General features: G+C 65.2%; 47 protein-coding genes and 1 tRNA gene (1 of these 48 running past the window's edge). 34 read left to right on the plus strand and 14 right to left on the minus strand.

Annotated elements, in window-relative coordinates; translation table 11 throughout:
- The 7 genes from E6C48_RS16095 to E6C48_RS16130 form a co-directional block, all read left to right on the plus strand.
- Window positions 1-869 carry the 3' portion of a hypothetical protein gene (locus E6C48_RS16095; RefSeq protein WP_136359021.1) on the plus strand. It extends 277 nt beyond the left edge of the window, so the window shows 869 of its 1,146 coding nt (coding positions 278-1,146); its start codon lies beyond the left edge, outside the window; it ends in the stop codon at window positions 867-869.
- 19 nt (window positions 870-888) lie between these two features.
- The gene (locus E6C48_RS16100) at window positions 889-2,802 is read left to right on the plus strand and encodes an AAA family ATPase (RefSeq protein ID WP_136359023.1); all 1,914 of its coding nucleotides are present in this window, start codon (window positions 889-891) and stop codon (window positions 2,800-2,802) included.
- 71 nt (window positions 2,803-2,873) lie between these two features.
- Window positions 2,874-3,287 (plus strand): endonuclease domain-containing protein, encoded by a 414-nt coding sequence (locus E6C48_RS16105; protein ID WP_136359025.1) that lies wholly within the window; start codon window positions 2,874-2,876, stop codon window positions 3,285-3,287.
- 124 nt (window positions 3,288-3,411) lie between these two features.
- Window positions 3,412-4,710 (plus strand): DUF6638 family protein, encoded by a 1,299-nt coding sequence (locus E6C48_RS16115; protein ID WP_168734552.1) that lies wholly within the window; start codon window positions 3,412-3,414, stop codon window positions 4,708-4,710.
- Window positions 4,711-4,728: 18 nt separating this feature from the next.
- Window positions 4,729-5,865 carry a DUF2333 family protein gene (locus E6C48_RS16120; RefSeq protein ID WP_136359029.1) on the plus strand — a complete coding sequence of 379 codons (1,137 nt, stop codon included), beginning with the start codon at window positions 4,729-4,731 and terminating at the stop codon, window positions 5,863-5,865.
- A gap of 135 nt (window positions 5,866-6,000) precedes the next feature.
- Window positions 6,001-7,680: a formate--tetrahydrofolate ligase gene (locus E6C48_RS16125; RefSeq protein ID WP_136359031.1), complete on the plus strand. Its 1,680-nt coding sequence runs from the start codon at window positions 6,001-6,003 to the stop codon at window positions 7,678-7,680.
- A 181-nt stretch (window positions 7,681-7,861) separates the two neighbouring features.
- Entirely contained in the window at window positions 7,862-8,740 is an 879-nt protein-coding gene (locus tag E6C48_RS16130) for a DUF1236 domain-containing protein (RefSeq protein ID WP_136359033.1), read from the plus strand.
- A gap of 63 nt (window positions 8,741-8,803) precedes the next feature.
- Here E6C48_RS16130 and E6C48_RS16135 read toward each other — a convergent pair whose 3' ends face one another.
- Window positions 8,804-9,361 carry a sugar O-acetyltransferase gene (locus tag E6C48_RS16135; protein ID WP_136359035.1) on the minus strand — a complete coding sequence of 186 codons (558 nt, stop codon included), beginning with the start codon at window positions 9,359-9,361 and terminating at the stop codon, window positions 8,804-8,806.
- A gap of 163 nt (window positions 9,362-9,524) precedes the next feature.
- Here E6C48_RS16135 and E6C48_RS16140 point away from each other — a divergent pair, with 163 nt between their 5' ends.
- The 7 genes from E6C48_RS16140 (at window position 9,525) to E6C48_RS16170 (ending at window position 19,707) form a co-directional block, all read left to right on the plus strand.
- On the plus strand, window positions 9,525-11,723 hold the full coding sequence (locus E6C48_RS16140) for an esterase-like activity of phytase family protein (RefSeq protein ID WP_136359036.1): 2,199 nt from the start codon (window positions 9,525-9,527) through the stop codon (window positions 11,721-11,723).
- 134 nt (window positions 11,724-11,857) lie between these two features.
- Window positions 11,858-12,904, plus strand: a complete 1,047-nt coding sequence (locus E6C48_RS16145) for a succinylglutamate desuccinylase/aspartoacylase domain-containing protein (protein WP_136359038.1) — start codon at window positions 11,858-11,860, stop codon at window positions 12,902-12,904.
- A 215-nt stretch (window positions 12,905-13,119) separates the two neighbouring features.
- Window positions 13,120-14,301, plus strand: a complete 1,182-nt coding sequence (locus E6C48_RS16150) for an NEW3 domain-containing protein (RefSeq protein ID WP_230978801.1) — start codon at window positions 13,120-13,122, stop codon at window positions 14,299-14,301.
- Window positions 14,298-15,251 carry an ABC transporter ATP-binding protein gene (locus E6C48_RS16155; protein ID WP_136359042.1) on the plus strand — a complete coding sequence of 318 codons (954 nt, stop codon included), beginning with the start codon at window positions 14,298-14,300 and terminating at the stop codon, window positions 15,249-15,251. Before E6C48_RS16150 ends, E6C48_RS16155 begins: the two co-directional genes overlap by 4 nt.
- On the plus strand, window positions 15,235-16,194 hold the full coding sequence (locus E6C48_RS16160) for an ABC transporter permease (RefSeq protein ID WP_136359044.1): 960 nt from the start codon (window positions 15,235-15,237) through the stop codon (window positions 16,192-16,194). The genes E6C48_RS16155 and E6C48_RS16160 overlap by 17 nt, the downstream gene beginning before the upstream one ends.
- Before the next feature lie 379 nt (window positions 16,195-16,573).
- Complete coding sequence (locus E6C48_RS16165) at window positions 16,574-18,763, plus strand: anthranilate synthase (protein ID WP_136359046.1); 2,190 nt, start codon at window positions 16,574-16,576, stop codon at window positions 18,761-18,763.
- A gap of 8 nt (window positions 18,764-18,771) precedes the next feature.
- Window positions 18,772-19,707 (plus strand): cation diffusion facilitator family transporter, encoded by a 936-nt coding sequence (locus E6C48_RS16170; protein ID WP_136359133.1) that lies wholly within the window; start codon window positions 18,772-18,774, stop codon window positions 19,705-19,707.
- A 12-nt stretch (window positions 19,708-19,719) separates the two neighbouring features.
- Here E6C48_RS16170 and E6C48_RS16175 read toward each other — a convergent pair whose 3' ends face one another.
- Window positions 19,720-20,820, minus strand: coding sequence for a hypothetical protein (locus tag E6C48_RS16175; protein ID WP_136359048.1), 1,101 nt, complete (start codon window positions 20,818-20,820; stop codon window positions 19,720-19,722).
- An 87-nt stretch (window positions 20,821-20,907) separates the two neighbouring features.
- On the opposite strand from E6C48_RS16175, the gene E6C48_RS16180 reads away from it, so the two are divergent.
- The 3 genes from E6C48_RS16180 (at window position 20,908) to E6C48_RS16190 (ending at window position 22,859) form a co-directional block, all read left to right on the plus strand.
- Window positions 20,908-21,348 carry a DsrE family protein gene (locus E6C48_RS16180; protein WP_136359050.1) on the plus strand — a complete coding sequence of 147 codons (441 nt, stop codon included), beginning with the start codon at window positions 20,908-20,910 and terminating at the stop codon, window positions 21,346-21,348.
- Window positions 21,349-21,461: 113 nt separating this feature from the next.
- Window positions 21,462-21,761, plus strand: coding sequence for a putative quinol monooxygenase (locus E6C48_RS16185; protein ID WP_136359052.1), 300 nt, complete (start codon window positions 21,462-21,464; stop codon window positions 21,759-21,761).
- Window positions 21,762-21,770: 9 nt separating this feature from the next.
- Window positions 21,771-22,859, plus strand: coding sequence for an AbrB family transcriptional regulator (locus tag E6C48_RS16190; RefSeq protein WP_136359054.1), 1,089 nt, complete (start codon window positions 21,771-21,773; stop codon window positions 22,857-22,859).
- Here the strand turns inward: E6C48_RS16190 and E6C48_RS16195 are convergent.
- A complete protein-coding gene (locus tag E6C48_RS16195) occupies window positions 22,849-24,327 on the minus strand; it encodes an MATE family efflux transporter (protein WP_136359056.1) in 1,479 nt (492 codons plus the stop codon). The two genes, E6C48_RS16190 and E6C48_RS16195, sit on opposite strands and share 11 nt — an antisense overlap.
- A 214-nt stretch (window positions 24,328-24,541) precedes the next feature.
- Here E6C48_RS16195 and E6C48_RS16200 point away from each other — a divergent pair, with 214 nt between their 5' ends.
- Window positions 24,542-24,949, plus strand: a complete 408-nt coding sequence (locus E6C48_RS16200) for a VOC family protein (RefSeq protein WP_136359058.1) — start codon at window positions 24,542-24,544, stop codon at window positions 24,947-24,949.
- A gap of 34 nt (window positions 24,950-24,983) precedes the next feature.
- Here the strand turns inward: E6C48_RS16200 and E6C48_RS16205 are convergent, their stop codons facing one another.
- A complete protein-coding gene (locus tag E6C48_RS16205) occupies window positions 24,984-25,757 on the minus strand; it encodes an esterase family protein (RefSeq protein WP_136359060.1) in 774 nt (257 codons plus the stop codon).
- Between the two features lie 4 nt (window positions 25,758-25,761).
- A complete protein-coding gene (locus E6C48_RS16210; protein ID WP_136359062.1) occupies window positions 25,762-26,928 on the minus strand; it encodes an ATP-grasp domain-containing protein in 1,167 nt (388 codons plus the stop codon).
- A gap of 381 nt (window positions 26,929-27,309) precedes the next feature.
- Between E6C48_RS16210 and leuA the strand changes: the two genes are divergently transcribed.
- From leuA to E6C48_RS16230, 4 genes are all read left to right on the plus strand, one after another.
- On the plus strand, window positions 27,310-29,049 hold the full coding sequence (gene leuA, locus E6C48_RS16215) for a 2-isopropylmalate synthase (protein ID WP_136359135.1): 1,740 nt from the start codon (window positions 27,310-27,312) through the stop codon (window positions 29,047-29,049).
- A 145-nt stretch (window positions 29,050-29,194) separates the two neighbouring features.
- Window positions 29,195-30,937 (plus strand): tetratricopeptide repeat protein, encoded by a 1,743-nt coding sequence (locus tag E6C48_RS16220; protein ID WP_136359064.1) that lies wholly within the window; start codon window positions 29,195-29,197, stop codon window positions 30,935-30,937.
- 37 nt (window positions 30,938-30,974) lie between these two features.
- A complete protein-coding gene (locus tag E6C48_RS16225; RefSeq protein ID WP_136359066.1) occupies window positions 30,975-31,745 on the plus strand; it encodes an alpha/beta fold hydrolase in 771 nt (256 codons plus the stop codon).
- A gap of 69 nt (window positions 31,746-31,814) precedes the next feature.
- The gene (locus tag E6C48_RS16230) at window positions 31,815-32,435 is read left to right on the plus strand and encodes a hypothetical protein (RefSeq protein ID WP_136359068.1); all 621 of its coding nucleotides are present in this window, start codon (window positions 31,815-31,817) and stop codon (window positions 32,433-32,435) included.
- Here E6C48_RS16230 and E6C48_RS16235 read toward each other — a convergent pair.
- A complete protein-coding gene (locus tag E6C48_RS16235) occupies window positions 32,425-33,348 on the minus strand; it encodes a metallophosphoesterase family protein (protein ID WP_136359070.1) in 924 nt (307 codons plus the stop codon). The two genes, E6C48_RS16230 and E6C48_RS16235, sit on opposite strands and share 11 nt — an antisense overlap.
- A 53-nt stretch (window positions 33,349-33,401) precedes the next feature.
- Here E6C48_RS16235 and E6C48_RS16240 point away from each other — a divergent pair, with 53 nt between their 5' ends.
- Entirely contained in the window at window positions 33,402-33,902 is a 501-nt protein-coding gene (locus tag E6C48_RS16240; RefSeq protein ID WP_136359072.1) for an NUDIX domain-containing protein, read from the plus strand.
- Between the two features lie 12 nt (window positions 33,903-33,914).
- Here the strand turns inward: E6C48_RS16240 and E6C48_RS16245 are convergent, their stop codons facing one another.
- Complete coding sequence (locus tag E6C48_RS16245; RefSeq protein ID WP_136359074.1) at window positions 33,915-34,901, minus strand: glutathione S-transferase family protein; 987 nt, start codon at window positions 34,899-34,901, stop codon at window positions 33,915-33,917.
- Between the two features lie 270 nt (window positions 34,902-35,171).
- Here E6C48_RS16245 and E6C48_RS16250 point away from each other — a divergent pair, with 270 nt between their 5' ends.
- The 6 genes from E6C48_RS16250 (at window position 35,172) to E6C48_RS16275 (ending at window position 39,862) form a co-directional block, all read left to right on the plus strand.
- Window positions 35,172-35,696 carry a GNAT family N-acetyltransferase gene (locus E6C48_RS16250; RefSeq protein ID WP_136359076.1) on the plus strand — a complete coding sequence of 175 codons (525 nt, stop codon included), beginning with the start codon at window positions 35,172-35,174 and terminating at the stop codon, window positions 35,694-35,696.
- A gap of 70 nt (window positions 35,697-35,766) precedes the next feature.
- Window positions 35,767-36,528 carry a 3-hydroxyacyl-CoA dehydrogenase gene (locus tag E6C48_RS16255; RefSeq protein WP_136359078.1) on the plus strand — a complete coding sequence of 254 codons (762 nt, stop codon included), beginning with the start codon at window positions 35,767-35,769 and terminating at the stop codon, window positions 36,526-36,528.
- Between the two features lie 14 nt (window positions 36,529-36,542).
- Window positions 36,543-37,706, plus strand: coding sequence for a CaiB/BaiF CoA transferase family protein (locus tag E6C48_RS16260; RefSeq protein WP_269142565.1), 1,164 nt, complete (start codon window positions 36,543-36,545; stop codon window positions 37,704-37,706).
- Window positions 37,707-37,751: 45 nt separating this feature from the next.
- On the plus strand, window positions 37,752-38,519 hold the full coding sequence (locus tag E6C48_RS16265) for a HugZ family pyridoxamine 5'-phosphate oxidase (RefSeq protein WP_136359080.1): 768 nt from the start codon (window positions 37,752-37,754) through the stop codon (window positions 38,517-38,519).
- 151 nt (window positions 38,520-38,670) lie between these two features.
- Entirely contained in the window at window positions 38,671-39,009 is a 339-nt protein-coding gene (locus E6C48_RS16270) for an ArsR/SmtB family transcription factor (RefSeq protein WP_136359082.1), read from the plus strand.
- A 49-nt stretch (window positions 39,010-39,058) separates the two neighbouring features.
- The gene (locus E6C48_RS16275; RefSeq protein ID WP_136359084.1) at window positions 39,059-39,862 is read left to right on the plus strand and encodes a TrmH family RNA methyltransferase; all 804 of its coding nucleotides are present in this window, start codon (window positions 39,059-39,061) and stop codon (window positions 39,860-39,862) included.
- Between the two features lie 17 nt (window positions 39,863-39,879).
- Here E6C48_RS16275 and E6C48_RS16280 read toward each other — a convergent pair whose 3' ends face one another.
- Entirely contained in the window at window positions 39,880-41,007 is a 1,128-nt protein-coding gene (locus tag E6C48_RS16280; RefSeq protein WP_330998617.1) for a coiled-coil domain-containing protein, read from the minus strand.
- A gap of 101 nt (window positions 41,008-41,108) precedes the next feature.
- Window positions 41,109-41,639: a DUF1134 domain-containing protein gene (locus tag E6C48_RS16285; RefSeq protein ID WP_230978806.1), complete on the minus strand. Its 531-nt coding sequence runs from the start codon at window positions 41,637-41,639 to the stop codon at window positions 41,109-41,111.
- Window positions 41,640-42,006: 367 nt separating this feature from the next.
- Between E6C48_RS16285 and chpT the strand changes: the two genes are divergently transcribed.
- The gene (gene chpT, locus E6C48_RS16290; RefSeq protein WP_136359088.1) at window positions 42,007-42,636 is read left to right on the plus strand and encodes a histidine phosphotransferase ChpT; all 630 of its coding nucleotides are present in this window, start codon (window positions 42,007-42,009) and stop codon (window positions 42,634-42,636) included.
- A 206-nt stretch (window positions 42,637-42,842) separates the two neighbouring features.
- Window positions 42,843-43,211 (plus strand): response regulator, encoded by a 369-nt coding sequence (locus E6C48_RS16295; RefSeq protein WP_136359090.1) that lies wholly within the window; start codon window positions 42,843-42,845, stop codon window positions 43,209-43,211.
- Window positions 43,212-43,310: 99 nt separating this feature from the next.
- Here E6C48_RS16295 and ctrA read toward each other — a convergent pair whose 3' ends face one another.
- The gene (gene ctrA, locus E6C48_RS16300) at window positions 43,311-44,006 is read right to left on the minus strand and encodes a response regulator transcription factor CtrA (RefSeq protein WP_136359092.1); all 696 of its coding nucleotides are present in this window, start codon (window positions 44,004-44,006) and stop codon (window positions 43,311-43,313) included.
- 447 nt (window positions 44,007-44,453) lie between these two features.
- On the opposite strand from ctrA, the gene E6C48_RS16305 reads away from it, so the two are divergent.
- Window positions 44,454-44,831, plus strand: a complete 378-nt coding sequence (locus tag E6C48_RS16305) for a flagellar export protein FliJ (RefSeq protein ID WP_136359141.1) — start codon at window positions 44,454-44,456, stop codon at window positions 44,829-44,831.
- A 272-nt stretch (window positions 44,832-45,103) separates the two neighbouring features.
- On the opposite strand, the gene sciP is transcribed toward E6C48_RS16305, so the two are convergent.
- Window positions 45,104-45,379, minus strand: a complete 276-nt coding sequence (sciP, locus tag E6C48_RS16310) for a CtrA inhibitor SciP (protein WP_013529904.1) — start codon at window positions 45,377-45,379, stop codon at window positions 45,104-45,106.
- A gap of 287 nt (window positions 45,380-45,666) precedes the next feature.
- On the opposite strand from sciP, the gene mnmA reads away from it, so the two are divergent.
- On the plus strand, window positions 45,667-46,863 hold the full coding sequence (gene mnmA, locus E6C48_RS16315) for a tRNA 2-thiouridine(34) synthase MnmA (RefSeq protein WP_206086518.1): 1,197 nt from the start codon (window positions 45,667-45,669) through the stop codon (window positions 46,861-46,863).
- 29 nt (window positions 46,864-46,892) lie between these two features.
- Here mnmA and E6C48_RS16320 read toward each other — a convergent pair whose 3' ends face one another.
- A complete protein-coding gene (locus E6C48_RS16320) occupies window positions 46,893-47,873 on the minus strand; it encodes a Gfo/Idh/MocA family protein (protein ID WP_136359096.1) in 981 nt (326 codons plus the stop codon).
- Window positions 47,874-48,204: 331 nt separating this feature from the next.
- On the opposite strand from E6C48_RS16320, the gene E6C48_RS16325 reads away from it, so the two are divergent.
- Window positions 48,205-48,281 (plus strand) — tRNA-Met (locus E6C48_RS16325).
- A 143-nt stretch (window positions 48,282-48,424) separates the two neighbouring features.
- Here the strand turns inward: E6C48_RS16325 and E6C48_RS16330 are convergent.
- Together E6C48_RS16330 and E6C48_RS16335 are read right to left on the minus strand one after the other, a co-directional pair.
- A complete protein-coding gene (locus tag E6C48_RS16330; RefSeq protein ID WP_136359098.1) occupies window positions 48,425-49,465 on the minus strand; it encodes a PDDEXK family nuclease in 1,041 nt (346 codons plus the stop codon).
- On the minus strand, window positions 49,462-50,196 hold the full coding sequence (locus E6C48_RS16335; RefSeq protein WP_230978807.1) for a hypothetical protein: 735 nt from the start codon (window positions 50,194-50,196) through the stop codon (window positions 49,462-49,464). The genes E6C48_RS16330 and E6C48_RS16335 overlap by 4 nt, the downstream gene beginning before the upstream one ends.
- Window positions 50,197-50,204 lie beyond the last annotated feature (8 nt).

A 50,204-nucleotide genomic window follows, 5' to 3' on the forward strand; every position in this document is an offset into this window, starting at 1 on the left:
ACCAGCGCCTTGCCGGCATTCCCCTGCCCGACGAGTTGCGCGCGGAGATGGCCGACTTCATCCTGCGCCACAAGGAATTCCCGGCCGCCTTGCAGAAGTCGATGGCCGAGAGGCTCTATCTGGAAGACGTCAAAAGCAAGCAGACCTTCGGTCCCTTCACGCTGGCGCAGACCGCCAAGGTCTCGGTCAATCCCAAGACCGGCCGTCCCTACTATCTCGTCCACTGGGCGACGTTCGACGGCAGCGCCAACCTGCCGCTGGTCTACATGGTGACGGTGGAGGACTCCTCCGAGGCGATGGTCGACCAACTGGTCACCAGGGACGGCAAGCTGAACGACAAGGTCGACATTCCGCTTCCCGTCGACGGCCTGCTCAATCCCGATCTCGCCCACCGCTTCGACGACTACACCGAGAAGAACTCGGCCTATTCGCTGTCGCCGCTGACGATCGCCATGAACCTGGACAAGGATTTTCCCGACCTGCACCCCAAGCAGTTGCGCCGCGTCGTGCTAGGGCCGTTCTACTCGGCCGGCATCACCGAGAACAATTCGACGGTGGCCGAGGTTCTGTCCAAGGTGCGCAAGCCTGAAAACGCGTGGCTGCTGACCTGGACCATCCAGGAAGTCTATTCCAAGGGCGAGACGCCCGGCCGCAAGGGCCTGTGGTCGAGCCAGCCGGCGCAGGAGGAATTCTTCATCGACACCGCCGACCTCGAAGCCACCCGCCAGGGCGTCTCCTCCTACGAGAATCACGCACTGGTGCCGCACGAAGCCTATCAGGCGCTCTACGCCGCCGGCGAGGCCGAGAAGACGTTTGCGGGCTACAAGGTGCACATCCTGTCGAACGGGCAGGTGATCAGCGATGTTTAAGCCCGAGCGGAGGGATTGAATGGACACCGGCCTGACCACCATTCCCGAAGCGGCGATCGAGAAGCATCGCGCCACCGCGCAGAGCTTCATCACCCGCGTCGTCGTACTGGAGGACCCGTCACGCGAATCCGGCACGGCGCTTGCCGGCACCAACCGCCGCTTCGTCTCGACGGTCTCGGTCGGCTCGGTGCGCCGCACGCGCGAGGTCGAGCTTTCCAGGACCGTGCAGGCCGTCCACCCCGACGACCAGCTTTTGACCATCCCGCAGCACACCCTGCTCTACCGTGCCCGCCGCGGCATCCAGATCGCCCTTGCGGTCAGCGATACCTTCGCCGAAGGCACCGACCTCGAAAGCCTGCAGGCGAAGAACGCGCGCGCGCCCTTGCAGGGCGATGAGGCGGCCGCCTTCAAGAAACTGCTCACCGCCTCCGGCTACATCGCCGCCTTCGCGCTCGCCGCCTACCTGTTCCAGTTGATCGATGCCGACGGCGAGGCGCCGAACGACGTGGCCGAGCCCGATTTCCTGTTCGACACGCCGCAGGACGCGGTGAAGGCGCTGATCGCGGGACTGGACAGCGCTATTGCCGGCGCCAAGGACGACGCCGACCTTCTCACCCGCGCCCGCGCCTTCGCCCGCACGGCGATCGACGGTCTGCTCCAGCGCAAGGCGCGCTTCGACGGAACGCTCGGCGCCTTCGAGAACACCCATATCCGCATCGACGCCGACGATTTCACCCTCGACGGCTTCGACGTCGCGCCGGGCAAGAAATCCAAGCCCCTGGTGATGACCTTCAAGAAACCGGAAGAGGTCGTCGGCAACCACATCGCCAAGTACCAGTCGGTCAAGCTCGCCAAGATGCTGATGGCCTACGACTTCGACCGGCAGATGAACCCCTTCGTCGAGCTTGGCGGCTTCCTCTTCACCTTCATCGGCGACGGTGCGCCCGGCACCGGCAAGACGACGCTGATCCAGATGATCGCCGGCTTGCTCGACGGCTATTGCAAGGTGGCGGGCTATCCCTTCGTCTACGAGAATTTCGGCGTCGACCAGATCTCGTCCTATCAGGGCAAGTCCGGCCAGAACTGCCGCCAGTTCATCGACGACGTGTTGAACCCGCGCGCCATCGGCTTCGGCACCATCGACGACATCGACCAGGTGGCCGCCAAGCGTTCCGACGACCGCGCCTCCGCCGGCCAGCAGGAGATCACCGGCGTACTCATGGACGCCTTCGCCGGTGCCTCCACCGTGGTGCGCGGCAACTGCTCCTTCGGCATGTTCTCCAATTATCCCGAGAACGTCGACGACGCGCTGCGCCAGCGCGCCGGCGCCCGCTGGCTGGTCGACGGGCCGCAGACGCTCGACGACTACATCGACATTTTCGTGCTTCTTGCTGGAAAGAATCATGAAATCCCGCTGGGCGACCACAAGCTCTACGCCGCGCAGGAAATCCAGCGCGCCGTCGCTGAGGAATACGGCTCCTACGCCAAGCCGCATGAGGACGGCTTGAGGAAAGTCTACGACCGTTTCGTCAAGGAGGTTGGCCAGCCCAAGACCATGGCCGACATCGGCAACTACCTACACCTCATCAAGGAGGCCGAACCGCGCTTCACCGGCCGCGCCATCAAGAACGTCACCGACGCCATCAAGATGCGGGCCATGGACATCGAACTGCCGGACGACTGGTTCGAGAAGCCCGAGACGTTCATGCACAAGAGCTATGACGACAAGAAAGCCATGATCGAGGAGCTGCGCGGGCCGTTCGACATGGCGATGGTCATGCAGGAGATCAACCGCTACGCCGATTCGGAATTCCGCTACTCCGACCGCTCCGACGACGCGGCAGTGGAAAAGATGCTGCGCGACGCAAGGCTGCGCGAACGCGCGGCACGCGAGATGGAGGAATTGAAGAAGAAGGGGCTGTGGAATGCTTAGGGAGATTCGCCCCTCACCCTTACCCTCTCCCCGTGAAGGACGGGGAGAGGGTAAGGGTGAGGGGCAGTTTCATGCGCGGGCCCCAACAAGCTCGAACCGAACGCGCTCGTTCTCTACGCAAGGCTGACAATGACGCAGAGCGCGCCTTATGGTCTGATTTGAAGAACCGGCAGGTCTGTCGTGCAAAATTCACCCGCCAACTTCCGATCGGTCCGTATTTTGTGGATTTTGCCTGCCGCGAAAACCAACTGGTCGTCGAACTCGATGGTAGCCAGCACGCCGAAAGCAAATACGACCGACGCAGGGATGATTTCATGGTTTCGCAAGGATGGTCAATCCTACGGTTCTGGAACGTCGATGCGCTGACAGATCGCGAAGCAGTCATCGATACAATCATCGCCGCACTGGAGCGACGCCTCGATCCCGTTGAAGCGCCAGACCGGCGTTTCGTCACGTCGTCTACCTATTGGGAGACCATGTCTTGATCCGCAGCAATGCCCCTCACCCTTACCCTCTCCCCGTGAAGGGCGGGGAGAGGGGATCGCAGGCGTTGGTGCCTCCCTCTCCCCGCCCTTCACGGGGAGAGGGTAAGGGTGAGGGGCAATCTTGATGCCCGCCTCCAAATTTCCCCTGCTGCGCGACAACGACCTCATCTTCGGTCGCCTGCTCACGGTGGACGAGCCGCATCTGATCGAGCGCTACAACAAGGCGATGACCGCCTTCGGCCTGAAGCCGACGAAGCTGAAATCCTTCCAGATCGACCGCACCGGCTTCTCGCCGGAAATCGCCGAGGAATGCGGCGCCGACTATCTCGACCCCAACGAGGTCAACCGCCGCTTCATCATCCTGACGCCTGCGCAGATCAGCCTGCCGGTGGTGCACACCGCCTTTTCCAACACCTCGCAGCTGATGTTCGAGTTCATGACGAAGAACCAGCGCGCCATCGACGCGCTGACCATCAAGGACGTCATCTACGGCGAGATCGAGGATTCCGTCTCCAAGGTCGAGGACATCGAGGACCTTTTGTCGATCAACCAGGTCGAGTTCAAGGTGCTGTCGGCCGAGGACGTTCTCGGCAAGGCGGCCGAACTCGGCAAGATGGTCGACCGGTTGAAGCAGGAACCCGACGCCTGGCGCGACGACGCCATGTTGAAGCGCATGGTGGAACTGGCCAAGGTCTGCGGCGACATCCGCGAGAACGCGCTGGTGCCGGACCAGGTCATCTTCCGCCACAACGCCTACTGGACGTCCCATTTCGGCGGCCTCTACGTCTTCATCGATCCCGACGTGACGACGGTGATTTCCGATCCCGCAGCACCCGGCTTTCGCCGCTCGCGCCCCTGGCAGGTCAGTTACCTGTCGATCCGCGACGCCGACGCCGTGTTTCAGTTCCTCGCCTCGACCGGCCGCATCGAGCTGCCGCGCGCCTCGTGGATCGAGCAGTCCGGCTATCTCGAACATCGCGCCGAGATGATCGTACGCGGCCTGATCCGTGACGCCGAACCGGACCGCAACCTGTCGGACGTCGACAAGATCTGGCTGCAAACCTGGATCCACGGCCACGCCGACCTGATCGCCAGGGACGGCAATTTCCCGTTCCTCAACGCGGCCAAGCGCGAGATCAACCAGCTCGGCCAGTTGCGGATCGAGGACATCGCCCCGCAGCAGCGCTTCCTGGTGGTGCGCGCCCGGCCCGACCATCCCGACGCCTGGCTGACCAACCGGCTGATCTCCGATTTCGTGCCCGCCGATTTCGTCTCCCGCTACATCTTCAACAAGCAGGGCTTCTACCGCGACTACGAAGGTTTTTCGCAAGCCTGGCGCTCGCATGTTGTGGACGTGCTGAAAACCACATATCTCAAGGACAAGGCTGGCTTCCGCGCCCGCCTCTACGGCCTGACCGACTGACCTGACGAGGGGGATGCCATGCTCGATCCGATCGTGACCTTCTTCACCCGCATCTTCCAGTGGATCGGCCGCGGCATCGGCTTCGTCATCGGCATCATCCTGTGGCCCTTCATGTGGGCGGGCCGCTGGTACACGCAGCGCGGCTGGATTCTCAGGGCCGTCATCGGCCTCGTCATTCTCGTCGTCCTGGGTTTCTACGCCCGCTTCTTCTACATCACCCAATGGTGGAACGGCTTCAATCCGGACTATCCGGCCGCCGAAGTCGCGGCCGCCGGCGCCACCGGCGCGGGCGAACCGGTGCAGCCGGCAAGCAACGTCCAGGGACAGGCGGCCACGTCCCAGCCGACAAGCTGCAAGCCTTCGGCAATCGCCGCCGTCGCCGCCGATCTGGTCGATTTCAACGTCAACCAGAATGCGTGGATATCCTCCACGCTGCTGTCGAAAGCCGGCCTGTTCGGCCTGGACTGGCGCCGCACCCCCTTCTTCGACAACAAGGCCGCCTTCCAGCTTGGCATCAACCAGGTCCTGCGGCGCACGACGACCGAACTCGTCGACACGCTGGGGCGCGTACGCGGCACCTCGCAGATCGACGAGAACCTGCAGAAGGCTCGCACCGCGCTGGCCTGGGACGAGACCGCCTGGTACATCGGCTGGCGCGGCCCGACCCGCCCGACCCCCAGTGTCTACCGCGAGGCCATCGCGGACCTGCGCGCCTTCAACACCAGCCTGGAGCAATGTCGCGCCACATTCGACCCGCGCGCCGACAACCTGTTGCTGTTCCTCGACCGCATCGCCTCCGACATCGGCTCGACCTCCGATATCCTGCGCGCCCGCATCGAGGCCTCCGATGCCGGCTGGTTCGATCCGCGCGCCGACGACCGCTTCTGGTTCGCCTACGGCCAGCTCTACGCCTACTACGGCATCCTGACGGCCACCCAGTCGGATTTCGCCAACGTGATCGCCGAACGCAACCTGAAGACCCTGTGGGACCGGATGGAAAGCCAGTTGCGCGCTTCGCTCGACGTCCAGCCCTGGATCATCTCCAACGGCAATGAGTCGAGCGCGTTCTTCCCCTCTCACCTCGCCACCATGGGCTTCAACCTGCTGCAGGTGCGTTCGAACATCGTCGAGCTGCGGTCGATCCTCGACAGGTAGCGGACGAAGCCTGTCGTTTTTCGCGCATTGCGCGCCTGTTTTGAGATTGCGCGAGCGCGTCCGCTCGCGCTTCTATGCGCGGCCTGAAGGGTGGGTCGCCATCCTCGCCGAACGACGAACAATGGGAGCGCCGTCATGGCCGAAGTGAAATCCGACATCGCAATCGCGCGCGCCGCCAAGAAGAAGCCGATCCTCGAGATCGGCGCCAAGCTCGGCATTCCGGCCGAACAGATGGTTCCCTACGGCCATGACAAGGCGAAGATCTCGGCCGACTTCATCAAGTCGGTGCAGAAGAACAAGGACGGCAAGCTGATCCTCGTCACCGCCATCAACCCGACGCCGGCCGGCGAAGGCAAGACCACCACCACCGTCGGCCTCGGCGACGGCCTGAACCGCATCGGCAAGAAGGCGATCATCTGCATCCGCGAAGCGTCGCTCGGCCCGAACTTCGGCATGAAGGGCGGCGCGGCGGGCGGCGGCTATGCGCAGGTCGTGCCGATGGACGACATGAACCTGCATTTCACCGGCGACTTCCACGCCATCACCACCGCGCACAATCTTCTGTCGGCGCTGATCGACAACCACATCTATTGGGGCAACGAACTCGGCATCGACACCCGCCGCGTCACCTGGCGGCGCGTCATGGACATGAACGATCGGGCGCTGCGCGAGATCGTCTGCTCGCTCGGCGGCGTCGCAAACGGGTATCCGCGCGAAGCCGGCTTCGACATCACCGTCGCCTCCGAGGTGATGGCGATCCTGTGCCTGTCGCGCGACCTGAAGGACCTTGAAAAGCGCCTTGGCGACATCATTATCGCCTATCGCCGTGACAAGACGCCGGTCTACGCCCGCGACGTCAAGGCGCATCGCGCCATGGCCGTGCTTTTGAAGGACGCCATCCAGCCGAACCTCGTGCAAACGCTGGAGAACAACCCGGCCTTCGTCCATGGCGGCCCGTTCGCCAACATCGCCCATGGCTGCAACTCGGTGATGGCCACCACCACCGCTCTCAAGCTCGCCGACTACGTGGTGACGGAAGCCGGCTTTGGTGCCGACCTCGGCGCGGAAAAATTCTTCGACATCAAGTGCCGCAAGGCGGGCCTCAAGCCGGCGGCGGCCGTCATCGTCGCCACCGTGCGTGCCATGAAGATGAACGGCGGCGTCAAGAAGGAGGACCTCGGCGCGGAGAACGTCGAGGCCGTCAAGAAGGGCTGTCCCAACCTCGGCCGCCACATCGAGAACGTGCACCAGTTCGGCGTGCCGGTGGTGGTGGCGATCAACCACTTCTACTCCGACACCGACGCCGAAATCGAGGCGCTAAAGGCCTACGTCAAGGGTCTGGGTGCGGAGGCGATCCTGTGCAAGCACTGGGCGCAGGGTTCCGCCGGCATCGAGGAACTGGCGCACAAGGTGGTGCAGCTTGCCGAATCCGGCGCCTCGCAGTTCGCGCCGCTCTATCCCGACGACATGCCGCTGTTCGAGAAGGTCAACACCATCGTCCAGCGTATCTATCGCGGCTCGGAGGCGATCGCCGACAAGTCGGTGCGCGACCAGCTCCACGGCTGGGAGAAGGCCGGCTACGGCAACCTGCCGGTATGCATGGCCAAGACGCAGTATTCCTTCTCGACCGACCCGAACCTGCGCGGCGCCCCGACCGGCCACACCGTGCCGGTGCGTGAGGTGCGCCTCGCCGCCGGCGCCGGTTTCGTCGTCGTCATCTGCGGCGAGATCATGACGATGCCCGGCCTTCCCTCCAAGCCCTCGTCGGAAAACATCTTCCTCAACGACGACGGCAACATCGAGGGCCTGAGCTGAGGCAAAAGCCGGGGCGAGCCCCGATTTTCCAGGACTTGGAGGTCAGAACCCCGCCCCGCCGGCGGGGTTTGTTTTGGGCGGCGGCTGCAAACATTCGTGATCGGCCATATTGGCGAACCCCGGAACAAAGGCGGAAGAGGAGGATTGGGACGACGAGGGACCACAATCCAAGGAGATTCCGATGAAACAGATTGTCATCAAGAGCATGTTGGTGCTCGGCCTTGGCGTTGCGTCCAGCGTAGCGCTCGCGCAGAGCCAGCCTTCGGGCGAGTCCACCGGCCATTCCGGAATGACCAATTGCACGGTGGGCAGCACCGATTGCTCAGGGTCGCAGTCGGGCGCCGGCAGCAAGACCGAGGGCAGCACGAGCAGCACCACCGAACGCAAAGCCCAGGGCTCGGCCGACGGCGACACCGAGCAGCAGAGCCAGGGCAAGGCGTCGACGACGGAAAAACGATCGGCACAGGGCAAGAGCGGCAGCGCCTGCCCGGCTGGCGCGACCGACTGCAACGACGCGAGCGGAGGAACGACCGCGCAAGGAAAGTCGGAAGAGAAGTCCGGCAAGGCCGCCCAGGGCTCGGACACCGGGCAGAACAACACACAGGCTGAGGGTAAGACCGGGACAGGACAGGCAGGATCCGGCGCCGCCGCCGAAGGGTCTTCCGGCACGACCACCAACAAGGCCGAAGGCTCGACAGGGCAGACAGAGCAGCAGTCCGGGCAGAGCAGCGGCAGCACGACCACGAATGAAGCGCAGGGCCAAAGCTCGACTACAACCGACAAGAACTCGACGGCTTCGATCAGCAATGTGACGGTCGAGCAGAAAACCCAGATTGTCAACGTGATCCATGAGGCAAAGGTGGAGCCCGTCTCCAAGATCGATTTCGAGATAACGGTCGGCACGGCGGTGCCGCGCCACGTGCATCTGCATCGCCTGCCCGCCCGCATCGTCAAGATCGTGCCAGCTTACGAGAGCTACGAGTATTTCGTACTGGCCGACGGCCGGATCGTCATCGTCGATCCCGACAGCCTGGAGATCGTGGCCATCCTGACGGCCTGACGATATCCTCATCCGCAGCACAGGTCGCGGCGGCAATGCCGCGGCCTTTGCCTCGCCCGCGCTCTACCGTCGTTCGATTGGCCGCGCCGGATTGCCGGCCACCGTCGCGCCCGCCGGCACGTCGCGCGTCACCACGGCTCCTGCGCCGACGATGGCGCCGTCGCCGATGGTCACGCCGCCGAGAATGATCGCACCGCCGCCGATCCAGACGTCGTTACCCACCGTGACCGGTCGCGCGATCTCAAGCCCGGCGCGACGGCCTTCGACGGTCCGGTGATGATCCGCGCAATAGATCTGTACGGAGGGGCCAATCATCGTGTTATCGCCGATCCTGACCGGCGCCGTGTCGAGAACGGTGCAGCCGGCGTTCAGGAAGGTTCGCCTGCCGAGAAAGATGTTGAAGCCGTAGGGGCAATAGAACGGCGCCTCGATGCGGGCGTTTTCGCCGTCCGAGCCCAGCAGGGCGCGCAAGGCAGGCCCGATGTCGCCGCGCACTATGGGCGGCAGCGAATTGTGCTCGAACACTGCCGTCTGCGCCGCCGTTCTGAGCGCGTCGAGTTCATCGTCGACGCAGGCATACCATTCGCCCGCCGCCATCTTCTCGCGTTCGGTCTTCGCCATGCGCGTATCCTGCCTCGCCTGTTGCAGCTTCGCCCATCAAACCGTGCCGGTCCAGAAGGGACCGCACGGCTACGGTGAACTGTCAGCAAACTTTCACAATCCCTTCATGCGGCTGAAACATCGCTTGCGCATTGCAGGCTGTTTCAATCGAGAGGGATTTTCGATGTCCATCAAGCCAAGCCTGCTCGCGCTGGCCGCCGCGCTCGCCGCCTCGGCAATGCCCGCCCATGCCGACATGATGTTCAACCGCGTCGCCACCTTCGCGGTCGCCGACAACCTGCCGAAGGACGCGGACGCCAAGACCGCCACCTCGTCCGAGATCATTTCCGTATCGGAAGACGGCAACACGCTGGTTTATTCCGACAGCCCCTATGGCGGTATCGGCTTCATCGACATCACCGACCCGAAGGCGCCCAAGGCGGGTGATTCGATCAAGATGGATGGCGAGCCGACCTCGGTCGTGATTGCCGGCGGCAAGGTTCTGGTTGCCGTCAACACCTCCGAAAGCAAGGTCAATCCGTCCGGCCAGCTTCGCGTCGTGGACATCGCCACAAAGGCGATAGAAGCTTCCTGTGATCTCGGCGGCCAGCCGGACTCGGTTGCCGTCAGCAAGGACAAGGCCTGGCTCGCCGTCGCCGTCGAGAACGAACGCGACGAGGACCTGAACGACGGCGCGCTCCCGCAGATGCCTGCCGGCAACCTGAAGATCGTCGCGCTGAAGGACGGCGCGCCCGATTGCGCCACGATCCGCACGGTCGACTTGACCGGCCTCGCCGAAGTGGCGCCGGAGGACCCGGAGCCGGAGTTCGTCGCCTTCAACGAAGCCGGCGAGATCGCCGTCACGCTGCAGGAAAACAACCACATCGCCATCGTCGACGCCGCCAGCGGCAAGGTTACCGCACATTTCTCCGCCGGCTCCGTCGCGCTGGAGAACGTCGACACCAGGAAGGACGGCGCGCTGTCCTTCACCGGCAAGGTCGAGGCCGCGCCGCGCGAGCCCGATGCGGTTAAGTGGCTGGACAACGACCGTCTCGCCGTCGCCAACGAGGGCGACTGGAAGGGTGGCACGCGCGGCTTCACTGTCTTTTCCAGGAAGGGCGAAGTGCTTTACGAATCCGGTCCGTCCTTCGAGCACGAGATTGCCCGCGCCGGCCACTATCCCGACAAGCGCAACAAGAAGGGTGTCGAGCCGGAAGGGCTGGAGTTCGCCGCCTTCGGCGACGACAAGCTGCTGTTCGTTGCCGCCGAGCGCGCTTCCGTCGTCGGCGTCTACAGGATCGGCGACGCCGACCCGCAGTTCCTCCAGCTCCTGCCCTCCGGCATCGGCCCGGAAGGGCTGGTGGCGATCCCGCAGCGCAACCTGCTCGTCACCGCCAACGAGACCGATCTCGGCGAGGACGGCCTCGCCCGCTCGCATGTCATGATCTATGAGCGTACGCAGGCGCCGGCCGCCTATCCGATGATCCTCTCGGCCAATGACGATGCCGGCCTGCCGATCGGCTGGGGCGCGCTGTCCGGCCTGTTCGCCGACCCGGACAAACCCGGCACGCTCTATGCCGTGTCGGACTCCTTCTACCGCAACGCGCCAGCCATCTTCACGATCGACGCAGCCAGGACGCCGGCGCTGATCGCCGCGAAGACCATCGTCACGCGTGACGGTGCCTCGGCGCAGAAGCTCGACATAGAAGGCATCGCCGGCGACGGCGACGGCGGCTTCTGGCTGGCCAACGAAGGCGATCCGGCCAAGCTCGTTCCGCATGCGTTGCTGCATGTCGACGGCAAAGGCGCAATCAAGGAAGAGATCGGCTTACCCGTTGAATTACTCGCAGGACAAACCCGATTCGGCCTGGAAGGCGTCACCGCCATAGGCGACGGCGACGACCGCACGTTGGTGATGGCGATACAGCGCGAATGGAAGGACGACCCGAAGGGCCAGGTCAAGCTGCTCGCCTACAAGCCGAAATCGAAGCAATGGGCGGCGGTACGCTATCCGCTCGACAAGCCGGAAGGCGGCTGGATGGGCCTGTCGGAAATCGCCGCCCATGACGGCAAGCTCTATATCATCGAGCGCGACAACCTGATCGGCAACCTCGCCCGCACCAAGAAGCTCTATGCGGTGGCCATGGACGCCTTCAGGCCGGCGCCGCTGGACGGCGACCTGCCGCTGGTGGAAAAGACGCTGGTACGCGACCTGCTGCCCGACCTGAAGGCCGCCGCCAGCGGCTATGTCCTCGACAAGGTGGAAAGCTTCACCATCGACCCTGAAGGCAACGCCTTCGTCGTCACCGACAATGACGGCGTCGACGATTCCTCCGGCGAAACGCTGTTCCTGCGCCTCGGCAACATCGCCGCCGTGAACTGACTTGCCGCAGCGGGAGGCGGCCAGCCGCCTCCCGCAATCGTCACTCGGTGGGCGGTCAGCAGAAAGCCCGCCTTTGGACCACTCGACACCGGCCTCACAAACGGGCAAGGCTTCCCGCCGAACAGGAGGCCGCGATGAAGAAGTCCGTCGAGCGTATTGAAGGCGACACCGAAGGCGTTGCCTACGAATTTCCGGTTCTTCGTTTCGAGGGCTCGGACAAGGCCGCTCCCCGCGCCTATCTGCAGGCCGCGCTGCATGCCGGCGAACTGCCGGGCACCGTCGCCATCGACGCGCTGATGCCGATGCTTCTCAAAGCCGAGGCCGAAGGGCGCATCCTGGGTGCGCTGACCATCGTGCCATGGGCCAATCCGATCGGACGCGCGCAATACCAGTTCGGCGACCACCAGGGCCGCTTCCATTCCGGCACCCGCGTCAACTTCAACCGCGACTTTCCGCTGGTGGACCGGCCGGACCCTGCCCTGTTGCCGGACACCACCCACGCCACCGTCGACCAGAAGCTGAAGGCGCGGCTGCTCTCGCTGTCGCTCGGCCACGATATCGTGCTCGACCTGCACTGCGACGACGAAGGCCTGCCCTATCTCTACGTGCCGGCCGAACTCTGGCCGGCCATGGCCGACTGTGCCGCAGCCATGGGCGTGGCCGCCGTGCTTCTGTGGCAGGGCGAAAGCGGAGCCGCCTTCGAGGAGGCCTCCGTCCACCCGCATCTCGCGGCAGGCGGCCCGCTCGACCGCGTCGTCGTCACAACCGTCGAATATCGCGGCGTCGCCGATGTCGACCGCGCCACAGCCGAAGGCGATGCCGCCGGCCTCTATCGCCTGCTGGTGGCACGCGGCGTCGTCGCCGACCCGTCCGTGCCCGCGCCCGGCCCCTTCAAGGGCGTGGTCACGCCGCTGGAAAACATCGACATGATGCCGGCGCCGCAGGCCGGCGCCGTCCTCTACGACGTCAAACCGGGCGACCGCGTGAAGAAGGGCGACCGCCTTGCGACGGTCGTCCATCGCCCCGGCGAGCAGGGCGGCCATGCCGAGGTGTTCGCGCCGCAGGACGGCACCATCCTCACCCGCCGCTCGCACCGCATCACCCGCGCCGGCGACGACCTGGTGAAGCTGCTGGGCGGCGCGCGCAGCACGGACGCACGCGCAGGCGCGCTGGAAGACTGACGACACGCGCTTCTTCACGCGAAATCGCGGCGATTTACAATTCCGTGAGCGGATGACGCTTGCACGGAATTTGCCGCATTCGTGCCACAAAGCGGTCCATCCTCCGCCGGCACGAAGTCGCCAAGGCTTTGCAAACAAATGTGATTTCAACTTTATGCGGGGAGGCACGCGTGGTTCCTGCACGCTTTCGTTCGTCTTTAAATACCCCTTCGAAATTGCTTGCCGCGACCGTCGTCGCCATCGGGCTCGGCCTCGCAACGGCACCGCCGGTATGGGCCCAGTCGGCCGGCGCTGCGGCCGCCCAACAGGCGCCCGCCGGCCTGTGGCTGACCACGCGCTACCCGGATTTTTCCGCCCAGGCGGGCAAGAGCATCTCCGTCGACGTCACCCTTTCCAACCACGGCCTGCCGCCGCAGCGCATCGACCTCGGTCTCGACGGATTGCCGGCCGGCTGGAGCTGGGAGATCGACGGCGGCGGCAAACCGGTGCGCGCGGCGATCGCGGCGGCCGATTCCACGGTCGACCTGACGCTGAAGCTCACCCCGCCAGCCGATGCGAACGCCGACAAGCCCGTCGCCTTCGCGCTGACCGGCAAGGGCGACGGCCAGTCGCTCAGCCTGCCGCTATCGCTGACGCTGACGAAAACCGAACCCGCCAAGCTCACCATGGAGCCGAAGCTGCCGGCGCTGCGCGGCACCGCCAAATCCGCCTTCGACTATCAGGTGGACGTCAAGAACGACGGCCAGGAGGACACCACCGTCAACCTGCTTTCCAAGGCACCGGACGGTTTCCAGGTCACCTTCAAGGAAGGCTACGGCTCGCAGGAACTGACCAGCCTGCCGCTGAAGGCCGGCGAATCGAAGGAGCTGAAAGTTTCCGTCCAACCGCCCGACAGCGCCCAGGCCGGTCAATATCCGGTCGAAGTGGCGGCCGCCGCCGGCGACATTTCGGCCAACGCCAAGCTGATGCTCGACATCACCGGGCGCCCGACCGTCGCGCTCACCGGCCCCGAAGGCAGGCTTTCCGGCGACGCCACCGCCGGGCAGGAGCGAACCTTCACCTTCACCTTGCGGAATTCGGGCTCGGCGCCGGCACGCGACGTCGCTCTCTCCGCCAGCCCGCCGTCCGGCTGGAAGGTCGCCTTCAACCCCGAGAAGGTGGACGACATCGAGCCGGGTCAGGACGCCAGCGTCGCCGTCTCCATGACGCCTTCGCAGCAGGCCATCGCCGGCGACTACATGGTCTCGGTCCGCGCCAACGGCCCGGGCGCTTCCGACAGCGCCAATTTCCGCGTCACCGTGCGCACCTCGACTCTGTGGGGCGTCACCGGGCTGGCCGTCATCGGCATCGCCGTGCTGGTGCTGGGCTTCGCCGTCGCCAGGTATGGCCGCAGATGAGCGCCGCCGAAGCCCCCGTCATCGAAGCCGGCGGCCTGACCAAGCGCTACGGCCGCTTCACCGCCGTCGACGGCATCGATCTTGCCGTGAACAAGGGGGAGGTGTTCGGCCTGCTCGGGCCGAACGGCTCAGGCAAGACCACCACGATCCTGCTCCTGCTCGGCCTCACCGAACCGAGCGCCGGCACCATCCGCGTGCTGGGGCTCGATCCCCTGCGCAAGCCGCTGTCGGTCAAGCGCCGCGTCGGCTATCTGCCGGACCAGATCGGCTTCTACGATCACCTGAGCGCCGAGGAGAACCTTGCCTATTCGGCGCGGCTCGCCGGCCTTGCATCCGCCGAGGCCAACAGGCGCATCAGCGACGCACTGGCGCGCGTGCGGCTTTCCGACGTGCGCGGCAAGCGTGTGGCGACCTATTCGCGCGGCATGCGCCAGCGGCTCGGCCTCGCCGAAGTGCTGGCCAAGGGCTCCGAGATCGCCATCCTCGACGAGCCGACCTCCGGGCTGGACCCGCAGTCGACTCAGGAACTTCTGGAACTCATCCGCGAACTTGCCGCCGACGGCGTCACCATCGTGCTGTCTTCGCATCTGCTGGCCATGATGCAGTCGCTGTGCGACCGCGTCGCCCTGTTCAGCCGTGGCCGCATCGGCCTGATCGGCAAGGTGGCCGACCTGACCGCCGACGTGCTGGGCGGCACGCATGTGGTCGAGGTCGAGGCCGACGGCATCGACCTCGCGGCAGTCCTGAAGGACGCGCCCCACATCGCCGCCGTGACGCCGCTGAGGGCCGGCCGCTGGCGCGTCGACGCCGATGCCGACGTGCGCGCCGACATCGCCCACCGCACCGTGCAGGCCGGAGGGGCGCTTTCCGGGATGACCATCCGCCAGTCCAGCCTCGACGAGGTCTACGCGCGTTTCTTCGAGGGAGAAGACCATGACCAGGCAGCGTGAGGGCTCGCCCTTCGCCGGGCTGTCGACGGTGGCGCTGAAGGAAGCCGCCGACCATATGAATTCGGCCCGCATCCATCTGGTGATGCTTCTGGTGATCCTCACCGCCATCGGCTCGGTCTATGCCGCGATCGGCCAGATCAAGGCGACCATCGGCGAGGACCAGTTCCTGTTCCTGCGCCTGTTCACCACCGCACAGCAGCCCTTGCCCTCCTTCGTCTCCTTCCTCGGCTTCCTCATCCCGCTGGTGGCGATCGCGCTCGGCTTCGACGCCATCAACGGCGAATACAGCCGCCGCACGCTGTCGCGCGTGCTGTCGCAACCGATCTACCGCGACGCGCTGCTGACGGGAAAATTCCTCGGCGGCCTGATCGTCATCGCCATCTGCCTGCTGACGCTGTGGCTGTTGGTGACCGGGCTCGGCATCCTCTCGCTCGGCCTGCCGCCGGGCGGCGAGGAGATCGCGCGCGGACTGGCCTTCCTGTTCGCTTCCTTCGTCTATGCCGGCGTGTGGCTGGCCGTGGCGATGGCCTTCTCGACGCTGGTGAAATCGCCCGCGACCTCGGCGCTGTGCGCGCTGACACTGTGGCTGGTCTTCACCGTGTTCTGGCCGATGCTGACGCCGCTGGTCGCCGGCGCCGTCGCGCCCGTCGACCTGCTCGATCCGATGACGGCTGTCCACCAGATCGCCGTACAGCAGGGGCTGGCGCGCATTTCGCCGAACGTCCTTTACGGCGAGGCGACGCTTGCTCTGCTCAACCCCGCCACCCGCTCGCTCGGCCTGCTCTTTCCCTCGCAGCTGAGCGGGGCGCTGATGGGCGCGCCCTTGCCGCTGTCGGCCAGCCTCGCTTTGGTCTGGCCGCAGATCGCCGGCATGATCGCGGCTCTCATCGTGCTGTTCACCATCGCCTACGTGTCGTTCCAGCGGCAGGAGATCCGGGCGTAGGACACTGGCGGCTCCCTCCCCTTGAGGGGAGGGTGGCCCGCGCAGCGGGTCGGGAGGGGTAACCTCAACCACTCCAGCCTAAGAACAAATGTTGGCGCACTGCCGCGGCGACCCTCCCGGCAGGCCTACGGCGTGCCACCTTCCCCTCAAGGGGGAGGGAGCCGCCAGCCCCGTATCAAATCTCTTGCCCTGCCCTGCGTTCGCCGCTAAGGAAAACCCATGAGCATTCGTTCGATCAACTCGATCTGGTGGTGGGCCTGCTGACAGCGGCCGCCGAACGCATGCGCGTGAAAATCAGGGATGGCCGCAGGAGAAGTCCGGCGGCCTTTTTGTTTCCAGAATCGCCTCCGGACCTCCACGGCGGAACAAGGAGACGGCAATGACGGTGGAAATCCTGGAAAACGGCGGTGAGCGATTCGTCACGGCCGGCGGCATCGCGATCACCCGCGAACGCCACGAAAAACCCTATGCCGGCGCCATCGACGCCTATCTCGAAGGCCTCAATGCGCGGCGCGGCGCGGTCTTTTCCTCCAACTACGAATATCCCGGCCGCTACACCCGCTGGGACACCGCCATCATCGATCCGCCGCTGGTGATTTCGGCGCGCGGCCGCGCAATGAAGATCGAGGCGCTGAACAGGCGCGGCGAGGTCATGCTGCCCGCCATAGAGCGCGTGCTGCGCAAGGAAAAGGCCGTCGGCTTTACCGATGCGACGAAGCGATTGCTGGCGCTGACGGTCGCTGAGCCCGGCCATGTCTACGCCGAGGAGGAGCGCAGCCGCGCGCCTTCCGTCTTTACCGTGCTGCGTGCCGTAACCGCCCTGTTCCACACCGATCAGGACGCCAATCTCGGCCTTTACGGCGCCTTCGGCTACGACCTCGCCTTCCAGTTCGATCCGGTCGCCTACAAGCTCAAGCGGGCCGAGAGCCAGCGCGACCTGGTGCTTTACCTGCCCGACGAGATCCTCGTCGTCGACCACTATTCGGCGAAGGCCTGGACCGACCGCTACGACTATTCCGGCGAGGATTTTTCCACAACCGGCCTGCCGCGCGACGGCGCTGTCCAGCCGTTCAAACCGTCCGACCGCATCCCGCCGCGCGGCGACCATGAGCCGGGCGAATACGCCAATCTGGTCCGGCGCGCCTTCGACAGCTTCAAGCGCGGCGACCTGTTCGAAGTCGTGCCCGGCCAGATGTTCTACGAGCGCTGCGAGACGGAACCGTCTGCCATTTCGCGGCGGCTGAAGACCATCAATCCCTCGCCCTATTCCTTCTTCATCAACCTCGGCGAGAACGAATACCTGGTCGGCGCTTCGCCGGAGATGTTCGTGCGCGTCAACGGTCGCCGCGTCGAGACCTGCCCGATCTCCGGCACCATCAAGCGCGGCGACGACGCCATCTCGGATCACGAGCAGATCCTGAAACTGCTCAACTCCAAGAAGGACGAGAGCGAGCTCACCATGTGCTCGGACGTCGACCGCAACGACAAGAGCCGGGTTTGCGAGCCGGGCTCCGTGCGCGTCATCGGCCGCCGCCAGATCGAGATGTATTCGCGCCTCATCCACACCGTCGACCACATCGAGGGCCGGCTGCGCGAAGGCATGGACGCCTTCGACGCCTTCCTCACCCATGCCTGGGCCGTCACTGTCACCGGCGCGCCGAAACTGTGGGCGATGCGCTTCATCGAGAACAACGAGAAGAGCCCGCGCGCCTGGTACGGCGGCGCCATCGGCATGGTGCATTTCAACGGCGACCTGAATACCGGCTTGACGCTGCGCACCATCCGCATCAAGGACGGCATAGCCGAGGTGCGCGCCGGCGCGACGCTGCTCTTCGATTCCGTCCCCGAGGACGAGGAAGCCGAAACCGAACTGAAGGCATCCGCCATGCTTGCCGCCATCCGCGACGCCAAAGCCGGCAACGCCGCCACTACCGAGCGCGCCACAGCGCGCGTCGGCGAAGGCGTCACCGTCCTGCTGGTCGACCACGAGGACAGCTTCGTCCATACGCTCGCCAACTACTTCCGCCAGACCGGCGCCAACGTCTCCACCGTGCGTTCGCCGGTGCCGGAAGACCTGTTCGACCGGCTGAAGCCCGACCTTGTCGTGCTTTCTCCCGGTCCCGGCACGCCGAAGGATTTCGATACCGCAGCCACCATCAGGAAAGCGCGCGAGCGCCGGTTGCCGATCTTCGGCGTCTGCCTCGGCCTGCAGGCGCTGGCAGAAGCCTATGGCGGCGAGTTGCGCCAGCTTGCCGTGCCGATGCACGGCAAGCCCTCGCGCATCAAGATCTCGAAGCCGGGCATCGTCTTTTCCGGCCTGCCGAAGGAAGTCACCGTCGGCCGCTATCATTCGATCTTCGCCGATCCGGCAAAGCTGCCGGCGGACTTCGAAGTGACGGCGGAAAGCGAGGACGGCACCATCATGGCCTTCGAGCATCGCAAGGAACCGGTCGCCGCCGTGCAATTCCATCCCGAATCGATCATGACGCTGGGCGGCGACGCCGGCATGCGCATGATCGAGAACGTGGTGGCGCACCTGTCGCGCAAGGCGAAGGAAAAAGCGGCATAGTGACCGACATGGCTGCGACGATACCCCTGGCAGGAGCAGCGGCGAAGCGGCGCATCGCCGCCCTCGCGTTCTGGTCGATCGTCGTCGCCTTCGTCGTGCTCGGCCTGAAGGCGGTGGCGTGGTGGATCACCGGTTCGGTCGCGCTCTATTCGGATGCGCTGGAATCCACCGTCAACGTGATCGCCGCCGCAGCCGCCTTCTGGGCCATCCGGGTGAGCCAGAAGCCCGCCGACGAGGACCATCCCTTCGGCCACCACAAGGCGGAATACTTCTCCGCCGTACTGGAGGGCGTGCTGATCGTCGTGGCCGCCCTGCTGATCCTCAGCGAGGTCTGGCGCACTTGGCGCAATACGGCGCCGCTGGAGCAGCCCTGGGAGGGCCTGGCCGTCAACGGCGTCGCCACCGTCATCAACGCGGCCTGGGCGTGGACGCTGATCCGCGCCGGCCGGAACGCGCGTTCGCCCGCCCTCGTCGCCGACGGCCAGCACATCATGACCGACGTCATCACCTCGGTCGGCGTCTTCATCGGCCTCGTCGGCGCGGTGATGACGGGCTGGCGTATCCTCGACCCGGCGCTGGCCGTCATCGTCGCCCTGAACATCCTGTGGCAGGGCTGGCACGTCATCGGCGCATCGCTGAATGGCCTGATGGACCGCGCCGTCGACCTGCACGACAACATGCGCATTCGCGATATCATCTCGACCAATTCCAAGGGCGCCATCGAGGTGCATGACCTCAAGACCCGCATCGCCGGCCGCGCTACCTTCATCGAGTTCCACCTGATCGTCGACGGCGACATGCCGGTGCGCGAAAGCCACGTCATCTGCGACCGCATCGAGGACGCGCTGAAGGCTGAAATCCCCTCGGTGCGCATCACCATCCACGTCGAACCCGACGACGAGGCGAAACTGCCGAAAGGCACCGCCGCCGTACCGTTCGCGTAGAACGAGACTGCTTCACAATCCGCACTCGGCCGGTTGCATCGGCTCGAGCCGGTAGATTCTGTCGTCGGAAGCCGTCGCTTCCGCCGCCTCGGCGGAGCATAGGTCGATCAGCGGCAGGCCGTTGGCCGGGTTGGACAGCATCATCGTACCCTTGGCGCCGCGCCTCAGATAGATTTCACGCGAGGAAATGCCGCAATCGGCGTCGCTGGTCTTCGTCGTCGCCACGCAGCGCCACTGGTCGCCTTCGCCATCGCAGGAATAGCTCTGCATCGACGTGCCGGACGCCTTGCGCGTGGCGACCGAGACCATGATGTCGGCGCCGTTCGGCCAGTTGTCGAGGTCGCGGCCGGCTGCCGCATAGGACGCCAGTTCGGACGGGCCGCGGAAGACCCGGATGGTCTTCGTCACCTGTTCCGGGTTCGAGGCGAGATGTGCGGCGGTGTAGTCGCGGCCATAGCAGAAGGGCTGATCCGGCTTCAGCCGCAGCCTGAGCGGATCACCGAGCGCCGGGTCGATCGGATCGACCTTGGCGAACTCGGCCTTGCATTCGGCCGCCGGGCGGCGCTCGAGCGCGAAGCCGTCGTCGTCGGTGCCCAGCGCCAGCTTCTCGTATTGCTCCTCTTCGAGTTCCGCCGTCTCGGAAGGATCGAGATAGACGTAACGGTCCAATTTCTCCACGACCAGCCGGCCTTTGGTGTCGAACCGGAGCGAGGCGAGCGTGCGGTCGCATTCCATGCCGCAATGGATGCCCTGGGGATTGCCGTCCTCGTCGACGCCCGCCCTGCACCAGGCGCCGACCCAATCGGGCTTCTTCGCCCCGCGCTCCGTCGTCGTCAGATAGCTGTCGTAGCTGGAACCGGAACTCGGCTCCTCGTTCGGATGGCTGACCGGATCGCCGCCGCGATAGAAGAAGATGCGCTGCACCTTCTGGTTCGGATGCGCCTTCAGATGGGCCTTGTCATAGACGCGGCCGAAGCAGGCTTCCGCGCCGCCAGCCTCGAGCGCCTGCCAGTCGGACGCCTTACCGCTTTGCTGGCCCGAGGCGGATGCCGCCAGAGCCAGCCACAACGCCGCGCCGGCCCCGATGCCCGCCAGTCCCCTCACCGCTGCCATGCACGCCTCCGCCGCAACAGGATGCGGCGATTTTATGCTAGGATCGCCGTGATGGCCATGCGTCCGCCGGCCGGGAGGGGAAACGCCATGCTGCGCCGAGACATGTTCCGCGGACTGTTTGCCTCGGCCGGCGCGCTTTTAGGCCTCGGCCAAGCAAATGCGGTCGCGCAGCGAAGCCCCGCAAGGCAAAGGGTCGCCTATCATCTCAGCGACGCCGACAAGGTCGCCTTCGTGCTCGGCAACGTCAGGAACCACTATGACGGCACCGGCGGCAACGTCGAGATCGTGCTGGTGGTGCATGGACCAGCATTGGCCGCTTTCCGTACCGCCGGCGCTTCCGCCGCCGTCGCCAGCCGTTTCGCCGGCCTGGTGAAGGACGGGCTCGCCCCGCAGGCCTGCGCCAACACCATGCACGGCATGGATATCGCGCTCGCCGACCTGCTCGACGGCTTCGTCAGCGCCGAGCAGGGCGGCGTCGTCAGGCTGGCTGAGTTGCAGAGAGAAGGCTACGCCTATCTGCGGCCTTGAACGACGTACGCCGTCACCACACGTTGCCGGAATCCGATCATGCTCTAAACTAGCAGAATCGGACCCGTCCGGCCTCGGCGGCGCGGTCGGCCGCCAGGACAAGGGAGGCGCGTATGTATGGCCTGATCGGAAAGATGCGTGCGGCGACCGGCAAGCGGGACGAAGTGCTCGCCATCCTCCGCGAAGCGACGACCGGTTTGCCGGGCTGCCTGAGCTACATCGTCGCCCGCGACCCCGCCGACACCACCGCCATCTGGATCACCGAAGTGTGGACCGACGCCGAAAGCCACAAGGCGTCGCTGACCCTGCCCGAGGTGCAGGCGGCGATTGCCCGGGCCAGACCGCTGGTCACCGGATTCGACATCCAGATCGAGACGGAGCCGGTCAGCGGCGTAAGCATGCCGGCGGGTTGACCCGCCGCAATGGATGGCATTTCGCAAGCGCCGGCGCCCGGCCGTCTCACCGCGCGCGCGCCGGCCACCCAATGGCTGGTCATCCTCGTCCTGTCGCTGCTCGGCGCGGGCTCGCTGGAAGCGGCGGCCCTGCCGGCCGCGCTTTTGATCGGGCCGATGCTGGCCGGCATCGTGGCCGGCATCAACGGCGCCACCGTTCGGGTGCCACGCCTTGCCTTCGGTGCCGCGCAGGCGATTGTCGGCTGCCTCGTCGCGGCTTCGATCTCTCCCGGCATCTTCCCGACCTTCGTAGCCGACTGGCCGCTCATCCTCGGCGCGGTCGCCGCCACGCTGGTCGCCTCCAGCCTGCTCGGCTGGCTGATCAGCCGCTGGCGCATCCTGCCCGGCACCACCGCCGTCTGGGGCTCCTCGCCGGGCGCCGCCACCGCGATGGTACTGATGGCCGGCGCCTTCGGGGCGGACCAGCGGCTGGTCGCCTTCATGCAGTACCTGCGTGTCATCTTCGTCTCGATGGCCGCAGCCATCCTTGCGCGCCTGTGGGTGGACACCTCCGGCGTCGAGGTGCCTGCGACCGTCTGGTTCCCCGCAATCGACCCGAAACCCTTCGCCGCGACGCTGTTGATCGCGCTGGTCGGCGCCGGCGCGGGACGTCTGCTCAAGCTGCCGTCGCCCTATTTCCTCGGCACCATGATCCTCGGCACGGTGCTGCACCTCGGTGCCGGCATAGACTTTCAGCTGCCGCAATGGCTGCTGGCCGTCAGCTACGCGGCTGTCGGCTGGGCGATCGGCCTGAACTTCACCATGCCTATCCTTCGCCACGCGACACGGGCGCTGCCGCAGATCGTCGCCGCCATCCTCGTGCTGATCGCGATATGCGGCGGCGTCGCCTGGCTGATCAGCCGCACGCTCGGCATCGACCCACTGACGGCCTATCTCGCCACCAGTCCGGGCGGCATGGATTCCATCGCCATCATCGCCGCCGCCGCCGACAACGTCGACATCTCCTTCGTCATGGCCTTGCAGACGGTGCGCTTCCTGATCGTGCTCGTACTGGGTCCAAGCATAGCCCGGCTGATCGCGCGGACGGTCAGGGAGTAGTGTCTTCGGGCGCATCGAGGCCGAGCCCGGCCCGCTCGCGCGGCACGCCGAGCCCGGTATCCGGCGCCTCTCCGGCCGCCGGACGCTCCTGCTCGATCATATGCATGGAGCGCCAGCCGCCGAAGCGGTAATAGGCGAGGCCGAGCAGCAGCGAGCAGATCGAGCCGGCCGGAAAACTCCACCACAGCGCATCCTGCCCTATGACATCGCGCATCCAGTAGGCAAAGCCGGTGCGCACCAGGAGCACCGAGAAGACCAGGATGATGAGCGGCGGCATCACCGCTCCGGTGGCCCGCACCGTGGCGAACAGAACGATGGTGATACCGAACAGCACGAACGACCATGAGGCCATGTCGTTGACATGCTCGGCGATGTCGATGGCGGCGGTGTCCTGCGCCAGGAACAGGCCGAGCACCGGCCGGTCGAACAGATAGAGCACTGCCACCAGCACGCCCGTCAGCACCATGTTGAAGCCGACGCCTGCTAGCGTGATGCGGTCGATGCGGTCCCAGCGCCGCGCCCCGACATTCTGCGCCGCCATCGAGGAGACGGCGGCGCCGATGGCCAGCGCCGGCATCTGCACATAGGTCCACAACTGCGCGGCAATGCCGTAGGCGGCCGTCACCCGCGAGCCGTAGCTGTTGACCAGCCCCATGATGGTGAGCGCCGCCACCGAGATGACGATCATCTGCAGGCCCATCGGCACGCCCTTGGCGACGACGATCCTGAGCAGCTTCGGGTCGGGCCGCAACAACGCGAGATCGGCGCCGGCGAGCGTCAGCGGATGCTTGCGCGCGTAGAGAAGAACGAGCAGCGCCGCCACGCTCACCACCTGGCCGATCAGCGTCGAGGCGGCCGAGCCGGCGATGCCGAGTTGCGGAAACGGACCGATGCCGGCGATCAGCAGCGGATTGAGGGCGATGTCGAACGCCACTGCCATCAGCATGAAATAGAAGGGCGTGCGCGAATCGCCGGCGCCGCGCAGCACCGTCATGAGGAAGGAGAGCAGGTTCGCCGCCGGTACGGCGATAAAGAGAATGCGCAGGTAGGAACGGGCCAGCGGCAGCGCGTCCGCAGGCGTGCCGAGCAGGCCAAGGATGCCGTCCACCCAGATCCAGCCGCACACGGCGAACAGCGCCGAAATGGCGAAGAAGAAGGTGGCGCTGGTGCCGACGATGCGTCGTGCATGCGCCCAGTCGCGGGCGCCGACCGACTGCGCCACCAGGATGGTCGCCGCCATGCCGATGCCGAAGACAGTACCGAGGATGAGGAACAGCACCAGGTTCGCGTTGGAGGTCGCCGCCAGCGCCGCCTCGCCAAGGAAACGGCCGACCCAGATGGAATTGACCGAGCCGTTGAGCGATTGCAGCACATTCGCGCCCAGCACCGGCAGCGCGAAAATGAGCAGCGTGCTGGCGATCGGACCGGATGTGAGGTCGCGGGAGCGGCCGCGTTTTGTCTCGTTCATGGCAGGTCGGCCCCGTGTCGGAGGATTCGGCACCCCGGCAGGCTACCGCAAGGCGCTGGCTTATGCACCGTGGGTTGCACGGCGTCAATATTACCCGGGTAAAATAATCGGACGGGCTACCGTCTCCGGATGTCAGCAGAGAGAGCCGGACCGATTTCCTGCGAGCGGATTGACCGGTAGGAATGGCACCCGCCCATCAACCGGAGGAACCGTCATGCAATTCCACCGAGGCCGCCTGATCGACCATATCCATCTGCGCGCCCGCGATCTCGGGGCGAGCAAGCGCTTCTATCGCGCCGTGCTCACCGCCATCGGACGCCGCGACGCGATCCACGAAGGAGAAACCTTCTTCAGCGCCGACGAGCTGTGGATCGATGCCGCTAACGACTATACGTCGCGCGTGCATCTGGCTTTCCAGACGCCGGACCGGGAGACGGTGGCCCGCTTCCACGCTGCCGGGCTGGAAGCCGGCGGCCGCGACAACGGGGCGCCGGGCGAACGCCGCTATCATCCCGGCTACTACGGCGCCTTCCTGCTCGATCCCGACGGAAACAACGTCGAGGCGGTCCATCATGGTCCGGCCGAGAGATCGGCGGAATCGGTCGTGCTGACGGCGAAATGAAAGACGGGCGCCCTCCTTCGGAGGGACGTTCTTGTCAGTCCAGCCGCTGCTTCAGGTCCTCGTCCAGCCAGCGGCCGAAGAAATAGGCAAGCTGCTTGTGCCACCACGGCCAGTCGTGGTCGACGTCGCCGCCCCAGTAATCGACCCAGGCCGGGATACGCTTGGCCTGCAGCACCTTTTCCAGGGCGCGGGTCTCGACCAGCATGGGCTCTTCCCATTTCCCCTGCCCGCAGCAGAACACCATGCGCAGCGCCCGGATGCGATCGAGGATCGCCCCCTCGATGCCCGGCAGGTAGTCGAGCGGCGAATTGTAGTAGACCGCGCCCTCCAGCGTATCGCCGAGGAAACCGCGCGTCGAATAGACGCCCGACAGCGAGATCACGCCGCAGACCAGTTCGGGAAAGCGGAAGGTGAAGTTGGACGAATGGAAGCCGCCCATGGAACAGCCCGTCATCAGCGGCTTCAGCATGCGCCCGCCATTGGCGCCCGCCGCGGTGGCCGCGAAGACCGGCAGCGCCTCCTCGCGCACATAGGCGAAATAGGCTTCATGCCGGCCGATCCGCTGCCGGACGTCGCCGCCCTTGTCGAAGAAGCTTTCGGAATCGACGCCATCGACGGTGAAAAGCTGGATGCGGCCGGTATCGACGAATTCGGCCAGTGCGCCGGCGCCGCCGGAATCCTCGAACTGGTAGAACCGCCCCTGCGAGGTCGGAAACACCACCACCGGCCGCCCCGCATGGCCGTAGCGCTTGTATTCCATGTCGCGGCCGAGGCTGCGGCTGAAATGCCTGTGGTAGGAGATGTCCATCGGTTCAACCCTTGAGGGCGTGGATATAGGCGACAGCGTCCTTCAGCGCCTGCGGGTCGGTCGACCGCATCTGGTAGGCGTAGTTGCCCATGGCCCGGCTGAAGACCGGCTCGATCGCGTTGTGGCGCATGATCTTGTCGGCGTGCGCGGCTAGCACGTCGGCGTGGTCGTGCAAATAGGCGATATGATCCTTGCGGCTGGCATAAGCGGTGAAGTACCTGCCCTTATGCGGCCCGCAGGTGGCGTTCTTCACCACCATGTTCGCCCACTCGGCATAGATGTCGATGTCGAAGGAATAGTTGATGGCGTCCGTCATCCATGCTCCCGGCGGGCGGATGTTGACCTCCAGCGCGACGATACGGCCGTCCTTCGTCTCGAACAGCTCGATGTGGAAGAAGCGCTCCTTCAGGGCAAAAGCCTTGACGATCTTCCTGCCCGCCTCCTCCACCTCCGGCGGCATTTCGGGCCGGCAGGTGTAGCTCATGTGCTTGTTCTTGTTGACGACGTCCATGATCGAGTCGTCGTACTTCGTAGAGGCGGCGAAGACGATCTCGCCGTCGCGGTCCACCAGCCCGTCATAGGTGACGACCAGCCCGTCGATGAACTCCTCCATGACGAAGCTCATGCCGGGCGGCTTGATGCGGAAGAACTCGTCCAGTTCGGCGGCGTTGGAGATCTTGTAGGTATGCGCCGCGCCCGCGCCGGAGTCCGGCTTGACCACCACCGGGTAGCCGGTCTTGCGGATGAACTCCATCGCACCGGAGCGCTCAGACGTCTTGCGCTGCGCGATGACGTTGACGCCCGCCTTGCGGAAGGCAGCGCGCATGCGGCTCTTCTTCTTGATGTTCTGCACGTAGTCGAGGCGGATGCCCTCGATGTTGAAGTCGGTGCGGATGCCGGCCTCGAGGTCCAGCCAGTGCTCGTTGAGGGATTCGAAGCGGTCCACGCGGCCCCATTGGTGGATGAAATGCCCCATCGCGCGAAAAGTCCGGTCGTAGTCCTCCATGTCGGCGATGCGGTAATATTCCGCCAGCGCGTCCTTGAGCTTGCCGGAGAGCGAGTCGTACGGCGCGTCGCCGATGCCGAGCACCGTGGCGCCCGCCTTCCTCAGCCGGTCGCAGAATTCGGCGCCGGTGGCCGGAAAATGCGGCGAGAAGAACACGAAATTCATGGGCATCCCCCTGAACGATCGGCGCGTTCGCGAGTGTGGCGCATTTGCGCGAACCGGGAAAGGGTTTCGAGCGCCCGGCAAACGCTTGCCTCCCGCCGATCCCTCCTGTAAGAGGGCCGCCATGATCACGCGCCGCACCGCAGCACACCGTCCGACCGGTTTCGCCGGCGAGACCCTGCGCGCGCTTTCCGCGCCCCTTCTGCTTCTCGGCCTTATCGGCGATCGCCGGGCTCGCTGAAGGAGCGCCCGGCGGTCGTTTCGCCGCACGGCACCCATGCTCCTTGGCAAATCGTAACCAGCGAACCACAATCCGATAAGGCAATGCCTGTCACCCGCGACGGCCTCGTGGCCGGTCCGGCAGGCAGCCGGGAGAACAAGACGATGAACGCACGACAGGAAATCCACGCCGATACGCAATCGGCGGCCAAGGGCATGCCGGACGCCGCCCGCAAATATGCCCCCTACCCCACCGTCGGCCTCCGGGACCGCACCTGGCCCGACAAGGTGATCGACAAGGCGCCGATCTGGTGCTCGGTCGACCTGCGCGACGGCAACCAGGCGCTGATCGACCCGATGGGGCACGAGCGCAAGGCGCGCATGTTCCAGTTGCTGCTCGACATGGGTTTTCGCGAAATCGAGGTCGGATTCCCCTCGGCTTCCCAGACCGATTTCGACTTCACCCGCTGGTGCATCGAGGAGGGCAATGTGCCTGACGACGTGGACTTGCAGGTGCTCGTCCAGTGTCGGCCGGAGTTGATCACGCGAACCTTCGAGTCGCTTCAGGGCGCCAAGACCCCGATCGTCCATTTCTACAACTCCACCAGCGAGTTGCAGCGCCGCGTCGTGTTCGAGAAGGACGTCGGCGGCATCAAGAAGATCGCCACCGATGCGGCGAAGATGATCACCGACATGGCCGCGAAAGCAGCCAAGGAACCTGGACATCGCGGCTACCGCTTCCAGTATTCGCCGGAAAGCTTCACCGGCACCGAACTCGAGGTGGCGCTGGAAATCTGCAACGCGGTGACCGAGATCGTGCGGCCGACGCCCGACAACAAGTTGATCCTCAACCTGCCTTCGACCGTCGAGATGGCGACGCCCAACACCTATGCCGACCGCATCGAGTGGATGTGCCGCAACCTCGACAGGCGCGACTCCGTCATCGTCTCGCTGCATCCGCACAACGACCGCGGCACCGGCATCGCCACAACCGAACTCGGCCTGATGGCCGGCGCCGACCGCGTCGAGGGCACGCTGTTCGGCAATGGCGAGCGCACCGGCAACGTCGACATCGTCACGCTGGCGCTCAACATGTACACGCAGGGCGTCGACCCGATGCTCGACTGCTCCGACATCACCCGGATGAAGGACGTCTACGAATATTCCAACCAGCTGAAGATCCCCGAACGCCACCCCTATGTCGGCGAACTGGTCTACACGGCCTTTTCCGGCTCGCACCAGGACGCCATCAACAAGGGCATGAAGGCGCTCAAGAAGGCCAACAAGGAATTGTGGGAGGTTCCCTACCTGCCGATCGATCCCGCCGACGTCGGCCGCTCCTACGAGGCGATCATCCGCATCAACTCGCAGTCCGGCAAGGGCGGCATCGCCTATGTGCTGCAAGCCGACTACGGGCTCAACCTGCCGCGCGGCCTGCAGGTGGAGTTCAGCCAGGCGATCCAGGCCATCACCGACGCCGAGGGCAAGGAGGTGCCGGTCAAGCGCATCTACCAGCAGTTCCTCGAGACCTATGTCGAGCAGCCCGGCGCGCGGCTGAAATACATCGAGCACCGCACCTATCCCGATACGGAGGTCAAAGGCCGCCGCGTTGTCGAGGCGACGATCCTCGACGACGGCAGGGAGGTGACGATCTCGGGCACCGGCACCGGCCCGATCGACGGCTTTGTCGACGCGCTGTCCAAGCATGTCGGCGTGGCGATGTCGGTGCTCGACTATTCCGAGCATTCGATGCAGCGCGGCTCCAACGCCTCGGCCATCGCCTATGTCGAGATGGAGCACCCTGGCGGCAAACTGTTCGGCGCCGGCATCAACACCAACATTTCCGCCGCATCGCTGGAAGCCGTGGTGTCGGCGGCAAACCGGATTGTTGGACAAAGCCGTTAAGAATCGACCGCTTCCCGAAATCGTCCTCCGGCCGGAACTTTTCGGCCGGGGGAAACAGGCGTTTCGCATGGTAAAACGCTTGTCGCCCGGGGCTGGCGCTATATAAGATTGGACTCCCTCTGTGCCGACTGGAGAGGTCCGACACTTGCGGCATTCCACGCCTGCTGCCCCCGCAGTGCGCGAGACGCTGGAACGGGTGCTTGCCAGCGAAACGTTCGCACGCTCCGAGCGTGCGCGCGACCTTTTGCGGTATCTGGTCGAACGCGAGCAGGCCGGTGAAGCCGACCGGCTCAAGGGCTTTGCCATAGCCGTCGACGTCTTCGGCAAGGACGCCGATTTCGATTCCGCGACGGATGCGGTCGTGCGGGTGCAGGCGGGACGCCTGCGCGATCTGTTGCAGCTATATTCCGAAACCGAAGGCGCCGGCGACGCTTTCCGCATCACCGTCCCGCGCGGTTCCTACGTTCCGGTCTATGAGCCAAGGGCGGATCGCTCCTGCCCGCCGCAGGCCGATTCCTCCCGGGACGCACCCGGTACCCTGACGACCCCTCTGCCGGTGCCTGCCGGTGCCGCAGCCATGCAGCAGACCTCGCCGCTTCTGATGCGCCAGATCCAGTTCATCTGGCTCGCCATCGTGCTGGTCATCGGCATGCTCGGCGTGCTGATCGTGCGGCAGGGCAGTTTTCTCTCCGATACGACGGCGGCGGAAGCCGAGGCTTCGGATGCCACAGCGAGCATCAGGGCGGCGTCCGCCATGGAGGCCCTGCCCACCGTCTACCTCGCCGTGAAGGCGGGCGGAACGGAAGCGGACAGGGTCGCCGCCGCCCTGCGCGCCGGCCTGACGAGCTTCGAGACGATCAAGTTCATCGGCCGAGACGTCAGCGCCGACCGCGACCGTTCGGCCGACGCCACCAGCTTCGTCTACGAGTTGCTGCCCGGCCCGGAGGCGGGCGGCGTCACCATCGAATTGCAGAACGTCGCGACCGACCGCGTCCTGCTGTCGCGAAAGCTGAGCCGGGCCGATGCCGCTCCCGCCGTGGTCGAGGACCGCATCGCCGACTTGCTGAGCACCACCGCTCCGGCCTCCGGCACCATCTACACGGCCATCGAGGAAAGCGGCGCGCAGACCGGGCTGGTGCGCTGCCTGCTGCTCAACGAGGACTATTATCTCGACCAGAACGAGGAAACGCACGAGGCGGCCTATCGCTGCCTGCAGGCGCTCGCCGACCAGAACGCGAAATCCTCGCTGGTCTATGCGGAACTGGCCTCGCTGCATGTCGAGACGGTGACCGACCGCTACCTCTATCCGCCGAACGCCACCCTCGAGCAGGCAATGGTTCTGGCGCACAAGGCGGTGCAGAACGGAGCCACCAGCCCCGACGCGCACCGGATCTACGGCTACGTCAATGCCCGGTTGGGCAAGACCGACGAGTCGATCCGCTGGATGCGCAAGGCCTACGAGCTCAACACCTACGACCTGTCGATGGCCGCGTCCTACGGCTATGCGCTGATTTTCGCCGGCCGCTATCGCGAAGGCACGCCGATCGTCAGCCGCGCGGTCGAAGCTTCCAGCAGCCATCCGTCATGGTGGGATTTCGGCCTGTTCGTCGGCGCCTTCATGCAGGGCGACATGCGGCGCGCCGGCGATGCCGCCGAGGCGCTGACCAGCGCGTCCACCAAGTCGCACTATCTCGCCGCGCGGCTCATCGTCGCCGACGCCGCCGGCGACGACAAAGCCAAGCGCACGATCATGGCCGAACTGACGAAGGATTATCCCAAATTCGTCGCCAACCCGCGCAGGACCTTCATCCAGCGCAAATATCCCGCGGACCTGACCGACCGGCTGGTGGATGCCCTGCGGTCAGCAGGGCTCGGAGGCGCCTCTTGAGGCATCCGCCCTCTCCTGTCAGCGACCCTGACCATCCATGACGGTATCGCTTTTCGCATCCGACCGCGGCACCGGCAGCCGCACGATCGCCCTGCTGCACGGCTTCGGCGCCTGTCATCGCGTGTGGGACGACATCGCCGCCGATCTTGCCGGAACGGCACGCATCCTCGCCTACGACCTTCCGGGCCATGGCGCCTCGCTCGAAATCCCCGATGCCGGTTCTCCACGCAAGGCGGCGCAGGCCATCGCGGCGGATATCGCCGCGCGCGGCCTGCCCCACGTCCATCTCGTCGGCCACTCGATGGGCGGCGCGGTCGCCATGCTGACGGCGCTGGCGGCGCCCGGGCACGTCGCCTCGCTGACCTTGCTGGCACCGGGCGGCGTCGGTCCGGAGATCGACGCCCCACTGCTCGCCCGCTACGCCCTCGCCGACAGCGCCGAAGACCTGGCCGCGTGCCTCGCCGCCATGTCCGGGCCGGACGCCAAGTCCCCTGCCGCGACCATCGAGGCCTTGCTGGCGATGCGCGGCGTGCCGGGCCAGACCGGCAGGCTGGCGGAGATCGCGGCGGCGATCACCCGCGACGGGCGCCAGGGCGTCATCCCGGCAGATCTTCTCGCTTCGCTCGCCATGCCGGTGCAGGTGTTGTGGGGAACGGACGATCCGGTCCTTCCCGCCGCGCAGGCGGACCGGCTTCCGGCCGCCTTCGCTGTCCGCCGGCTGCCGCGCGCCGGCCACATGCTGATCGAGGAGGCACCGCAAGCCGTCGTCGAGGCGATCCGCTCGGACCTGTTGCAAACCGCGCCTTGACCGCCATGAAGAGTGCATTGGCCGCGCTTCTGTGTTAACTCTCCGTTAACCGAACCGCGAGGCAGCCCGATGCAGGACGCAGGCGAGAATGTGACCCCCATCGATCCGTCGCGAAAGCTTTCCGACGCCGTGCGCGAGGTGAAGAACGCTCTTGCCGACCGCGACGACGTGGTGGTCGACCTGCGCGAGGCCCACCGCATGCGCCTCGACCTGCTCGCCGCCGAACTGGCGCCGGTCTTCGCTGACGTGCCGGCCGACAACGACAGTTTCGATTTCGCCGTCTCCTCCGGCTTGCAGCCGCGTTTGTGGATCGACGCCGTCACCCATGTCGCCATGGGCCGCGACCGCCGCACCTACCGTTTCCTCAAGGATACCCGCATCGGCCGCGTGGTGCTGGCCGAATCGGCCGACATGAAGACAGTTGCCGACCATGTGACGCGCTATGTCGCCGAACGCGTGGTGGAGCGCGAGCGGCTGATGGAAGGCGGCGCCGAACCGGCGGCTGGTCTCTCGCGACCGACGGTCACCGAGGCCGAGCCGCCGATGCAACTGGCCGGCCAGGGGAACGCCGGCTTCTGGCCGACCGTCTTCTCCACCCTCGGCGTTGTTACGGCCGGCGCCCTTGTCGGACTGGCGCTTGCAGCCCTCCTGTTCTGGGACCGGCTGTCGGCGATCAAGGTCAGCTTCTGACGGCCTCAGGCTCGACGCCGAGTTCAACCGTCTCGAGATCGGCCGGCGGCAGCGCAGGTCCCGAAAGGCCGCGCCGTGTCAGCCGGATACGCCAGGCGTCCGGCGATCCGTCGATCTCGAAGAGGTTGTATTGCGAGGCCGGATGCCGGCCACCCGGCGCCTGCCCGGCGGCGGCGACACCTACGACCGGAATGCGCACGCCACGCTTGCCCAACCAGCCCAATGTCGGCAGGTGCGAATGGCCGTGCAGCACCAGTTCGGCACCGTGGCGGGCCAGCGTCTTCTGGAAGCGGGAAATGCCGAACAGGCGCTTTTGCGGCGACACCGCCCCGCGCAGCGGCGGATGATGGATCATGACGACGCGGAAAAGGCCCTGCCGGCCCGTCTCTTCGAGCATCGCCCCCAGCCGCGCCGCCTGCCCTTCCTTGAAGAAGCCGTTGGCCATGAAGGGTGCGGTGGCGCGCGCGGTCGAGACGCCGATCAGCGCCACCGGCCCGCGCACGCGCAGATAGGGAAAGCCGTTGCGGTCGACCGGCGCATGGCCGTCGTCGCCGGTCATCCACGCACCCCACGCCCGGCAGGCCTTGTGGAAGGCGCCCGGAACATAGGCGTCGTGGTTGCCCGGCACCACCGACACGTCGGCGGGCGAACCCAGCGTTTCCAGCCACAACCGCGCCATCTCGATCTCGCCGTCCAAAGCGAGGTTGACCAGATCGCCGGTGACGGCAAGATGATCCGGCCCGGCCGCCCTGATATCGGCCACCAGCGTCTCAAGCACGCTGTCGTGCATGTGCCGGCGACGGTTGCGCTGCCAGTTGACATAGCCGACCACCCGCTTGGAGGCGAGGTCGCGATAGGTTACAGGAGGCAGAGGGCCGAGATGGACGTCGGAAATATGCGCAAGCCGGAACATATCCCTTTCTTACGGGACGGATGCGCGCCTTTCCACACATGGTTTCGCACCCGATGACGGATAGCCAAGTGGAAACGGCATTCCGCCAGACCGGCTGGCCGGGCCTGCGTGCGAAACTGTTCCATCTCTATTTCGTGCTGAGCCGGCCGATGACGCTCGGCGTGCGCGGCCTGATTTTCGACCGCGCGGCGAACGCGGTCTTCCTCATCCGCCATACCTACGTGCCCGGCTGGCAGCTTCCCGGCGGCGGCGTCGAGCGCGGTGAGACGATGGAGGAGGCGCTGGCGCGCGAGATCGCCGAGGAGGCCAACATCACGCTGACGGCACAGCCGCAGTTGCGGTCGATCCATTTCAATCGCCGCTCCAGCCCGCGCGACCACGTCGCCTTCTATCTCGTCGAGGCGTTCAGCCAGTCGGCGCCCAAGCTGCCGGACCGCGAGATCGCCGAAGCCGGTTTCTTTTCCCTCGACAGCCTGCCCGACGGCGTGACGCCGGCGACGCTCAGGCGCATCGCCGAGGTCTTCGGCGACGCGCCACCCTCGCCCGATTGGTAATCGGCCTACTACTCAACCGGCGAGCAAGCGGGCACGGTCGTGCGGCGCCGTATAGTCGACCTCCGGTCCCACCGGCACGATGCCGGTCGGGTTGATGGTCTTGTGGCTGCCGTAATAGTGCCCCTTGATGTGGAGAAGGTTCACAGTCTCGGCCACGCCCGGCACCTGGTAAAGCTCGCGCAGATAGTTCGACAGGTTCGGATAGTCGGCGATGCGGCGCAGATTGCACTTGAAATGGCCGACATAGACCGGGTCGAAGCGCGCCAGCGTGGTGAACAGCCGCCAATCCGCCTCGGTGATGCGGTCGCCGACGAGGTAGCGCTGGCGTGACAGCGTCTCCTCGATCCGGTCGAGCGTCGAAAACAGCTCGCCGAACGCCTCCTCGTAGGCTTCCTGCGTGGTGGCGAAACCGGCACGATAGACGCCGTTGTTGATCGCCGGATAGACGACCGCGTTGATGACGTCGATGTCCGCGCGCAACGCTTCGGGGTAGAGGTCGATACCGGCATCCCCCCATTCGTCGAAGGCCGAGTTCAGCATGCGGATGATCTCGGAAGACTCGTTGTTGACGATCGTCTGTTCCTTTTTGTCCCACAGCACCGGCACGGTGACGCGGCCGGAATAGGCCGGATCGGCCTTGGTGTAGATCTGGTGGAGGAATTCCAGACCGTAGAGCGTGTCGCCGGTCGCGCCCTCCTCGGCCAGGAACGTCCAGCCGTTCTCGCCCATGTGGTAGTGGACGACGGAAACGGAAATGACGTCCTCTAGCTTCTTGAGCTTGCGGAAGATCAGCGTGCGGTGCGCCCACGGGCAGGCCAGCGAGACGTAGAGATGATAGCGCCCCGGCTCGGCCTTGAAGCCGCGCGTACGGCCCTCGGCCGGTTTCCCATCCACCGTCACCCAGTCGCGCCACTGCGACTGGCCACGCACGAAGCGGCCGCCGCTTTCCTTGGTGTCGTACCAACGATCCTGCCACTTGCCGTCGACCAGAAGGCCCATCGTCGTTTCCTTTCGTTTCTAGGGTTCCATGTAGGCCATCGCCCGACACGGCAAAAGCGCGGCAGGGGAAACGCACCGTCAACCGATACGCTTGCGCAAAAGCCCGATTGCGGGCACCGGAATTTGATGCTAGCGGAGGCCATCATGTTCGATGTCTTTGCCACGCTCCGGTTCGACCGACGACGAAAGGACGCCCGCGCCTGAGGCGCGCCATTGGCGAACGCTGCCTTCGTGCAGCAATCCTTTCCCGTACCCCGGAACGCAAAGACCATGAGCCTTGCCGACATCGTTTACCTGCCGGAAACCCCGGCGCACGATCCTGAAATCGACGTCATCAACGAGGAAGCCTTCGGGCCGGGGCGCTTCGCGCGCGCCGCCTACAAGATCCGTGAGGGCGGGCCGCACGAGCGGGCGCTGTCCTTCGTGGCGATGGACGGGAATGCCGTCGTCGCCTCCGTGCGCATGACGCACATCTTCGCCGGCAAGGGAAGCGCCGTAATGCTCGGACCGCTGGCGGTGCGCCCCACGCACAAGAACGTCGGCATCGGCCGCCGGCTGGTGGCGATGGCGCTGGAAGCCGCCGCCAAGGCGCATGTCCCTGCCGTCATCCTCGTCGGCGACGAGCCCTATTACGGGCCGCTCGGCTTCACCCGCATCCCGCGTGGCCAGATCGCCATGCCGAGGCCCGTCGATTACGACCGCGTGCTGGCCCACGAAATAAAGCGCGGCGCGGTGGCGAAGCTGACCGGCATGGTCCACCACGCCGACGCCGTGCCGACCGACGAGTTGGCCTGACCATCTCTTCCGGTTGCGCCCGCGCCTGCGCCCCCATAGCATCGGCATTCATCATCGGGAGAAGACGGATATGAACCCAGGCGGCCAGACAGCGATCGTCACCGGCGGCGGCTCAGGCCTCGGCGAAGCAACGGCGCGGGCGCTGGCCGCGCGCGGCGCGAAGGTGGCTGTCCTCGACCTCGGCGCGGAGCGCGCCGCCAGGGTCGCCGCCGACATCGGCGGCGTCGCCGTGCAATGCGACGTATCCAGCGCCGAAAGTGCTGCTGCCGCAATCACCGAGGCGATGGAAAAGCTCGGTCCGGCCCGCATCCTCGTCAACTGCGCCGGCATCGTCATCGGCGTCAAGACGATCGGCAAGGACGGCCCGCATCCGCTCGACCAGTTCCGCAAGGTGATCGAGATCAACCTCGTCGGCACCTTCAACATGATCCGCCTGTTCGCGGACCAGGCCTCGAAGCTGGACGCCCTGGAAGGCGGCGAGCGCGGCGTCATCGTCAACACCGCTTCCGTCGCGGCCTATGACGGCCAGATCGGCCAGGCCGCCTATTCGGCCTCGAAAGGCGGCGTCGTCGGCATGACGCTGCCGGTGGCGCGCGACCTCGCCCGCTCCGGCATCCGCGTCTGCACCATAGCGCCCGGCATCTTCAAGACGCCGATGATGGCCGGTATGCCGCAGGAGGTGCAGGATTCGCTCGGCGCCGCCGTTCCCTTCCCACCGCGCCTCGGCGAGCCTTCGGAATATGCAGCTCTGGCCCTGCACATCGTCGACAACCAGATGCTGAACGGCGAGACGATCCGCCTCGACGGCGCCATTCGCATGGCGCCGAAATAGCCGGCGTGCCGGCCGTGAGGCCTGTCCCGCAGAAGTCCGGCCCGCTGGCCGGCCTGACCGTGGTAGAAATGGCCGGCCTCGGCCCGGTGCCGCTGGCGGCCCTGATGCTGTCGGAAATGGGCGCCGAGGTGTTGCGCATCGAGCGCGCCGACGCCGGGCGGCCGTTCCTGTCGCTGCCGCCCGAATTCGACCTCGACCGCCACGGCCGCATCATCCTCAAGGCTAACCTGAAGCGCCCTGAGGGACGGGCCCTGATGCTGCGCCTACTTGGCAAGGCCGACATCCTGATCGAAGGCTTCAGGCCGGGCGTCATGGAACGGCTCGGCCTCGGACCCGCCGAGGCCGCGGCCGCCAATCCCGGCCTCGTCTATGGCCGCATGACCGGGTTCGGCCAGGACGGCCCGCTCGCGGGCCGCGCCGGCCACGACATCACCTATTTGGCGCTGTCGGGAGCCCTGCATGCGATCGGCCCGCAGGACAAGCCGCTGCCGCCGCTCAATCTCGTCGCCGACTATGGCGGCGGCACCATGATGCTGGTCAGCGGCGTGCTGGCGGCCCTGGTCGAGCGCGGCCGCACCGGCAAGGGTCAGGTGGTCGACGCGGCCATGGTGGAGGGCGCGGCGATGTTGTCGGCGCCGCTGCACGCCTACAAGGCGGCTGGCCTGTGGCGGGATGCGCGCGGCGTCAACCTGCTCGACGGCGGCGCGCCGTTCTACGACACCTATGCGACAGCGGACCGCCGCCACGTCGCCGTCGGCTGCCTGGAGCCGCAATTCTTCGCCGAATTCGCCCGTCTGCTGCCGTTGGACGAGCGTTTCGTCCCCGGCCAGTACGACCGCGGCCTATGGCAGGACATGCGCGCGGCAATCGCCAGCCGCTTTCTCGTGAAGACACGCGACGACTGGACAAAAATCTTCGCCGACAGCGACGCCTGCGTGGCACCGGTCCTGAGCCTGGCAGAGGCGAAGGACCATCCCCACAACCGCGCTCGCCGGACATTCGCGAAGGCCGGCACTCTGGAGCGCCCTGCCCCGGCGCCGCGCTTTTCGCGAACGCCTTCCGCGATGGCGGGCCCGCCGGGCGACAGCCGCGAATTGCTCGCCGCCGCGCTGAGGCGCTTCGGTCTCACCGTGGAGGAAACCGAGGGGCTTGTCAGCAACGGCATACTTGTTCAATAAATGGCCAATAACTGGATTGAATAAGTAGACTTTACGAGGACCGCCGTGCAGGAACCGAAGAAGGACGTCATCCGCGAAACCGACGCGGCGGCGATCAGGCAGGCCAGGACGCTGGTGCGCAGCGCCCGTTTCGGCGCTCTGGCGGTGCTGGAGCCGGAAACCGGAACGCCGCTGGCAAGCCGGGTGGGCGTCGCCACCGACCTCGACGGCACGCCGCTGATCCTGATTTCCATGCTTTCGGCCCACACGGGCGCGCTGCTCGCCGATCCGCGCTGCTCGCTGCTGGTCGGCGAGCCCGGCAAGGGCGACGCGCTGGCGCATCCGCGCATCACGCTGGTCTGCCGCGCCGCCAGGCTAGAGCGCGGCACGCCCGAACACGCCCGCGCCGAACGCCGCTACCTCAACCGCAACCCGAAGGCCAAGCTTTACGTCGGGCTGGGCGACTTCTCCTTCTTCCGGCTGGACGTGGAACGCGCCAGCCTGAACGGCGGCTTCGGCAAGGCCTATCTGTTCAAGCGCGACGATCTCATTGTCACTGGTCCGGTGACCGAGGCACTGGCCGCCAGCGAGCAGGGCGCGCTCGACCACATGAATTCCGACCATCGCGAGGCCATCGACATCTATGCCAGCCACTATACGGGCGCCACCGGCGACGGCTGGGTGCTGACCGGGTTCGATGCCGACGGCATGGACCTCGCGCGCGGCGACGAGGTGCGGCGCGTCTTCTTTCCCGAACCGCTCGCCGCCGCACAGGACCTGCGCGTCAAGCTTGTCGAAATGGCGAAAGCCGGCCGCGCCGCGCAGACGGCTTGACCGCAACGTTTCGATCATGGGTTGAGATTTGAGCGGAATGGTCTACGGTTCGAAGCGCACCTGCCAATGGCAGCGTGATGCGGCACACAATCTGACCAGCGGACGCCAGCGCCCCCATGGCATGCCGGGTCATTGAGATTATGGGGCAACGATGGCTTCCGACAAGCTGATCGCCGACACCGAGGCTGCGGCGGCATTCCTGGCCTTGATGGCCAACGAAAAAAGGCTCGCTATCCTGAGCCACCTTATCGACGACGAACTGTCGGTGGGTACCATCGCCGAACGCGTGGAACTCAGCCAGTCTGCCTTGTCCCAGCACCTGGCGAAACTGCGCGGCCTCGGCCTGGTCGAGACGCGCCGCGACCGCCAGATGATCTACTATTCCTGCCAGTCCGATGCGGTACGGCAGTTGCTGGACCTTTTGGCGACGCTGTTTTCCGCGTCGGGCCGTGAGGTGGCGCCATTGCATCTGAACGCGACGGGAACTTGACCGCCCGGCGGCGTCGGCCCTATCCGGCGGCACGAACTGCTGGACCGCGATGGAACCGATTCGCATAGACGATCCCGCCGACCCACGGGTCGCCGCTTTCCTCGACATACGCGAGCGCGACCTCGCCGGGCGGCAGGGCCGCTTCGTCGCCGAGGGCAAGGTCGTGCTGGACGTCCTGCTGACCGGCAGCCGCTTCGAGGCCGAATCGGTGCTGATCCTGGAAAACCGGCTGGCCGGCCTCGCCGGCATTCTGGAAAAGGCGCCACCCGCCCTGCCCGTCTACGTCGTTTCAGCAGCCGTCATGGACCGCATCGCCGGGTTTCCCATGCACCGCGGCATCCTCGCCATCGGCCGCAAGGGGCAGGAAATACCGGCCGCCGACCTGCTCGCCGCCCTGCCCGAGCGCGCTTTGGTGCTGGTGCTGGTCGGCATCGCCAACCACGACAATATCGGCGCGATCTTCCGCAACGCCGCCGCCTTCGGCGCCGACGCGGTATTCCTCGATCCGACCTGCTGCGACCCGCTCTACCGCAAGGCGATCCGAGTCTCGGTCGGCGCCGCCCTCAAGGTGCCGTTCGCCGTCATCCCCGACGTCGGCGCCTTCACCGGCCTGCTGGCCGAAAGTGGGTTCGACAACTTCGCCCTGTCGCCGCGCGGCAACCTCGACATCCGGCAGGCCCGGCATGGCGGCAGGGTAGCGCTCTATCTCGGCACCGAGGGCGAGGGCCTGCCCGAATCCCTGCTGCGACACATGCGGACGCTGCGCATCGCCATGGCCGGAGGGTTCGACAGCCTCAACGTGGCGGCCGCTTCCGCCGTCGCGCTGCACCACTTCTTCGACGGTTCCGACTGATGGAAACCCGCTCGGGACTACGACCGGGAGGTTTCCCCCTGCCCTTCCTTTTGGAGCGCCCGCACGCGGTCGGCAAGGCTCATCATCCGCGCGCCGTCCTGGACGCCGGCCGGCGCGGCAAGCGCCTTGGCGATCGGCGAATCCGGACTGTCCAGTTTCATGGCGAGGGTGACGACCTCGGCCGCCAGATCGTGCATTTCCTCACGCAGCGCAGCCGCGCCACCGCTCACAGGTAGCCGCTCGGCCTTACCTGCCGTGGCGGCGGCGAGATCGGCCTTGAGGCGCTTGTTCTCGCGCAACAGCGCCGTCAGCCTCGCCTCCAGCCGCTCGCGCTCGGCCTCGTTGCCTTGCGGCGTTTGCCCGGCGGCGCCAGTGTCGCCCTGTGCCACCCCGCGCAGGCGTGCCAGTTCCTTTTCCCGGCGGTCCAGCTTGTCGTCGCGATCGGCGACCGTCGCCATCAGGCGATCCAGTTTCTTCTCGAACTCCGCCACCTTCTTCCGTTCGGCCGCCAATGCCTCGCGGCCCAGCTTGCTCTCGGCCAGTGCGTCGCTCCTGGCCTTGTCGGCCTCCTTGCGCTGGTTGCGCAGCGCCGCGATCTCGGCGGCGAGCTTTTCCAGTTCCGCTTCGCGCGCGACGAGCTCGATCTGCCGGTTCGACGACGAGAAGCTGGCCTCGTCGTACATCTGGCCTAGCTTGTCGAATTCCTTGGCGCGTTCCTGCAGCAGATGCTCCGTCTCGCCGACCTTGCCGGTAAGATCGCGAAGCTGCCCGTCACGCTCGGCGAGGGCTTTTTCCACCTGTTCCTTGCCGGCCTGAAGCGCGGCAAGGACGCCGTCCTTGCGCTCGCCTTCGGCGGCCAGCGCCTTCAGGTCTTCCCCGGCGCGGCCGATTTCGACCAGCTGCGCCGCCAGCTTTTCCTTGAGGGCCTTCGTCTCGACTTCCAGCTTGCGCACGGAAACGGCGAACTCGGCGCGAACGCGATCCTTGTCGGCCTGGATCTCGGCCAGCGTGAGCGGCATCGTTGCCTCGATGCGCTTGCGCGTCAGCACCACCGCCCGGCGCCAGACAGCCGGCGCGACCAGGACGGTCAGGAAGCCGGCACAAAGCAGGCCGAGCACGAAGAACAGGATCGACTGGACCAACACGCTTTACCCCTGGGACGGCCGGCGATCCGCCGGCACCCGTCCTTCTGGCATGGCCGAAATCGGCGCCCCCGGCAAGAGCCGAGGCCAAGCTCGAGTGCCGATCAGAACGGATTCCAGGTCGGTTGTTGCGTCAGTTTCAGGTAGCCGAGGTTGACGCCGAGGCGGGCGCCGACGCCGGTGCGGATCGGCACGAGCAGCACGTTGCCGGCCTTGAGTACGTTGAAGCCGATGCCGGCGACGACATAGGCCGAGCCCGATACGCCGCCGAAGCGGTTGTAGAGGCTGCCGACGTCATCGAGATTGTAGACCAGCATCATCACGCGCGAGCCGTTGCCGCCGAAATCCCAGCCGAGCGAGGGACCCTGCCAGTAGACCTTATGGTCGCCGGCATTCTTCGTGTAGAGCGTGCCTTCGCCGTAGGTCAGGCCGCCGATGATCGCGCCGGAGCCCTCCTCTCCCAGCAGATAGCCGTTGGGCAGGCCGTAGGAGGCGAAGATCTTCTCCACCACCGTCGCCAAGCCCCCCGATGTCTCGCCGAAGAAACGGTGGCCGGAATCGACGATCTCCTGCGCCGTATATTCCTGCGCCCGCGCCGCCGGCGAAAAAGCAACCAGCCCGCCAAGGGCAACCATCAGGGCAATGAAACGCAAAAGGCTCGGAGAGCCGAATCGGGAAAGCATGCTTCCAATCTCCGTCAGGGAGCACCTTCGCCGACGCCTCGCACCTTACGGCTCTTGATCGGCCGCTTAAGGTGATTCTTGAACGGCAAACTAGGCCGTAATCCTTTTTCAACCATTAAGCTCGCACATGAACATGGCGGTTCGAGGGCCGCACGTCCTGTCGCCTGCCGAATGATTTGCAATTTCGGCAATTCCAGATTTACTCCTGTACACATATGTATCGTACATCGAGGAACCCGAGGGGAAACGGTATCCGTGCGGGGACCGCGACGACGTGCCGTCGTTTTGATATCGTCTGATTTTGCAAGGACCTTCGCCTATGGCCGACCTTTTCTCGCTCTCCGCCACAGATCTTGCCGCGCTCCTGTGCAGCCGCGTCTGCCACGACATCATCTCTCCGGTGGGAGCCATCAACAACGGCCTTGAGCTGCTTGACGAGGGGGGCGCCGACGAAGACGCCATGAACCTCATCCGCCAGAGCGCGCGCAACGCCTCGGCCCGCCTGCAGTTCGCCCGCATCGCCTTCGGCGCCGCCGGCTCCGCCGGCATGCAGATCGACACCGGCGATGCCGAAGCGGTGGCGACAGCCTTCCTGAAGAACGAGAAGCCCGAACTGACCTGGACGGGCGCACGCGCGCTGCTGCCGAAGAACAAGGTCAAGCTGCTGCTCAACCTGATCCTGATCGCCAACGCCGCGATCCCGCGCGGCGGCAAGATCACTGTTGCGCTCGAAGACCTCGACACCCAGCCGCGCTTCACCTTCACGGCCAGCGGCCCGATGCTGCGCGTGCCGCCGAAATTCCTCGAGCTCCATTCCGGCAACCGCCCGGAGGAGCCGATCGACGCCCATTCGGTGCAGCCCTATTACACCCTGCTGCTGGCGCGCGAAGCCGCCATGGAAATCACCATCCACGCCACCTCCGACGAGATCGTCCTGACCGCCGCCTGATCCGACGGCCTCGGATAGCGTCCCTCCGTCCCTTCACCTCCCGGTTGCATCGACCGCCCTTGCCGGCGGTCTTTGCAAAAATTTTACCCAAAGCCTTTTCGGCTTTTTTACCGGGGTCCGCCTATCCTGTGCGGAGGACAAGGCATCGCGCCGGAAAGTGGAGGCCGGTTTTCGGTAAAAGCGATGCGGTCAAGAGGGGTCCGCACATGAAACGTTGCATGTTCGTCGACGCGTCGAGCGTCATCCGCAAGGTCGCCAAGCGCATTCTCGGCGGACCCGACCTGATCGTGGTCGAGGCCGAAAGCGGCGCCAGCGCGCTCGATATGTGCGCGGCCGAGATGCCCGATGTCATCGTCGTCGATGGCACCCTCCCCGACATGCAGACCGCCGCCTTCATCCGTTCGGTACGGTCGATCGAAACCCCGGTGGTGCCGCAGATCCTGATTTCCCTGGTCGAAATGGATGTCGGCGCCATCATGCGCGCCAAGCGCGCCGGCGCCCAAGGTTATATGCTGAAGCCCTTCAACCGGGCGCAGTTGCTGGAGCGGTTCCGCTCGCTCGACGTGGCGGCTTGAAGCGGACAGCGAAAAAGCAGCAAGGCCGCTGACGATCGTCAACGGCCTTGAAAAGATTTGGCGAGCTCAATTGGCCGCTCGCCATTGCCTGTTCGGTTGTCAGGCGCTTTCGCGGATGTCTTCCGGCTCGCGCAGCACATAGCCGCGGCCCCACACCGTCTCGATGTAGTTCTGCCCGCCCGAAGCCGCGTCAAGCTTCTTGCGCAACTTGCAGATGAAGACGTCGATGATCTTCAGCTCCGGCTCGTCCATGCCGCCATAGAGATGATTGAGGAACATCTCCTTGGTCAGCGTAGTGCCCTTGCGCAGCGAGAGCAGCTCCAGCATCTGGTATTCCTTGCCGGTCAGGTGCACCCGCTGTCCGCTGACCTCGACGGTCTTGGCATCCAGGTTGACGATCAGTTCGCCGGTGGCGATGACCGACTGGGCGTGGCCCTTCGAACGGCGCACGATGGCATGGATGCGGGCGACCAGCTCGTCCTTGTGGAAAGGCTTGGTCATGTAGTCGTCGGCGCCGAAGCCGAGGCCGCGCACCTTGTCCTCGATGCCGGCCATGCCCGAAAGGATCAGGATCGGCGTCTTGACCTTCGAGAGCCTGAGCGTGCGCAGCACCTCGTAGCCCGACATGTCGGGCAGGTTCAGGTCGAGCAGGATGATGTCGTAGTCGTAGAGTTTTCCGAGATCCACGCCCTCCTCGCCGAGATCCGTCGTATAGACGTTGAAACTCTCGGATTTCAGCATCAGTTCGATGCTCTGTGCGGTTGCACTGTCGTCTTCTATCAGCAGAACACGCATGTCATTCCCCTTTCTGCTGCCGAACCCACGTCGCGCCCCATCCGGGACCGGAGCAGTGATTGCCTGAACCGAAGCTGCCACTCAATGGTTAACAAAACATGATTCCCTATGCGAAGCGATATCAGATTTTTTAACCATCTTCTACACTCACTTGAATCCAAAGCTGAATCACCGGGGTCCACGACCGATTCGACGCATTAAGAAACGCGCCTAAGTGATTCAACTGACTCGCTCAATCCCCTCGTCCAGCGGCCGAAATTTTTACCGGCCCTTAAGTCCTGACCCGTATGATTAACAATGCCCGTAAACGAAAGGTTACCGGCAGCGAAGAACTTTAGGATTTCGTTTCCCATAGCGAGGGGAAGCTTGGGGAACACCGGTGCGGCTGCAGCTTGCCAAGCCAGGGGACGTTATGTGCGAGGTATGCGTGCACAGGAGTATCGAGTCATGAAGTCACGGGAAAACCTCGTTCGTCTGAAGACGTTTCAGGTGAACGAGAAGCGGCGTCAGCTCCTGCAGCTGGACATGATGATCGCCGAATTCGAGCGGATGGCCACCGAACTGGACCTGCAGATAACGGCCGAGGAAAAGAAGGCCGGCATCACCGACATCAATCATTTCGCCTATCCAACGTTCGCCAAGGCGGCGCGCCTGCGCCGCGACAACCTGCGGGATTCGCAATCCGATCTCGCCCAGCAGCGCAGCAATGCCGAATCATTACTCGCCGAAGCTGAAGCGGAGCTGTCCAAGGCCGAGATGCTGGAATCGCGCGACTCCAAGGTCCGCGACATGGACACGGGCGGCCGCAGCGCCATGATCGGCTGATCGCGGCGACTACGCCGCGCTTCGCAAGACCGATACCGAGCGATACGCAAAGGGCGCGGCCAGGCCGCGCCCTTTTTCATTTCGTCGAAAGCAGGTCTCCCGCCCGCACGGCGCCGTGCGGCAATCTCCGGTCACATACCGGATCCGCCACCCCGTCGATCGCCAAGAGCAGCGCCCAGCGCGGCAGGCAGCGGCCGACGGGTTCATGCGCGGTGATGGGATTGCCGACAGTCCAGGGATGCGACAACCGCACCCCTGTCATCGAAGCCGGATCAGTGGCGATATTGCTGGATACGCGTGGTGCGCAGACCGGCCAGGCCATATTCGTCGATGGAGGCCTGCCAGGAAAGGAATTCCTCGGTCGTCAGCTTATAACGCTGGCACGCCTCGTCGAGGCTGAGCAGGCCGCCGCGCACGGCGGCCACCACTTCGGCCTTGCGCCGTATGACCCACCTTCGCGTATTGGTGGGAGGCAGATCGGCAATCGTAAGAGGGCTGCCGTCAGGCCCGATAACATATTTGACTCGCGGTCTAACCAGATCGGTCATCGTACTCTCTACTGAAACTCGCGGACCTAATCACCGCCACGTTACCGCCGCAGCTTTAAAAATTGCCTAAGCGTTCCCTAATCGATAGGTAAGGTTCGTGAACGTCACGTTAGGAATGGTTTCCGCATTTGAGACAAATGCCCGGCACCGCCGCTGCGGAGGCCATCCAGGCCGATCGGGAGCTTGCAAGCTGGCGCGACCGGAAAGCTTGACCTATATTGTCCGCATTAGCCGGGCTGGCACCATTGCCCGGCACAAGCGGTATCGCTGAGCCGACTTCGGAATGCATGACCATGAACAGCCTTGACCTGCCCGGCCTCCCGAAGGACACGCGCGTCGTCGTCGCCATGTCGGGGGGCGTCGATTCCTCAGTCGTAGCGGGACTGCTGAAACGGGAAGGCTACGACGTCGTCGGCGTGACGCTGCAACTCTACGATCATGGCGCCGCCACCCACCGCGCCGGTTCCTGCTGCGCCGGCCAGGATATCGACGATGCCCGCCGCGTTTCCGAAACGCTGGGCATCCCCCACTACGTGCTCGACTACGAGGAGCGTTTCCGCAAGGCGGTCATCGATCCCTTCACCGAGAGCTACGTGGCCGGCGAGACGCCCATCCCCTGCGTGTCCTGCAACCAGACGGTCAAGTTCGCCGACCTTCTGGCCACCGCCCAGGAGCTCGGCGCCGACGCGCTGGCCACCGGCCACTATATCCGCAGCCGCGCCAACGGCGCCCATCGCGCTCTCTATCGGCCGGTCGACGCCGACCGCGACCAGAGCTACTTCCTCTTCGCCACCACGCAGGCGCAGATCGACTATCTGCGCTTCCCCCTGGGCGGTCTGCCGAAACCGGCGGTTCGCGCCATTGCTGAAGAAATGGGGCTGGCCGTCGCCGCCAAGCACGATAGCCAGGACATCTGCTTCGTGCCGCAGGGCAAATATTCCGACATCATCGCCAAGCTGAAGCCAGCGGCCGCCAACCCGGGCGAGATCGTCCATATCGACGGGCGCGTGCTCGGCCGCCATGAGGGCATCCTGCGCTATACGATCGGCCAGCGGCGCGGCATCGGCATCGCCTCAGGCGAGCCGCTCTACGTCGTCCATCTCGACGCCGACCGGGCCCGCGTGATCGTCGGCCCGCGCGAGGCGCTGGAAACGCACAAGATATACCTGCGCCAGATCAACTGGCTGGGCGACGGCCCGCTCTCCGAGATCGGCGAAGCGGGCATGGAACTGTTCGCCAAGGTGCGCTCGACGCGCCCGCCGCGGCCCGCCACCCTTCACCATCGCAACGGCGCCACCTGGGTGGAACTGGCCGACGGCGAGTCCGGCGTCGCGCCCGGCCAGGCCTGCGTGCTCTATTCCGACGACGGCAACGACGCCCGCGTCTTCGGCGGCGGCTTCATCGAGCGCTCGGAACGCGGCGCAGAGGCCGAAGCCATGCTGTCCAGGCTAAAGGCCCGTCCAGCCCCGGAACCGGCTCAGTAGACTGCCGTCATAGCCGCCAGATCAGGGAATCAGGCGCTCTCGCTCTTGTCGCGGAACCTGTCGTGGGGGACGGTGCCGGCCGTCAGGATGCGAAGGACGCGGATCGCCTCCTCGCCATCGGTTGCCGGCTCCCGGCGCGTGCGGATGCACTCCAGGAAATGCTCCAGTTCGCGCGTCAGCGGCATGCCCTGCTCCACCGTGACATAGCTGGGCTCGTTGGCGGTGAACGCCCAATGGCCGCTGTCCTGCCAGACCGCATGGCGGTAGACGGCAAGCTTGCGTTCCCACGGCTCGACATCGTCGAACACCGCCATCGCCTTGGTGCCGACCACCGTAAGCCGCCGCTCGCGATAGGGGTTGAGCCGCGAGGTGAACAGATGGCCGCGCAGATTGTTCGGAAACACCATATGCAGGTGTGCGAAGTCGCTCAGGTGATCGAGCAGGGCGGCCCCCTCCCCGCGCACCTCGATCGGCTCGGTGCCGGTGATGGCGAGGATCATCGACAGGTCGTGCGGCGCAAGGTCCCACAGCGCGTCGTTCTCGGTATGGAATTTGCCGAGCCCCAGCCGATGCGAATGGATGTAGCGCACCTCGCCGAGCTCGCCGGCGTCGACCAGCGACTTCAGCTTCTCGAAAGCGGGATGGAAGCGAAGCACATGCCCGACCATGAAGATGCGGCCGGCCGCCTTGGCGGCGGCGACCGCACGCTCGGCATCGGCCACCGTCAGCGCGACAGGCTTTTCGACCAGCACGTCCTTGCCGGCCTGCACCGCACGGGTCGCCATCTGGGCATGGAACTGCGGCGGCAGCGCCAGCACGATGGCGTCGACGTCGTCACGGGAAAACAGCGCCTCCGGCTCGATCGCCAGGCAATCCTGTTCGCTGGCAAAACCTTCGGCGCGCGCCTTGTTGAGATCGGACACCGCATGCAGCACGCCAAGCCCTTTCAGCGTGCGGATGTGGTTGGAGCCCCAATATCCGCACCCAAGAACTGCCAAACGCGGTTTCATCAATCCGAGAACTCGAAAATTTCGTGGCTGAGACATAGCGGCGCACATGCGCGAACTCAACCCCGCCGGGCCAAGAAGCCGCAGCAAATCACGATGCGCGGCCGGATCGGCAAGGAGCGCCGCGCCTTCTGCCACCTTTGGCCGACGGAACCGACACGAAGACCAGGATGGAGGGCCGGGACGCGCCATTGCACTCAAGACAACCGTGCGTCCGCAACCCTCGCGCTATCCCTGAAAGACGCCGGTCAATCGGCTTGACACATCCGGCGGCTCAACCTTATATCCGCGCGACCTCGCCGAGACGCCAGACAGATCATGGCTTCGGCCCCGGGGCGGAGTAGCTCAGTTGGTTAGAGCAGAGGAATCATAATCCTTGTGTCGGGGGTTCGAATCCCTCCTCCGCTACCAAAAATCTTTAATGATTTCAGATAGATAAGTCCGCACAGGCTGTCGCGACATAGCGCACGGATAGCGTTGGGTGTCATTTCGGGTAACACGAGCGTGCGCTTGAATGCGACGAGATGAAGCGAGTCGTTGGGTCAGCGTCGCTCTCACTCCAAGCCAAACTCAGCCTTCAAGAAATCCACGGTGGCCTGATCGCGAAGTTTGCAGACGATGTTCTGGTTGGCGAACGCGCCCTTGAACCATTTCCCGTTGTTTCGATCGAACGTCTTCTTCCAATCGATGCCCACGACATATTCGGCAAGCTCAGGATTGTCGGCGTTATGTCCGAGGTTCTGGCCCAATAGTGGCTGCTCAAGGAGCGGGCCGTCCGGCGTCTGGAAATCAACGGCTGGAGTCTTATCCGTCGAGACCACACCGTAGCCGATATAGCCGTTCCCCTTGTCGAAGACGAAGACCTCGTCGCCGACACTGAGTTGGTCGAGGCGCTTGGAATAGAACTCGCCACCGCCCGCCGCGATAAACCCATACTTACGATAGTCGTCCCACGAGCGCTTTTCATTGAGTCCCGCATTCGCGAAGAAGTAGCCGGACCATGGCGGGCGAACCTTACGCTCAGAACGTTCCTCGACTTCTTCCTGATCGAGCAGGAAGTCCGTTGTCAGCCATTCCTGGCCGTTCGCCTCAAAGACGTTGAAGAACACCGTGTTGATAGCCACACCATGTTCCTCTGACAGGTATTCGACGATCCGCCGCGAAGCCGGGTCGAGTTCGCTCGCGACGATTAGCATAGAGTGGCTAGCGTTGAGTTGGTCGGGTATAGCCTCGCCAAAATGCTCCCGGTAAGCGGTAACGAGGCGCTTACTCAGGAACTTCTCGGCGCGCTCATAGATTTCAGGCGTCGTCAGCGTGCGCACCCATGAGGCGTAGTCGAGAACCTGCGCCACGATCTCACGTGGTGTCCGATCCTTTTTCAACTCGATTATGATCAACGCGCCTGTGGTATCCATCGCCAGAAGGTCGATGAACTTGCCATGGTCGGTAGGCACCTGCCGGCCAATGATCAGCGCGTCCAAACCTAATAGACTCGGGTCTTCCGCGACCCAATCCTCAATGAGGCTTTCCTTGTTCAGCGGCTTGCGGGTTGCCGGCCGCAGCTTGTCCCCGACAATGCCATAGAGGGAAGTCACGCCGCCGCCTCCATATCGTCAGAAGGGTAAGCGTCGATTAGAGACTGATGCAGCGCCAGCATCTCGTCATGAAACGGCTCAGCAGCGAGCGCAGACATGTCGAACACGCGGCAATAGGCGATGTCAGCATTCGACATATAGTTGGTGTGGACCAAATTGATGCGAACCTCGTCAGCCAGATCAGTATACTGTCGCAGCTCTGGGTCAGCACTCTCGCCGCTCAGGAACGCTCTATACAACTCGGCAATTACCGGCTGCATATGCTCCTCAATGTTGCGAACTTCCTTCATCATGTCGGCTATCTCGGCGTCGATGGCAGCTTGGTCGTTAAAGAAGACCGTTCCGGTGGGGTGAGCAATCTTATTGCGACGCTTCACGAACTTGGCGAATTCACCAACCTGCTGGTTAGTGCAGCCGATCAACTTCAGAAAGCGGAAGATTTGGCTTTCCTTCAGCCGGTCGTAGAACTTGAAGGGGCTCTCGCAGGCCATAAGGTCGCCCTCATCCTCGTTGCGGAAGCCAACCATCGCCATCGCGAACTGATTCGGCCGCGCCAGCCTGATTTGCCAAATCGAGAAACTGACGAAGCTCATGTAGAGCAGGTGAAAGGCGAGGCTGTTGATTTCCGCTGAGAGCTGACCCGGGATTGAGGGATTTTTCCATTGAGAAGTGACCCATGTTTGAACCCACCCCTGCTGGTTGATTGCAGGGGACTTTGGAGTGATAGACATGGCGTTAC

The sequence above is a fragment of the Ollibium composti genome, assembly GCF_004801285.1.
In the GTDB taxonomy this organism is placed as follows: Bacteria; Pseudomonadota; Alphaproteobacteria; order Rhizobiales; family Rhizobiaceae; genus Mesorhizobium; species Mesorhizobium composti.

Coding starts and splice junctions, on each gene's coding strand:
- E6C48_RS16230 (WP_136359068.1), top strand. CDS start 31,815: ATGCAGGACGCAGGCGAGAATGTGACCCCCATCGATCCGTCGCGAAAG.
- E6C48_RS16140 (WP_136359036.1), top strand. CDS start 9,525: ATGTCCATCAAGCCAAGCCTGCTCGCGCTGGCCGCCGCGCTCGCCGCC.
- E6C48_RS16275 (WP_136359084.1), top strand. CDS start 39,059: ATGGAACCGATTCGCATAGACGATCCCGCCGACCCACGGGTCGCCGCT.
- E6C48_RS16285 (WP_230978806.1), bottom strand. CDS start 41,639: ATGGTTGCCCTTGGCGGGCTGGTTGCTTTTTCGCCGGCGGCGCGGGCG.
- E6C48_RS16115 (WP_168734552.1), top strand. CDS start 3,412: ATGCCCGCCTCCAAATTTCCCCTGCTGCGCGACAACGACCTCATCTTC.
- E6C48_RS16120 (WP_136359029.1), top strand. CDS start 4,729: ATGCTCGATCCGATCGTGACCTTCTTCACCCGCATCTTCCAGTGGATC.
- ctrA (WP_136359092.1), bottom strand. CDS start 44,006: ATGCGTGTTCTGCTGATAGAAGACGACAGTGCAACCGCACAGAGCATC.
- E6C48_RS16125 (WP_136359031.1), top strand. CDS start 6,001: ATGGCCGAAGTGAAATCCGACATCGCAATCGCGCGCGCCGCCAAGAAG.
- E6C48_RS16165 (WP_136359046.1), top strand. CDS start 16,574: ATGACGGTGGAAATCCTGGAAAACGGCGGTGAGCGATTCGTCACGGCC.
- leuA (WP_136359135.1), top strand. CDS start 27,310: ATGAACGCACGACAGGAAATCCACGCCGATACGCAATCGGCGGCCAAG.
- E6C48_RS16170 (WP_136359133.1), top strand. CDS start 18,772: ATGGCTGCGACGATACCCCTGGCAGGAGCAGCGGCGAAGCGGCGCATC.
- E6C48_RS16245 (WP_136359074.1), bottom strand. CDS start 34,901: ATGGGCCTTCTGGTCGACGGCAAGTGGCAGGATCGTTGGTACGACACC.
- E6C48_RS16200 (WP_136359058.1), top strand. CDS start 24,542: ATGCAATTCCACCGAGGCCGCCTGATCGACCATATCCATCTGCGCGCC.
- E6C48_RS16240 (WP_136359072.1), top strand. CDS start 33,402: ATGACGGATAGCCAAGTGGAAACGGCATTCCGCCAGACCGGCTGGCCG.
- E6C48_RS16175 (WP_136359048.1), bottom strand. CDS start 20,820: ATGGCAGCGGTGAGGGGACTGGCGGGCATCGGGGCCGGCGCGGCGTTG.
- E6C48_RS16250 (WP_136359076.1), top strand. CDS start 35,172: ATGAGCCTTGCCGACATCGTTTACCTGCCGGAAACCCCGGCGCACGAT.
- sciP (WP_013529904.1), bottom strand. CDS start 45,379: ATGACCGATCTGGTTAGACCGCGAGTCAAATATGTTATCGGGCCTGAC.
- E6C48_RS16180 (WP_136359050.1), top strand. CDS start 20,908: ATGCTGCGCCGAGACATGTTCCGCGGACTGTTTGCCTCGGCCGGCGCG.
- E6C48_RS16195 (WP_136359056.1), bottom strand. CDS start 24,327: ATGAACGAGACAAAACGCGGCCGCTCCCGCGACCTCACATCCGGTCCG.
- E6C48_RS16235 (WP_136359070.1), bottom strand. CDS start 33,348: ATGTTCCGGCTTGCGCATATTTCCGACGTCCATCTCGGCCCTCTGCCT.
- E6C48_RS16255 (WP_136359078.1), top strand. CDS start 35,767: ATGAACCCAGGCGGCCAGACAGCGATCGTCACCGGCGGCGGCTCAGGC.
- E6C48_RS16295 (WP_136359090.1), top strand. CDS start 42,843: ATGAAACGTTGCATGTTCGTCGACGCGTCGAGCGTCATCCGCAAGGTC.
- E6C48_RS16100 (WP_136359023.1), top strand. CDS start 889: ATGGACACCGGCCTGACCACCATTCCCGAAGCGGCGATCGAGAAGCAT.
- E6C48_RS16105 (WP_136359025.1), top strand. CDS start 2,874: ATGCGCGGGCCCCAACAAGCTCGAACCGAACGCGCTCGTTCTCTACGC.
- E6C48_RS16210 (WP_136359062.1), bottom strand. CDS start 26,928: ATGAATTTCGTGTTCTTCTCGCCGCATTTTCCGGCCACCGGCGCCGAA.
- E6C48_RS16145 (WP_136359038.1), top strand. CDS start 11,858: ATGAAGAAGTCCGTCGAGCGTATTGAAGGCGACACCGAAGGCGTTGCC.
- E6C48_RS16270 (WP_136359082.1), top strand. CDS start 38,671: ATGGCTTCCGACAAGCTGATCGCCGACACCGAGGCTGCGGCGGCATTC.
- E6C48_RS16225 (WP_136359066.1), top strand. CDS start 30,975: ATGACGGTATCGCTTTTCGCATCCGACCGCGGCACCGGCAGCCGCACG.
- E6C48_RS16205 (WP_136359060.1), bottom strand. CDS start 25,757: ATGGACATCTCCTACCACAGGCATTTCAGCCGCAGCCTCGGCCGCGAC.
- mnmA (WP_206086518.1), top strand. CDS start 45,667: ATGACCATGAACAGCCTTGACCTGCCCGGCCTCCCGAAGGACACGCGC.
- E6C48_RS16160 (WP_136359044.1), top strand. CDS start 15,235: ATGACCAGGCAGCGTGAGGGCTCGCCCTTCGCCGGGCTGTCGACGGTG.
- E6C48_RS16130 (WP_136359033.1), top strand. CDS start 7,862: ATGAAACAGATTGTCATCAAGAGCATGTTGGTGCTCGGCCTTGGCGTT.
- chpT (WP_136359088.1), top strand. CDS start 42,007: ATGGCCGACCTTTTCTCGCTCTCCGCCACAGATCTTGCCGCGCTCCTG.
- E6C48_RS16320 (WP_136359096.1), bottom strand. CDS start 47,873: ATGAAACCGCGTTTGGCAGTTCTTGGGTGCGGATATTGGGGCTCCAAC.
- E6C48_RS16335 (WP_230978807.1), bottom strand. CDS start 50,196: ATGTCTATCACTCCAAAGTCCCCTGCAATCAACCAGCAGGGGTGGGTT.
- E6C48_RS16135 (WP_136359035.1), bottom strand. CDS start 9,361: ATGGCGAAGACCGAACGCGAGAAGATGGCGGCGGGCGAATGGTATGCC.
- E6C48_RS16190 (WP_136359054.1), top strand. CDS start 21,771: ATGGATGGCATTTCGCAAGCGCCGGCGCCCGGCCGTCTCACCGCGCGC.
- E6C48_RS16305 (WP_136359141.1), top strand. CDS start 44,454: ATGAAGTCACGGGAAAACCTCGTTCGTCTGAAGACGTTTCAGGTGAAC.
- E6C48_RS16185 (WP_136359052.1), top strand. CDS start 21,462: ATGTATGGCCTGATCGGAAAGATGCGTGCGGCGACCGGCAAGCGGGAC.
- E6C48_RS16155 (WP_136359042.1), top strand. CDS start 14,298: ATGAGCGCCGCCGAAGCCCCCGTCATCGAAGCCGGCGGCCTGACCAAG.